Source organism: Burkholderia lata (assembly GCF_902499025.1).
Taxonomy (GTDB): domain Bacteria; phylum Pseudomonadota; class Gammaproteobacteria; order Burkholderiales; family Burkholderiaceae; genus Burkholderia; species Burkholderia lata_C.
Genome location: NZ_CABVPW010000019.1, coordinates 57,672 through 112,181, shown reverse-complemented (window position 1 = coordinate 112,181; position 54,510 = coordinate 57,672). Strand labels below are relative to the sequence as shown.

Sequence of the window (54,510 nt, the reverse complement as noted above, 5' to 3'; positions counted from 1 at the left end):
CGCGGCGCGGCTCGGCGACGGTCGGCAACCTGTGGGTCGACCTCACGCGTGCGACGCTCTACGTCCTGTTGCCGCTGTCCGCCGTGTTCACGATCGCATTCATGGCGCAGGGCGTCATCCAGAATTTCACCGCGTACCGCGACGTGGACACGGTGCAGGCCGTGACGTGGCAGCAGCCGACGCTGGACGCGCAGGGCCAGCCGGTGCACGACGCCGCCGGCAACGTCGTGCAGCAATCGATGCGCTCGCAACGACAGCACCTGCCGCTGGGCCCCGTCGCGTCGCAGGAATCGATCAAGCTGCTGAGCGGCGACGGCGGCGGCTTCTTCAACGCGAATTCCGCGCATCCGTACGAAAACCCCACGCCGTTGACCAATTTCCTGCAGATGATCGCGATCCTGCTGATACCGGCCGCGCTTTGCTACACGTTCGGTGTCGCCGTCGGCGACCGGCGGCAGGGATGGGCGCTGCTGGCCGCGATGTTCGTCGCCGCGGCCATGGTCACGATTCATGCGGAGCAGCAGGGCTTCGGGCCGCTCGCCGCACCGCATGACGGGGCCGCGCCCCTGTCGATCGAGCGCGGCGGCAACCTGGAAGGCAAGGAGACGCGGTTCGGCGTCGTGTCGTCGGCGCTCTATGCGACCGTGTCGACGAGCAGCGGCGACGGCGCGGTCGACGCGATGCACGATTCGTTCACGCCGGTGGGCGGTCTCGTGCTGATGGCATTGATGCAGACGGGCGAAGTCGTGTTCGGCGGGCCCGGCTCCGGCCTCTTCAGCATGATCGTCGTCGCGATCCTGGCGGTTTTCATCTCCGGGCTGATGATCGGCCGCGCACCGGAATATCTTGGCAAGAAGATCGATGCATACGAGATGAAGATGGTGGCCGTCGCGATTCTCGCGACGCCGCTGCTGGTGCTGGTCGGCACCGCGATTTCCGTCGTCACGCCGGCCGGGATCGCCGGGATCGGCAACCCGGGCCCGCATGGGCTCAGCGAAATCCTGTATGCGTTTTCTTCGGCCGCCAACAACAACGGCAGCGCGTTCGCGGGCCTGTCGGCCAATACGCCGTACTACAACGGGATGCTGGCGATCGCGATGTGGTTCGGCCGCTTCGCCGTGATCGTGCCGGTGCTCGCGATCGCGGGGTCGCTCGCGGGCAAGCGGCGGCGCGCGGCGGGTGCCGGGACGCTGCCGACGCACGGCGCGCTCTTTGTCGCGTTGCTGATCGGGACGGTGATCATGATCGCGTCGCTCACGTACTTGCCGGCGCTTGCGCTCGGGCCGATCGTCGAGCAACTGAGCGCGGCGACCGGCCGTTAGCCGGCGCCTGTGCACGGCGGATTGCGAGTCCTTCGTCAGCGCGGCGTCCCGCGCGTCGATGATGCGCCGCCCAGGCGATGCATCACGGCGAACCTACTGGCCGTGCAGCAAGGCCGACAGACAGTATTTTCCGTAGACGAGGCAATGCACCGGTTGCGCATCCGGTGTCCGGGGCGTGCCTTCGGACGTGGCGGGCGGGGCGGCGGAAGGTGAGCGGCAAACGCTGCCCAGGATCATCAGTGCCGACACGAGCGCCACCATGCCGCCCAGGATCGGTGCGACGCTTGCCTTGTGAATCGGGTGTGCGTGATTCATATCGAGGACTCCCATTCGCACAGGTAACGCAGTCTCGCGATGTCCGGGGGCGCCGTCGTCAAACCACGCCATGCGGACGTGACTTGACGCGTATCGCCCCTCGGCCGGCCAGGTGCCCGGGGTTACTGGCTGGCGCCGGACGCCGGTGACGCCGAAGCGGCGTCCTCCGACGCCGCCGGGTCGTCTGCCGCGGCCGACGTGCCCGGCGCCGCGGTACCGCTATCCGCTGCCGCAGCCGGCGCCGACGCGGATGATGCGTTGGCGGGGGTGCTGGGTACGTCATCGTCGTCGGCATGACTGCATGCCGTGAGTGCGACGGCGGCGGCCAGTGTTGCCACGTAAAGGTATTGCTTCATGCGTTGATCCTGTTGTTGAAGTGTGAACTGCGGTTGAATACTCATGGCCTGCAGGCATCCTGACGATCTCGTTCGCCGCGCTCACGGCGCGATGCGCATGGTGCGAACGAGTCCGACCAGCAACGACACCCAGACCAGCGACGTCAGCATGCAGGCCCACAGGATGAGCAGGACGCGCTCGGTCAGGCTGAGCGGCGCGTGACGCAACGTCCGGCGTACGCGCGACAGGCGCACGCGGGCCTGTCGTCCTGCCAATCGCATGGAACGTGCTGAAACGAAACGAATCCGGCTCACGATGTCGGTCCCCTGTTGACCCTGGACGTCCGTCTGCCGCACACACGGCGGACGGCGCGCGTGTGGACGAGGCCTGCGGCACGCATGCCGACGCATGCATGCCGCGGTGCGACGCTTACTTGATGAACGTCATTTGCACGACCTTGACGACGACGAGCGCCACGGCGACCAACAGATAGCCGCGCAACACGCCCATCCACACACGCTTGGCCAGGGTCAGGTTGGGCGGCGGCAGCTCGTCGAGCGGCGGCATCCGCCACGTGTCTCGCGCGCCTTCCGGCCACGCCTGCACCGTCCCGGCGCCGTCCGCCGGATCACGTCGCAGCTTGCGGACGGCGACCGTCGCCGCATAACCGACGATGGCCAGCAGCGTGCCGCCGGCCAGCATGTCGAGGATCGTTTGTCCGCTCATGTCCGGGTACATCACCGAGGCCGTCAGGATGATGGACAGCATCACGAGCACCCAGATCACCGCACCCGTGAACACATTGAGCTTCTTCGAATTGACCCACGGGCCCAGCACGGCCTTGTCGTTGCAGAGCAGCAGCAGGAATACCGTCGCGCTCGGGAGCAGCACGCCGGCGAGCGTTTGCACGGCTTCCGTCAGCAGGCCGAGCGGGCTGCCGGGAATCAGTACGATCGCGGCGGCGGCGGCGACGATGCCGAAGTAGACGAGATAGAAGCCCTTCGCATCCGTCACGCTGCGATGCAGTGAATGGCGGATCTTGAACACGTCGCCGATCGCGTAGGCGGTCGATAGCGACACGGCTGCCGCGCCGATGATCGCGGCGTCGAACAGCGCAACGGCGAACAGCACGGCCGACGTGTGGCCCGCGTATTTGTCGAGCCCGTTGATGATGCCGCCCGCATCGGTGAAGTTGCCGAATTCGGGCTTGCCCGCGTAGAGCTGCGCACAGAACGCGATCATCGCCACGGCACCGACCAGCACGAAGCCGATGCCGATCCAGAGATCCGCTTTCTCGTACTTCATGAAGCGCGGCGTGATGCGTTTGTCGACCACGTAGCTCTGCTGGAAAAAGAGCTGCCATGGCGCCACCGTCGTGCCGACGATGCCGATCACGAGCAGCATCACGTCGGAGAGCTTCGAATGCGCGGGCCAGTTCGGAATGAAGAAGTCGCGCGCCATCTGGCTGACCGGCGGGTGGATCGAGACCAGCACCGGCACCAGCAGCAGGCTCAGGAGGCACAAGAACACGGCGAAGCGTTCGAATCGCCTGAAATTGCCGGTGCTGACGGCCGCCATCGTGAGCGCGGCGGCGATGCACACGCCCGCGATCTTGGACACGCCGAAGAAGTCGAGCACGAACGTGATGCCGATGAACTCGGTCACGATCGTCAGCGCGTTCAGGAGAAACAGGTCGATGACGCTGAACGCCCCCCAGAACTTGCCGAAGCGCTCGAATATGAGCCGCGCGTGCCCGACCCCCGTGACCGCACCGAGCCGCAGCACCATTTCCTGGTTGACGAACAGGACCGGTACCAGGAGCAGCATGGTCCACAGCAACGTCGTGCCGTAGTTTTGCCCGGCCTGCGTATAGGTACCGAATGCGCCGGCGTCGTTGTCGCCGACCATCACGATGAGGCCAGGGCCGAGAATGGCAAGTAGCGTCCGGAAGCGCGCCCACCAGCTGGTGCGTGGCGCGACGTCGTGGTGCGCGATGGTGCCGAGCGCGCCCTTGATGTCGCCGAGGTGCGCTTCGTCGAGAACGGCACTGCGTTCGCGCGCAGTGTCGCGAGGTGAGATGTTGGCGGGTACCGACATTTTGTTTTCCTCCCTGATGATCGATGAGCGAAACGGGTATGCGCCGTCGGCATGCGCAAGGACGTGAATCGTCGAACGATCGTGTCGCTTGCGGATGCGGGGAGCGGGGCGTGAACGGTTACGAAACGAGGGCTTTGAGGCCGAGCCAGAAAGCGGCGAACCGGTGCGATTCGCGGGGTTTGAGCGACAGCATCGCGTCGTAGCAGACGCGCGATTCGTCGATGTGCGGCAGATTCGACAGGAGAAGGCCGAAGTTCATGATCGTGCTCCGTGCGCCTGGCTTGACGCGTGATTGCGAAAAGCCGGCAGACACGGAAATCGCGCGCATCATGGGCGCGGCGACTGGGGCCTACTCGCTTTCCTCAGTGAATGACAACACTGGCGATGAATGACATAAGGGATAACTGTCGGTGCCGGGCATTTCGGTTCCTTGTGAACGATAGGTACGCGCGATTGCTGCGTACGTGTTTATCCACGCGCCTGCGAATCGATGATCGCGGCGCGAACGCATGCGGCCGCGAGTCGATGCTCGCGACGCGGTGCCGTTTGGCGCGCACGCGAATGCGCGCGCCAGATGGCGCTAATCGACAAGGTGCACGGAAGGTGTTGCCGGGGCGCGCACCGCCTGCCTGATGGCAAGACGGCGGCTGGGAAAAGGAGCGCGGACGTCCTGCCGATCAGGCAGCGAAACTGTTCGAAGATCGACTACTGCAACTGTCCAAGGTATCAGCCCCTTTTGTGAAGACCTTTAAATTTTAGGTGGCGCGAGATTGTGAAGTCAATACGCTTCGATAAGCATAACCAATATATTTTTCGTGTACGCGATCGCTGAAAATTACTACCCCCATCCAGCGGGACTTTTTCTTTCAAATTGGAATGATCTGATTATTTTCCTGAAAGAAATGTTCGATGGGAATGCAAAGCGGAATCATGACGAAGTGCTTTCTCGCGACCGTCGGCGTGAATCGTTGCGTGGCGGTCAGCGACAAGTCGCGCGAGTTCGTTTATGGTGCGAGGGAACGCAGCGTCGTCTCCTTCCTTCCGTCGAGAATCCGCGATGAAATGCCTGTCACGCGCCGTCTTCGCCGCCCTCGCTTTCACCGTCGCGCAAGCCGCGCTCGCCCAGGTGCCGGGAACGGTGCAGCTCGAAGACATGACCTGGACCGAGCTGCGCGACAGCATCCGGGCCGGCAAGACCACACTCCTGATTCCGATCGGCGGAACCGAGCAAAGCGGGCCGTACGTCGCGCTCGGCAAGCACAACGCGCGGGTCAGGGTACTGTCCGAACGGATCGCGGAAGGCCTCGGCAACGCGATCGTCGCCCCCGTCATCGCCTATGTGCCCGAGGGCGGCTATGCGCCGCCGACGTCGCACATGCGCTTTCCGGGCACGATCACCGTGCCCGACGACGTCTTCGAAAAGACCCTCGAATCCGCAGCCAACAGCTTCCGGGTCCACGGCTTCACGAACATCGTGTTTCTCGGCGACCACGGTGGCTACCAGAACGACATCAAACAATCGGTAGCCCGGCTCAACAAGTCGTGGGCCGGCACCGGTGCACGCGCGTTCGTGCCGGCCGCGTACTACGGCACCAGCTCCGACGGTTATGACCAGATCCTGCGCGAACACGGCGTGCCGGCCACGGATATCGGCACGCATGCGGGGCTGGCCGACACGTCGCTGCTGCTGGCGGTCGAGCCGCGCATGGTCAGGGTCGACAAGCTGCGTAACGCCGCGAAGCCCGGCGCCGTCGATGGCGTCTATGGCGGCGATCCGCGTCATGCGAGTGCCGAACTCGGCCGGCTGGGCACCGACGCCATCGTGTCGCGCACCGTCGATGCGATCAGAAAGGAAATCGCCGGCCGCTGATGCAGCCCCGCCATCGCGCCGCTTTTGTCGTCGTTCCATTCAATCGAACAGGGACACCGTCATGCCACCGCGTTTTCGCCGTCACATCCGCTTCCCCCGTCCCGCGATCGTCATCGCGGCGGCGCTTGCCGGCTTCGGCGCCCACGGGGCGATCGCGGCGTCCGCCGTCGCGGCCGTCCCCGGCATGCCGCCCGTCATCCACCCCGACAACCTGTACAGCGAGGCGCAGGCCGGCCGCATGAGCGTGGCGGTAGCGGGCGCATTGTCGCGGATCTATGTGCCGAACCTGAGATCGAACGACGTTTACGTGATCGACCCGGCCACGTACAAGGTCGTCGACCGGTTCGCCGTCGGCCGCAGTCCGCAGCACGTCGTGCCGGCATGGGATCTGCAGACGCTGTGGGTCGCGAACAATGCGGAAGGGCGGACCGACGGCAGCCTGACGCCGATCGATCCGAAGACGGGCAAGCCCGGCCAGGACGTGAGCGTCGACGATCCGTACAACATGTATTTCACGCCCGACGGCAAGGACGCGATCGTGGTGGCGGAGGCGCATGCGCGGCTCGACTTCCGCGACCCGAAGACGATGGCGCTGAAGTCGAGCCTCGATGTGCCGCAATGCAAGGGCATCAACCATGCCGACTTTTCGATCGACGGCCGCTATGCGCTGTTCACGTGCGAGTTCGGCGGCAAGCTGGCGAAGATCGACATGGTGAACCGCAAGGTGATCGGCTACCTCGAACTCGACCGGAAAGGGATGCCGCAGGACATCCGCGTATCGCCCGACGGCAAGCTGTTCTATGTCGCCGACATGATGGCGGACGGCGTATACGTCATCGATGGCGACCGTTTCGCGAAGATGGGTTTCATCCCGACCGGCGTCGGGACGCACGGACTGTACCCGAGCCGCGACGGCACGAAGCTCTATATCGCGAATCGTGGCTCCAATCTCGTCCACGGGCCGCGCCACGGCAAGGGCAGCGTATCGGTGCTCGATTTCGCGACGCGCAAGGTGGTCGCGACCTGGCCGATCCCTGGCGGCGGCAGCCCGGACATGGGCAACGTCAGCGCGGACGGCAAGACGCTGTGGCTGTCCGGCCGCTTCGACGACGTCGTCTATGCGATCGACACCACGAGCGGCGCGGTCCGGTCGATTCCCGTCGGCATGGAGCCGCACGGCCTGACGGTGTGGCCGCAGCCGGGGCGCTATTCGCTGGGCCATACCGGAAACATGCGGTAGGGCGGTGGCCGGTCGGCGCGTACCGGCACGGGCGTTCGACAGGCGGGCCGCATGGCTCGCCGAGGAAACCCGCGCACGCGTCAGCCGCGGCGCCAACGGCGCGCGGTGAGCGCACTTGCCCGGCCTGCTGCCGGGCAGACGGTGCCAGACGAACGAGACGCAACCGACGCGCGTGGCAGCCGTCGTGGCGGCCACGTGGCGTTCCAACCGGAGAAAGCCGATGACCGAACGTCAATCCCCCGACACGACGCCTCCGCACGCGGAGCCCAGCGCACACGATGCGCTCGAGCATCTGCTCGGTAGCCTGCACCGGCATGGATTCCTGCATCTGGCGACCGAGGTCGTCAGCGCGAACGCGCGGCTGGCCGACACGTTCGTCGATGCGCTCGACAAGCCGGGCATGCAGAGCGGCATGCAGAATCTCGCGGTGCTCTTGATGGCGCTGTCGCGGATTCCACCGGAGCAGTTCGGCAAGGCCGTGTTCGCGGCCGCCGACGCGCTGCATCACGTCGGCGCGTGGCAGCCGGAGCAACACGAGCATGTCGCACCCGGCGTGCGCGGCGCCTACCGGCTGCTGCACGACGAAGCGCTGTGGGATGCGTTGACGCCGTTGCTCGAAGGATTGAAGGTGTTCGCGCAAGGGCTCGCGCGCAATCCGGAGACGCCTGTCGCCGCGCTCGGCGACAAGACGACGGGCACGTGACTGCCGCGTGTCATTCCCACGCGTGCTTGCTGAATTGATAGCCCTTGCAGCGGATCGTCTTGATTCGCTTCGGCTCAGTCAGGTCATCGCGCAGCTTGCGGCGCAGCTTCGAGATGCGCCCGTCGATCGAACGGTCGAAGCCGTCGAACTCGATGCCGCGTAGCAGCAGCGTCAGGTCTTCCCGGCTGACCACTTCGCCGGCACGGCAGACGAGCGCCCACAGCAGGTCGAATTCGGTCGAAGTCAGGCGGGGCGCGCTGCCGTCGGGAAGGCGAACCTTGCGATCCGCCCGGTCGATCGAGAACTTGCCGAACTCGAATCGATGAGGCGATGCCGGCTCGACCTCGTCCGGGCGCATGCGTATCCGTCGGAGGTGGGCCTTGATCCGCGCGAGCAGGATGCGCGGCTCGATCGGTTTGTGGAGGAAGTCGTCCGCGCCGAATTCCAGGCCGAGCAACTCGTCGAACTGTTCGTCGCGGGCCGTCATCATGATGACGATGCCGTCGTACTGCATGCGTGCCTCGCGGCAAATCTCGAAGCCGTCCTTGCCCGGCAGTTTGATGTCGAGCAGCACCAGGTCGGGGCGACGCGCAACGATCGTGGACACGGCGTCGGTGCCTTCGATCAACGTGTCCACCTCGTATTGATGCATGCGCAGATAGTCCGCGATCAGCGCGGACAAATGGACGTCGTCTTCGACGAGCAGGATTCGGATGGGCATCGCTAAACGAGGGGGCGAAACGGGAAAGTGGCGAGCACTCAGGCCCAGTCCGAACATGAGGAAGCCGAAAAGACGCGCATGATACTGCGAAACATTCTGGTGGAATGTGGCGAAATCTGTATCGTTCGGCGCCCCCGTTCGTGCGCCGGTCACGACCGCCGTGCAACGACGCGAATGGGCGAAGGTGTGGAATCGAGTGGTCGCGGAACGGGGCGATGTGCAGGCGAGAGGGTTCGGCGTGATGTTCGGTGCATGGCCGGCAGGGACGCCGGATACGGTGCCGTTCGCGCGAAAACGTTTGCGGAAAAATTGCCTGTGCAAAATGCGCGCGCCCGGGCCGCCCGCCGGTAAAGATTGCTCGACATATCATTACAAAATATTACGAAGCGGGTGGTGGACGGGTCCTTACAATCGTGGCAATTCGGTGGCGAGCATGACGCCCGCCGGCTTCCGGCGGGTCGCCAACGCGCATGCCAATGCGAAGGCGGTGACCGATCGCGTGCAATGGCTCGCCCGGTTGCGTCCGTTCGGCGAGCCACTGCCGGTGCTCGACGCATGTGGCCGATGTCGACGTCACCCTGGCTTTCCAGGGGCAAACGTGCGGCCGGTACGATATTTTGATAGGAATGCGAAATGACGCCGCTTCAAATCATCCGGAGTCTCGATTCACTCACGAACGCGATCGAAGTCGCGGTCGCCCGCGCCGACTGGAGCGAGGCGGTCCGGGCCGCAGAAACGCGTTCAGCGTTCTTGATGACGCTGGTGCCCGAGCAACCCGACGAGGTTCACGCGGCGATCGGGAGAATGCGGGAGATCGATATCCGCATCTCCACCACCGCACGGGAATCGCTGGAGGCGCTCGTCACCGAGGGGTGGACTGCGTTGCACGACACCCGGCTGGCGGTGCAGCCGAAGGCGCACGGGGCGGATGCGATGGCTTCCCGCCCCCCTTCGTGGCTCTCGTGAGTTTCACGGTGTTTCGCGACGCACATGCTCGATACACGGACAGGTCTTTGAACGTGCCTGTCAGACCTCGGCATTGCGGTGCCGGCATGCGAATTCGATAACGCATCAGTCATGTCGATGCAACACGGTGGTTCGCCGATGGCGACCATGATCGGGTACAGACCCGTGAAGGCGGACGGGCGGTCGCCACACCGGAAGGCTGGCGTTCGGTGACGCCGGGTGACGGGATCTTGCTTGATGATTTCGGCAACTGCTGGCCGATGGACAACGAGCTCTTTACCCGTTTCTACGAACAGGCTGTCGAGTGAGCAGGGAAGGCGCGCCGGCACCGCAAGTCGTTGCGGCAAGCCGGCGATAACCTGTGCGTCAACCGCCTACCGGCTCGCGCGCGAGAACAGCAATGAATCGGTGTCGTTGAACCGGATCTGCACCGGCTCCCCATAACCCGCCTTTTCCGCCACGCGGATCGACGCGACGTTGGTCGGCGCGATCACGCACACGCTGCGCTCGAACCGCTGCTGCCCGTCGAGCCATGCAAGCGCGGCCGCGAGCGCCTCGGTCGCGTAACCCTTGCCGTGCGCCCACGTCGCAAGTGCCCAGCCGGCTTCCGGCACGCCGCGAATCGACGGCTCGATGAGCCGGTGGAAATCGGCGAAGCCGAGATCGCCGACATAGCGACCCGTTGCCTTCTCGCGAATCGCCCAGTAGCCATAGCCGAGCAGCGGCCACAGTCCGCGATACGCGAGCATGCGCATCCACGAGTCGCGCGGCGCGGACGGCTCGCCGTTGAAGATATGCTCGACGACCTTGGGTTCGGCCCACATCGTTGCGAGCGCATCGAAGTCGCCGAGCGGATGGCCTTCGAGGATGAGGCGCGGCGTGTCGAGGACGGGCGGGGAGGAGACAGGCGGCATCTGCGTTTCCGGAGAGGAGGAGCATGGGACGGTCAGGCCGTCAGCATGTCGATGCCGCGCTGGTTGGGTCCCGTTCACGCACCGGCTGGCAGATCGGGCGGCGATGTTCCCCGGCGAGCGACGACGTGCGATTGACGGCAGGCGACGGCGGCACGCGGCGAGCGGGTATGTCCATTTCGGCAAGACAGGGAGCCGGAATGATAGCAAAACCCTTGCACGGGCGGGCTGCGAGTCGGACGGCCGGACGTGATGCCGTCGCATCGACGACGTCGAACGGGAAGTGGGCGCGATTCCATCGGCTTCCCGCGCGATAATCGGACTTTCATGCGGTGCGCGCCGCAGTTCCGATGTGCCTCCATTACTCGACATGACGCTCGAATCCGACTGGCTGAGCCGCTTCATGGCGCTCGTCACGGTCACCGGGAAGCTCGAAATCCGCTGCGCGTTCGGCGCGCCGTGGGCGGTCACGTATGAGCGATCGCCTGCGTGCGAGATCCCGTATCACGTCGTGCTGCGCGGCCGCGCGATCCTCGAGAATCCCGACGACGGCAGGGTGCGCGAACTCGGCGGCGGCGATCTCGTGCTGTTGCCGCACGGTTCCCCGCACGTGCTGCACGACGGCAGCGGGTTGCCGCCGGTGCCGGCGGTCAAGCGGCCCGGCGGTCACGTCTTGGTCGGCGAGAACGCGGGCACCGGCGAGCGGCTGGACATGCTGTGCGGGCGCTTCGTGGTCGCGCCGCCGCACGACCGGCTGATCAGGCGCCACTTGCCGCCCGATCTCGTCGTGCACGCGACGACGGACAGCCGTGCGCCGAACGCACTGGCCGCCATCGCGCGGCTGACCGCCCTCGTGGAACTGATGCGCGCCGAATCGCTCGAGCAGCAGCTTGGCGGCCTCGCGATCCTGAACGCGCTGTCCGCAGCGCTGTTCGCGCTGGCGCTGCGCGCGGTCAGCGAATCGGGGCAGGCGCCGACCGGCCTGCTGGCACTGGCCGGCCAGCCGCGCCTCGCGCCTGCGATCGTCGCGATGCTCGACGATCCGGCGAAGCCGTGGACGTTGCCCGAACTGGCGGCGCTGTGCAGCATGTCGCGCGCGACCTTCATGCGTCATTTCCAGTCGACACTCGGGCACTCGGCCGCTGATCTGCTGACGGACATCCGGATGAGCCTCGCCGCCAATGCGCTGCGTCAGCCGTCGGCCAGCGCGGAGGCCGTGTCGGCCGACGTCGGTTATCAGTCGGTGGCCGCGTTCCGCCGCGTGTTCACGCGCTGGGCGGGCATGACGCCCGGAGACTGGCGGCGCCAGTCGCTCGGCGGCACGCGCGACGCGGCGGCATCGGACGACGGTGTAGCCGGCGACGCGGAGTAGGTGCGCGGGCGGTGGCGCCCGCGCCGGTTCCATGCATCACGATCCGATCAGCTCGCTGTCGGCGCACGGTTCGATGCCGGCTCTATCGCGACGGTTGTCCAGCGCGATGACAAGCACGGCAGCCGCCAGTCCGTTGGGCCACCCGATTCCCCGAGCGGTGCCGCGGACGTCACGCACGCGGAACGCCCGTCGCGGCAACGGGGCCGGCGACGGGCGCGCTCGAAAGGGGCGGGGGCCGGCAGCGGGATCGCATGCCATCCCGAATGCCGGCACTGCCGCGGCGCTTACTTCACGGGCGGGAAGTCGACGACCGTGTCGTTGATGCGGTTGAACGTGTTGGTGAAAATCGTCAGCGCAATCGCGAGCGAGATTTCCGCGAGTTGCGTGTCCGTGTAGCCGGCTTCGCGGATCGCAGCGAATTCGTCGTCGGTAATCGTGCCGCTCGTCCGTTGCAGGTTCCGCACGAAACGGATCAACGCGTCGCGCTTCGTGTCGCCGGTGTTCGGTTCGCTGGAGCGGATCGCACGCAGTGCGTCGGCCGACAGGCCGGTCATCTTGCCGAGCAGGGTGTGTGCGGCGACGCAGTAGTCACACCCGGTGTCAGCGCTGACGAGCAGCTTGATCGTTTCGAGATCCTGCTTGCTCAGCGTGCCGCCGGCAAGCACGCCCTCGGCGTTGAGCACGGCCGCGAGCGCGTTCGGCGCGAGATGGCCGACGGCGGCGAACAGGTTGGGGACGGTGCCGCCGGCGACCTTGCGGACTTGTGCGTACACGTCGGCGGTTGCGCCGGTGGCGGTTTCGATGGCGGGGATGGCGATGCGGCTCATGACTGGCTCCTTGATCGGAAAGTTGAGGCCCGTTCGTTCGGGGTGACTCCACTTTAGAAGCACAGGACGATCCTCATAAGACGCAAAATCGCCATTGTGATGCTCAAAAGGATCAAGCTGATTCGCCGCCGCTGGCGATCTACTTCCGGTTCTTCAGGAAGGTCCGCCCTTCGGCCGTGATCGACGCGCCCGAGCGGCCGTGTGCGGAATGGCTGACGAAGCCCGCGCTGACGAGCTCGCTCGCGATCGACCAGCCGAGCGCCGGCGCATCGCGCCCGTAGCGGACGTCGGCGAGGCGTTCGAGCGCCCAGATGGCGGAGGCCGACAGGTTCGGGGTGTTGGACGTGAAGTTGTCGCTCATCGCTTCCTCGTGAAAAGGGGATTCGGGGTGGGCGGGATGCCGTGACATCGGGTGGCGCGCGGGTCAGCGCGCCTGCAGCACGGGCAGCAGCGCCTGCAGCGCCGCCTCCTCGTCGGGGCCGGTGGCCAGCACCTGCGCGGACGTGCCGCCGTGCACCTGCAGCGCCGCGACGGCGGCGCTGTCTTTCGCATCGCTGCTGATCCCGTTCGCGATCAGCAGGATGTCGCTATCGAAGCCGCGCGCCGCATCGACGGCTGCTTCTCGTGCGGCGCCGCCGCGGTTGCGGTTCCAGGCGGGGCCGATTTCAACGTACACAACGATTGCCACGATGTCGGAAAGCCTCTGGACGGGAACGTCGGAATCGGTTTGCGGCACCGGGCCGGCGGTGTGCCGAGCACGCGCGAAACGCGCTTTCCCGCACGACTCAGGGAAGCCGGCGCGCGGCCGGGGTAAATCATCCTGCTTGGATGTGCCGGCATTCTCGGTGAAACAGGCCGCAAGTCCGGCGAACGGCGCGAAAACGCTGATTATAATACAGCGGTCAAGATATGTGTATTGCATTATAATGTCGTGTGCGCCGACGGCGGCCCGCCGATCCGTCGGCGGGTGCCGCCAGGCCGGCCGGGCGACGCTGCCAGCTCGCCCGGCATTTTTATCGACGACCCAACTCCCCCTGAATGGAAGCTGCAATGAACGCCGCCCCCGCCTGCCCGCAATGCGCGATGGAAAACACTTACCCGGACGGCACGCTGACCGTATGCGCGGACTGCGGCCATGAATGGTCGGCAGGCGCCGGCGCCGAATCGGGCGACGAACCGGCGGGCGACGTCGTCAAGGACGCGAACGGCAACGTGCTGTCGGATGGCGATTCGGTCGTGCTGATCAAGGATTTGCGCGTGAAGGGCTCGTCGATCACGCTTAAGATGGGCACCAAGGTCAAGAGCATCCGGCTCGTCGGCGGCGATCACGAGGTCGATTGCAAGACCGACATGGGCGGCTTCATGCTGAAGGCCTGCTACCTGAAGAAAGTCTGAGCACGCCCGCCCCGATCTACTGGTTGCAATCGACGCCCCGCTCATGGCCGAGGAACGCATTTCCTACGACGCGTTCGTCAGATTTCTGGCGACACCGCTGAACGACGGCCGGCCTTTCGTGCTGGAGACGCAGCACGCGCTTTCGCTGCACTTCGACCATTTCGGCACGCAGAGCTTCATGTCGCTCCGGGATCCGGGCCGGCTCGAGCTCGGCTATACGCGCGTGATGATGGGCTTTCTGCTGCTGCAGCCCGAACCCGCGCACATCTGCATGCTCGGGCTCGGCGGCGGCTCGCTGGCGAAGTACTGTTACCGGCACCTGCCCGGCGTGGCGATCGATGCGGTCGAAATCAACCCGGACGTGATCGCGCTGCGAGACGTATTCAAGATTCCCGCCGATGACGGCCGGTTCGCGGTGGTTTGCGCCGACGGCGCGGATCATCTGGCGCGGGCGGATGTCAGCACGGACGTGATCCTGCACGATGCGTTCGTTGCCGACGGCATGCGGGGCCGGTGTACGGGCGCCGCATTTCTCGCTGCATGTCACGCGCGCCTGAGCGAAACCGGCGTGCTGGCAATCAACTTCATGGACGACGATCCGGCGTTGCCGCAGCATCTCGAGCAACTGCGCGCGATATTTGGTACGTCGTACACGCTGGTGCCGTGCGGCGACGACAACAACTTCATCGCATTCGCATGGAAGGGCGGCAACCGGCTGCCGTCGCTGCGCATCCTGCTCGAACGCGCACTCGCGTGCGCGCGGGCCGGCGAGCTCAAGCTGGCGGCCACGGCGAGACGCATGAAAGCCGGGGAGCGTGTCGACCCGCAGCGGCTGGTGCTGTGCGCGCAGCCGCACGGGCGATGGGAAATCGGCGCGTAGCCGCCGCGTAAGCGGCGCCGCGGGCGCGGCTTGTGCGGCCGCGCTTACTTCACGCGCTTGCCGAGTGCGCTCTTGGTCTTGTACGTCACGCCGTGGCGGTCGAGATACTCGCGGATCAGTTGCCGCACGACTTGCGAAGGCGTCAGATCCTGCTCCGCGCAGAGCATCTCGAAGGCTTCCTTCTTCGCGGGGTCGATCAGGACGGTCAGGCGGGCGGTTTTCGTTTCCATTGCGGGACGTGGGTGGTCGGTATGTTAATCAAATTATAATCGATCCGCCTTCGGCGCCATCGCCGGAAATGATGCTCGGGTGCGCGATCAGCGCCTGCTGCGGAGCAACGCGAGCAGGTCGTCGATCACCGGGACGATCGCGAGCGTGACGAGCACCGCGGCGAGCGGCACGGTCGACACGTAGCCGACATGCTTGAAGCCGATCGCGCCGGCCAGGCCCCCGATGAAGAACGACGCGAGCATCGTCGCGTGAATCCGCAGTTTCGAGCGGTTGGCGACGACCGCATGCGCGTCGACGTCCACCGCCGACCGGTTCCAGTAGAACAGCTTCCCGAGCTCGATGCCGAGGTCGGTCACGATGCCGGTCATGTGCGTCGTGCGGATCTCCGCGCCCGACAGCTTCGTGATCGTCGCGTTCTGCAGCCCCATGATGAAGCACAGCAGCGTCACGGTCACCGGCACGAAGAAGGTTTCCCACAGCGCGAGGTGGCTGCCGAGCAGCCCGAACAGGAGCAGCAACGCCGCTTCGACCAGCAGCGGCAGCATGAACTGGCTGTGCAGGCCGCGGCGGCGGCCCCAGTTGACGAGGATCGCCGAGCAGCTGGCGCCGATCAGGAACGACCCCAGCGAGCTGATGCCGGCCAGCGCGAGCCGCACGTCGCCGAGCGCCGTCTGGTCGGCGATCGCCGACACGATGCCGCTCATGTGCGACGTGTATTGCTTGACCGCGAGGAAGCCACCGGCATTGGCCGCGCCTGCGACGAACGCCAGCGAAAACCCGAGCTGACGGTTCGCGGTCGCGCTGCGGTGTTTTCCCGTCAGGTTTCGAAAGTACTGCGCTGGCATAGGGGCTAGGGCTTCGCTCAATCGCCGCGAATCGCGGGCACGGACGTGAAGACCGGCGCCGCACGGCAGGGCTGGCATGCCGCCTGCCCAATGGCACCGGGTCTCTCGAATCATGTGACGAACATGATAATGCCATTATCATACTCTGTTAGCCGGATAGGGCTTTCAGTACAATGTCGTGCGGTGCGGCCTGACTGCGGTTTCGCTGCTGCATGGCCGCGCCGTCAGCCTTCGCGATCACTTCTGCCCACCGTTTCATGACCCCGATCAAGTTCATTCTTCGCTACACGGCGATCCCGTTCACGGCCATCGTGGCCGTGGTGATCTGGACTGTCATACCATCGTCGAAAGAGATCGATGCGAGACAATATGCGGCGCTGTCGCGCGCGTACGCGAGTTTCCCGCTGCCGTTCCGGCGCGAGATCTCGGAAACGATGGACCACGGCCGGATCAACGACCGGCGCTACCAGGCGCTCGTGCGCGATTCGTTGGGCAATGGCGTCGCGCTGGACTGGCCGGCGTCGGGCGTCGGCGAGCTCGCCGACGAGCGGCAAAAACTGGCCGAACTGATTCAGGCCGATTCCGATCTTCAAGGGCATCACCAATGAAAACTCTGCTGGTTTCCGTGGCATTCGCGATGATCATTGCGAGCCTGATCTTCGCGCTGTATTTCATGAATCACGACCGCGGCAAGTCCAAGCGGATGGCCTGGTCGCTCGCGGCACGCGTCGGGCTGTCGGTCACGCTGTTCCTGTCGCTGCTGATCGCTTACAAGCTGGGCTGGATCGAGCCGACGGGGCTGCCGATCGGGCGCTGATCGACGGACGCCCCGTTGCATGCGGGGCGTTCGCTCAAATGCGAGTTTTGGTTTCTGATCGAGCTATTGTGATAAGAAAACTTATCGTTATGGCATGAGCTGCGTGATCGAAACCGGGTTCCGCACCACGCGTGACAGAGGCTGGCAACGCTGCAACGGCACCGCACGGGGTTGGCACGGGCCTTCGCAAGACCGCGGGCAGTGACAACGTGAATTCCCGACGTGCAACCTCATGAATTCGCGAGGATTTCGCACCTTCCGGCCAACTTGGGCCGGCGAAGTGACAACCTTGCTTCGCAAACGGCGACACGTTTGTTTGGGTCTACGCTACCCAGCACCCGCGCGATCAACAATCGTGATGCGCGGAGGCCCCGTGGACAAACCCGCCGCGCTCGCTCGCCTGCCGCGGCGTGCTACTCTCGCAAATGGCACCGGCCAGGACAGTTCAGTGGTGCGCGACCAGTGAACATTGTGGATTCACGCATATGTACTCGATCTTGCCTGCGTTTGTCTCTGCGCTGTTTCTCGGGTTCGGCCTCTACGTGCTGGCCACCAAGGGTTTCACGCGGGTATCCGTCCCGTTCGCGTTGATGTGCGCGACGACCTTCGTCTGGCAGGGAACGTGGGCCTTCCTGTTCCAGACGACCGACGCGGACGTTGCCAACTTGCTGGTCAAGGCAGGCTATCTGTTCATCCTTTTCCTGCCGACGACCTTCTATCATTTCGTGACGGAGATCGTGTCGCGTCGGGACGAGCGGCCGATCATCTTCGCGTCCTACGGACTCTGCGTCCTGCTGGCCGTGTTGCTGGTCACGAGCAATGCGGTCGTCGATGGATTCCGCCTGCATTTCTTTGGCCCGTATCCCAATGCAGGCCCGCTGCATCCGTTGCACGTCGTGCAGACGGTACTCCTGGTCGGCCGCAGCGGTTGGCTCCTGATCGAGGCAAGACGACAGGGGAGAGCGCGAGACGTCCGGAAGTTGCTCACTCAATGTCTCGTCAGCCTGGGCCTCTACTCGCTCGCGGCGACCGACTATGCGGTGAACTACGGCGTCGAGTTCTATCCGGTGGGGGTGCTGTTCATCGCGATCAGTCTCGGGATTCTCGCGACGTCGATCGTCCGCTATGGCCTGATGGGCCCCTATCTCCTGGCCGCGACGGTCGCGCACGAAGTGGCCACGCCGCTGGCGGCGATCGGCCTGCACGCGGACGAGCTGCGCAACGTCCTGCCGGTGCTGCTGCGCGGGTATCGGCTCGCGGTCGAGCACCGGTTGTGCGCCGACGATTTGTATCCCGGTCAGCTGGAGCGGCTATCGACGCTCGCGTCGTCGATCCGGCGCCAGGTCGACACCACGAGTACGGTGGTCGAGATGTCCCTGGCGTCCTTTACGCTGGACCGACTCGATCGCCATAGCTTCGCGGCCTATCCGATACGGGCCTGTGTCGACGCCGCGGTGGATCGCTTTCCCTTCCGTCCCGGTGAGCGAGACCGCGTGTCGGTCGACGCGATCGATACGGACATCCAGTTTTTCGGATCCGACTCGCTCGTGATCTTCGTCATCTTCAATCTGCTGAAAAACGCCCTGTACGCGATCCACGCAAGCGGCCGTGGGCAGATCGAGATCGACGCTCATCGCAGCGACGGTTACTGCGTGGTGCATTTCAGCGATACGGGCCCGGGCATCGCCCCCGACGTGCTCCCGCAAATCTTCGACGCCTTCTTCTCGACCAAGTCGCACGGTCGCGGCGCCGGCATGGGCTTGAGTTTTTGTCGCCGCGCATGTGAAGCGCTCGGTGGCACCATCACGTGTGAATCCGTCCCCGGCGTCCGGACCACGTTCACGATTCGGCTGCCGGAACCCGGTTCGCCGGCGGACCAGACATTGAACGATCCGCCGGCGCTTCCCCGGCGCTATCGCATCGGGTAAAGCGGTCTCACATTCAGTTCGCGGTGGACGGCAGGATCAGTTCATACGCCTTGACCCGCTCGATGATGCCCGGCGGAAACCGGCGGATCCGCTTGTCGGAACCGGCAAACACGATCTGCTGATACCCCAGCGACACCTGTCGCCCGTCAACGTAGAAGCGAAACAGCAGATAGGCTGAACATTGCCGAACCTCGAACGTATTGAGATAGCAATCGACACGTTGGAACGGAAACGTCTCCTGGACGTATTCCTGATGCGCGCGCTTCGTCACGAACGCCCCGCCGGCCGCCAGCAGGTTGTTGTGGATGCATTCGTGAAACCAGCGTTCACGGCACACGCCCTGCCATTCGAAGTAACGTGCGAAATAGGTATTCATAAAGGCATTGGAATCCTTGAGGTAAATGTCGACCACGTGGTGGAAGGTTTTTTCGGACAGATGTGCCGTTTCGTTGGAAAGGACGTTAAGAATCGCGTCTCGCGTCAACATGGAAAACTCCTTGAGTCGCTACTGGCGGTAGCTGCGCATTCCTTCAACGAGAAGGAATGGCCCGATTCTCCCTGTGCAATTCCGATGAGCGGTGCGGTTGAGACATGCCGAATTCGAAAATGACGAGCAGTTGATGTGCGTCCCACTTTCGCTGGATAATTGTCGCGATCGTTATTCGCGGTAAAGCGTCTCCGGTACCGCATCTTCTTTTGCTGATTTATCGAGACTCGTATGCAACCCTTTGTTAGGCAGCCGGTGCTCTATCCGGTGTCCGTGGTGTTTGTCGACGACAATCCGGATTTCCTGCACGCGCTGCGGGGCGCATTTCCGGACGAACGCCTGAACCGTTTTTTTACGCACCCCCAGGCGGCGCTCGACTTCGTGTCGTCGCGTGACGTGGAGATGCCGCCAGCGGCTGCGGACTATTTCGGTGCGGACAAAACAGGCGGGAATGCGATCGGCGAGGATGCGCTTGCCGATCCCGCCCGATTCGAGGCGGTGGGTGCGGTGGTCGTAGACTATTCGATGCCAGAGGTCGACGGCATCCAGTTTCTGACCTCCATCCGCAACGCGAACTGCACGAAAATCCTGCTCACCGGCGTGGCCGACGAGCGCGAGGCGGTGGCCGCGTTCAACGCGGGACTGATCGATTGCTATCTGAAGAAGACCGACGTCGAGATGGCGCGCAAGCTGGCAACCGCGCTGGACCACGCGAAACGCAAGTGCTGCGCGGCCCGCGGGCACATCAGCCTGCATGAAGCGGGGGCGACCTACCGGGATCCACGGATCGTCAAACTGATCGATGAGGTGGCCGCGCGGGAAGGCATCGTCGAATACTACTGGCGCCCCAATCAGGACGTGGTGCTGATGTTCGATGCCGTCGGCGCCCCAAGCGTATTTCTCGCCTGGAGCGAAGAGGACTGGTCGTTCCACTGCGATATCGTGTCCGATGCGGACGGACCGGCCGAATTGCGCCAAGGCATGGAAGCGCGCCGCATCATGCCGCTATTCTGGCCATCTCTGGCCTATCGGCCGGGCCTCGCGGACATTCGCTGCGCGGCTCCGCTACCCGTTCCGGGATGGCACGGCACGTCTTATAGCTGGATCCGTCTGGACGATCCGGCCACCGAGCGCGAACTGCCCACATTGGCAAAATGGCGTCACGCGTAAGCGATCATCCACCCATCTCCAAACGGAAAGGATCGGCGATGGCGGTGCTGTCGTCGACTCGGTAGCAACTCGAATGGGAGTAATCCCTGTCAATGTTGCCAGTTATCAACGGCGCGGACTTTTGTTCCAATAGCACGATATTCCGAGGGCCGCCCCTTTTTCCATTAGACGGCACATCCAATCAGTGCAGACCGTTGACCAACGGTCTGCACGCGCTCCCAATATCGATCGATTCTCGATCTGATGTTGTCATCACGCTTTACGAAAACTGCAGCGACTCGCGATCCGTCATTTTCCGACTGGCGCGTTGAAGCTCGTTTTCACGGCCCGTCAACGCCGATGTCATGTTGCGGGCTCCGCCGAGATAATTTCCTTTCGGGCGCGTCATGCATTGAAATGGACGCCCTCAGACGCCCAACGCCATTGATACGAACCGGAATGCGGCAATCGAACTGAAATCGAGCGCCTCGCGGCGATCGTCGCGAAACGCGGGATCGGACATGCATCCGACCGAGACGTATTTCAACGGCCAGCTAACCGCCCGACTCGCTCGCGGTGTCATGGCGATACGCGCGGGGAGAGCAACCTACGATGCGCTTGAATGCGTGTCCGAACGCGCTATCCGAGTCGTAGCCCAACATCTGCGCGATCGCCGATATCGATGCGTTCGAGTGGCGCAGTTCCCGCATCGCGAGCTGCACGCGCCAGCGCAGGACGTATTCGAGCGGTCCGAATCCCAGCCGCCGCTTGAAATGCAGCGCGAACGTCGAGCGCGATACGTGGCAGCAGGCCGCGAGTTCGTCGACCGTCCAGCGACGCGCGGGCTCCGCGTGAATGGCGACGAGTGCCGTGCTTACCCGTGAATCGGCGAACCCGGCCAGCCATCCGACATCGCTGTTCGCGCCGTCGCCCACGTAGCGCCGCAGGATCTCGACCAGCATCATGTGACCGAGATGCCGAACCATCAACGATGCCCCCGGCGATGGCTTGCCGAATTCATGCGCGAGCCGCTGCAGCGCCCAGCGCAACACCGCCGCCTGCTCGGAGTCGCCGTTTACGACCACCACGGGCGGCAGGCTGCCCAGCAGCAGCGGCATGCCCTCCTCGTACGAGAAGCGGCCACCGATCAGGAAGCAGTTCACCGGTTCGCCATGGTGCGCGATACCGTGCTCAACGTTTTGGTAGACGTCGGCGGCAGGTACCGGTGCGACCGACGGATCGCTCGCCAGCCAGAATGCCCGCGGCGATGCGAGCAGGAAGCAGTCTCCCGTGCGCAGCCGGATCGGCGCTCCGGCGCCGTCGACGGTCAGCCAGCAACTTCCTTCGACAACCGCGTTGAACTTGATGCCCTCGGGCGGTGGAATGGCAACCGCCCACTCGCCGCCGGCCCTCAGGCCGGTGAAATACGAGTCGCGCGTTTCCAGCAGCGACAGCACTTCCGAAAGGGGATCCACGCGCAAGCTCCGGATGATCTCGACGAAAAACCGGATTCTATTGCATTCACAGTCCGGAGGCGTCGCCGGAGAATGCCTTCGTGCAGTGACGCGGCCGATCGGCGGGCGCGTGCTTCACGCATCGTTCCAGGAGCCTTCGATGACGAGCAGGCAACACCCCCTTCATTCCGGATTCGGCGCCGCATCGACGGCACACGACGTACTGGTCGATCTCGACCTGCACGGCAAGACCGCCATCGTCACGGGCGGCCATTCGGGTCTTGGCCTGGAAACGACGCGCGCGCTGGCGCAGGCCAGTGCGACTGTCGTCGTCGGCGCACGGCGCGCCGATGCCGCGCGCGAAGCAACGCGCGGCATCGCCGGTGTGGAGATTGCGGCGCTCGACCTCGCCGATCTCGCGAGCGTGGCCGCATTCGCGGCGCGGTTCGTCGACGCGCGCCGCAACGTGGATATCGTCATCGACAGCGCGGGCATCATGGCGTGTCCGGAGACGCGCGTCGGAGACGGCCGCGAAGCGCAGATGGCCGTCAACCATCTCGGCCATTACGCGCTCGTCAACGGGCTGTGGCCCGTGCTCGCGAATGGCGACGGCGCCCGCGTGGTCTCGGTGTCGTCGCTCGGGCACCGGCTGTCGCCGATTCGCTGGGATGACGTCCAGTTCGTCCATGGCTATGACAAATGGCTGGCGTACGGACAGTCGAAGACCGCCAACGCACTGTTCGCGTTGCAACTCGACGCGCTCGGCGCCCCGTTCGGCGTGCGTGCCTTTTCATTGCATCCGGGCAAGATCGCGACGCCGCTGCAGCGCCATCTGACACGCGAAGAGATGATGGCGCAGGGCTGGGTGGACGAGCACGGCGTGCCGATCGATCCGACGTTCAAGACGCCTGCCCAGGGCGCGGCAACCCAGGTATGGGCGGCAACGTCGCCGCGCCTCGCCGCGATCGGCGGTGTCTATTGCGAGGATTGCGACGTCGCGGTTGTCACGCAGGGAAACGAGGAGTCGGGCGTGCGGCCGCATGCGATCGATCCGGATGAGGCGGCGCGTCTGTGGGCGTGGTCCGCGGCGCTGACCGGAATCGATGCCTTTGCGGCGCGCCGTTGACGCCTGCGCGTGCATGGCGGAATGCATGGACACGGGCGCAGGCGGCGTCATGCAGCCGGCGCGAGGCCGCTTGTTCGCGGGCGGGCGGAGCGCGCGGCTCATCTCCGCGATCAATCCCGATGCATGCATAACGTAAGCTGAAATCGGCTTTTCACGCGAGCCGGTCGCATCCCTATACTTTGCGATGCTGCGCATAGGGCGGTTCGCGAATCCCGCGATCGCGTGACGCAGCGCCCGATTTTCCCGAACAAGGACCTGCCGAATGACTGCCCGTGATGCCGTCGATCCGCGTGACGCGTTGCGCGACGCGCTTGCCGCGCTACCCGATCGCGCGAACGCGATCGGGCAGGATGCCGCGCAACGCGAGGCGCGTCGCGAACTGCCGTTCGAGGGTTTCGCGATCTTCCGTCGCTCGTCGCTCGGCGTGCTGCGGATTCCGATCGAGCGCGGCGGCCTCGGCGGCACGCTGGTCGATCTGTTCGACACGATCGCGGCGCTGGCCGCCGCCGATTCGAATCTCGCGCATGCGCTGCGGATCCACTACGACCAGATCGAGACGCTGAGGCTGTCGCCGCGCACGCCGTTCAACGACGTGCAGCTCGAGCGGGCGCTGGCCGGTGCGATCTTCGGCGGCGCGTCGACCGAACGCGGCACGTCGCGGCCCGGCGAGAACACCACCGTGCTGCGTCGGGACGGCGATCACTACCGCGTGACGGGCCGCAAATATTATTCGACCGGCACCGCGTTTGCCGATTTTGCGCGCATCAACGTGGAGAACGAGCAGGGCGATGCGGTCGCCGTGATCATTCCCGTTGCGCGGGACGGCGTGCAGGTGCTCGACGACTGGGACGGCATGGGCCAGCGCATGACCGCGAGCGGCAGCCTGCTGCTCGACGACGTACAGGTGTTCGCGGACGAAGTGGCCGCGCGCGACGGCTCGACGCTCGTCGGCCGCCATTGCGGCGCGCTGCGGCAGCTGCATCTCGTCGCGACGGGGGCGGGCATCGTGCGCAACGTGGTTGCCGATGCACGCCGCTACGTGCTCGCGCACGGCCGCCCGGTGCTGCACAGCCCGGCACCGACCGCGCGCGACGACCATTTCATCCAGCAGGTTGTCGGCGAGCTGTCCGCGCACAGTCACGCGATCGACGGGCTCGTCCGCGAAAACGCGCGAGCGCTCGACCGTTCCGCCGACGCGATCGAGGCCGGCGACGCCGATGCGCATGCGCTTGTGCTCGACAGCGCGCTCGCGACGGCACGCACGCAGCTCATCGTCAGCAAGCTTGCGCTGCATGCGGCGGAGCGGCTGTTCGAAGTCGGCGGCGCGTCGGCGACGGCACGCGAGCAGAACCTCGACCGGCACTGGCGCAACCTGCGCACGATCTTCAGCCACAACCCGCTGCTGCACAAGGCACGCGTGATCGGCGACTACGAGCTGAACGGCGTGACGACGCACCTCACTGAAGGCCGTGTGTTCTGACGCGGTTGCGCTGTTCCGGCGGGCACGCGCGACGTGCCCGCTAGCTGACGTCAGCGCCGCAGGCCGGCGTTGCGCAGCAGCGGCAACACGCGCTCGCCGAAGAAGTCGAGGTCAGGCTTGAAGTCGTAGAAGCTCAGCTGAATGCCGTCGATGCCCGCGCGATGCAGTCGCACGATGGTATCTGCGACTTCTTCCGGCGAGCCCGTGATCGAAATATTGCCGCCGATCGCGCGCGCGGCGGCCTGCGCGCGCTGTTCGAAGCCGCCTCGCCACGCATGCGCGTCGCTGTCGAAGCGGTGGAAGCTGCCTTCGTCCGCATGCGCGACGATCGCATCACGGTACGTACGCGCTTCGGCCGCTGTCTCGCGGCAGATCACGAGCGGGTTGAGCAGCGTGCGGATCGTCCGGCCGCGCGCAGCGGCAGCCGCCTTCACGCGTGCGGTATGCGCGGGCAGCGCATCGAGCGCGCGTTCGGCGTCGGGGCCGGCCGGGCTCGTGACGAACACGATGTCCGAGTAGCGTGCCGCGAAATCGATGCCCGCATCGGAGCCGGTCGCGTTGATCAGCAGCGGGCGGCCGTAGCGAGGCTTCGGCGTTACGAATGCACCGCCCAGCCGCCAGCTCGACAGCGCGGGCGTGTAGCTGAAATTGTCCGGTTGCGCCCACAACTGCTGGACCGCATCGAGGAACTCGGCGGCCATGTCGTAGCGTCGATCGTGTTCGATCCGGTTCCAGCCGAACATCTCGTGCTCGATCGCACGGTGGCCCGTCACGACGTTGATGCCCCAGCGCCCGCGCGAGATGTGATCGAGCGTCGCGGTGAACTTCGCGAAATGCAGCGGATGCCATGGCCCGTAGAGCACGTGGCTCGTCGCGACGAGGATGATCCGTTCGGTGCGCGCGGTCAGCGCGGCCAGCGTCATGAACGAGTCGAGCGCGTGGCCGTCGAACACGCCGCCGTAGCCGCCTTTCGGCAGCCACTGCGACAGCGCGAACACGAGATCGAAGCCGAATGCCTCCGCGCGCGCGACCAGATCGGCGTTGTAGTCGAATGTCCAGTCGGTCGTGCGCGGCAGCGTCGACGCGCTCCAGCCGCCCGCCTGGATCGGCAGGAACAGCCCGAGCATCAGCGGCTGCGCGAGGACGCGCGACACCGGGCTGTCGGGGAAATCCGCCGGCGAGCGAACGGCGACGAACGGCGACGGAGCGATTGGGATGGCGAGGGAAGGGGCGCTCATGATGGCTTCCTTGCGGGTTGGGCACGCACCGCACGGCAACGGCGGGCGCTGCGACGGATCGCGTCGCGTTCGTGCGGCCCCGGTACGCCGTCGGGTGACGACGGCAGCGGCGCACCCGGCGCGCACGTCCACGGCGGCACGTCGAGTAGATAGAGCAGGGCGAGCGGGTGGCTCGCGAGCGCGCCGCCGGCTGGCAGCATCGCGGCCACCCGTTCGCTGCCGCGCCGGCGCAGAGCCACGCGCCGGCTGCTACGCGGCGCGCAGGGACGGAAACAGGAGTCGGCCATGGTCGAGCGCGTATCGCCCGCGGGGAAACGCTCATTCTCTGCAACCGGGCCCGGCGCGGCAAACAACGATTCCCGCATTGCTTATCGCACCACGCTGCGCTGTGCCGCGCCCGATGCGCGTGCCGTCAGAACTTCACGCGCAGTCCGCTGACGAGCGCGACCTGGCGGTTCGTCGACGACGCGCTGCCGATGTTCGAGATCGCCGCGATCGTGCGATAGCCGCCCGCCGTTGCCGTGCTCGGATCGCCGGCCGCGAGCTGGTAGATGCCGGACAGGTAGAGATCGGTGCGTTTCGACAACGCATAGTCGAAACCGAGCGTGAACTGGTGCCAGCGCGGCTTCAGCGTCTGGCCGCCGGTGCCCGGCAGGCCGCTCGCGCGCCCGTCGGTAAACGTATAGACACCGATCAGCGTGGCCGCCGGCGTGATCTGGTAGCGCGCGTTCACGTCGTAGTTGTTGAACTTGCGCGACGAGCCGTCGAGATAGTCGAGCTGCGTGTGGCTCCACGCGAAGCCGAGCGTCGCACGGCCGAGCGCGTAGTTCGCGCCCACCACGCCGATCTGCTGCTTGAGCACGCCGCCGTTCAGCCCGTAGAAGAACGCGCCGCTGTAGTCGTTGCCGGTGGTGGAGGTCGCGCCTCCCACCGCGCCGCTCGTATTCGACGTCGCATTCGGATGATTGAAGCGCACATAGCCGGCGCCCACCGACAACGGGCCGTTCACGTAGTTCGCCGACGCGCCCCATGCGTTGTTGTTCGAGAACCCGGTGCCCGCGCCGCCGTTGGCCTGGTTGCTGAACGCATAGAGCAGGTCGGCCGTGAAGCCGGCGATCGTGTCGCTGCGGAACTTCACCGCGTTGTTCAGCCGGAAGCTCTGGTTCATGTTGTCGTTGTCGCCCACGTGCGTGGCCGGCGACCAGAAGCCGGAGCCCGAGTATTGCGCGACGAGATCGGTGATCGGCTCGTACTGGCGGCCGAAGGTCAGCGTGCCGATGCCCGACTTGGCGAGGCCCACGTACGCGGAGCGGCCGAACAGGCGGCCGCCCTGGCCGAGCCCGCCGTCGCTCGGCCGGAACCCGCTTTCGAGCGTGAAGACCGCCTGCAGGCCGCCACCGAGATCTTCGACGCCTTTCAGGCCCCAGCGGCTGCCGCTCAGCTTGCCGCTCGTCTGCTGGATGTTGCTCGCGCCACCCTGGTTGTTCGTATAAGCGAAACCGGCATCGACGACGCCGTACAACGTGACCGAACTCTGCGCGTGCGCACTGACCGAACCGATCGAAACCAAACCCAGGACTACCGTTTTTTTGATCATGACCATCCTCTTTTTTATGGCTACCTCTGTGAGGATCACGATGCTATTGACGACGGTCGTGCCGACGAACGGTTGATCCGTGGTTTGTAAATCGCCGCGCGGCCGATTTGCAATGTGTGTTGTCGCAAGCCCGGCGTGTGCGCCGCGATCGCGTCCGGTATCCACGCTGCGGCGAACACGTCGAGCGAATGACGAACGTCGAGTGCCGGAAACGCGCGGGTGCCGTCATATCGATCGACGAAATCATTCGATATGCGTAATAAAGGCGGCCCGGCCCGCGATGTTTTTACGCAACGCCAGCTGTGCGGCGGGCGGCCGATGCGCTACGTGCGCCCGCATATCGATTCCGCAAAACGTTGGTAGGGCCGTGCGACGGGTGACGGTAGAGTCGGGCATCCGGCCTCGGGCCGGCATGCTCCGGGAACAGAACGACGCGCAAGCGCGCGTTCGTCCCGGCTGAACAACGAACACGGGAGCCGTTCGACATGAGTCGCGATGTGCTGTTTCTGCTGGAACCTGGCTTTGCCGATCCGAAGCATCCGGGCCGGCGTTTTGTCTGTCCGCACGGCCTGTCGATCGAGGGGCTGCTGGCGAGCGCGCCCGATCGCGCCGGCCGCATCGACGTGAAACGCATCGGCTTCGAGCGGCCGCGGCACGCGGTGATCGACGCGCTCGACGATGCGCACCAGGGGCTGCCGGTCCTCGTGCTCGGCCGTGACCAGCCGGCGCCGGATGACGCACAGACGCTCGGCGACGTGCGCTTCGTCACCGACGCGCGCCGCATCCTCGAGCTGCTGGCCGAACGCCACGGATTTCCGGTGCTGCATTGACGCGGCGCTTTTCACTTTCCTGCTGATCGACCGACAGGAGCATCCGATGTCGTCCATTTCGGCGGCGCGCCGCCGTTTGCTGCTTGCCGGCGCCACGGTCGTGGCAGCGCCATGGGCCGCGAAGGCCGCGTTTGGCGCGCCGGCCGTCAACGCCGATCTCGCCGGCACCACGCTGCGCGTCGCAACTTACAAGGGCGGCTGGCGCGCACTGCTGCAGGCGGCCGGGCTTGCCGACACGCCATACCGAATCGACTGGCGCGAGCTGAACAACGGCGTGCTGCACATCGAGGCGCTCAATGCGGATGCGCTCGACGTCGGTTCGGGCAGCGAGATTCCGGCCGTGTTCGCCGCGCGCCAGAAGGCCAACGTGCGGCTCATCACCCGAGTGCGCGAAGACCTGAACAACCAGGTCACGCTCGCGCGAAAGGACACGTCGATCCGCAGCATCGCGGACCTGAAAGGCAAGCGCGTCGGGTACGTGCGTGCGACGACGTCACACTACTTCCTGTATCGCCAGCTCACGGAGGCGGGCCTGAGCTTCGACGACATCCAGCCGATCAACCTGTCGCCGACCGATGGCCTGTCCGCATACGACCGCGGTGACATCGACGCGTGGGCGATCTACGGCTACAACGGCCAGCTCGCGCGCAATCGCTACGGTGCGCGCGTGCTGAAGACGGGGAAGGGCTATCTGTCGGGCAACTTTCCGGTCTATGCGAACCCGCGCACGCTCGACGATGCGCGTCGTCGTGCGGCGACGGGCGATCTGCTGCTGCGGTTTCGACGCGCGTATGCGTGGGCGAACGCGCATTTCCGCGACTATGCGCTCGTGCAGAACCGCGAGACGCGCGTGCCGGTTGCCGATCTCGTCGCGATGTTCGACCAGCGCAGCGAAGACTACGCGCTGCTGCCGGTGACACCCGACGTGGTGGCGCAGCATCAGCAGGTCGCGGATGTGTTCGCGCGGATCGGTGTGCTGGATGGGCCGGCCAATGTCGCGCCGCTCTGGGATACGTCGTTCAACGCGCTGGTCACGGCGACGTGACCGGGGGCAATGCGACGACGCCCGCATGAGTGGGGGGATTCAGGGCTCACGCGCTTTTTGAAAGGGCTGCGTTCCCTGCGTGAGCGAGGCTTCACGCCCGGCGTGGGCCTCGTCGGGGGATTCTTCTCGACCGGGTCAGGCGAACGTCGTCGCGACCATGATGCCGAACACGACGCCGATCGCGATCCCGCAGAGCCGGCCGTAAATCGATGCGCGCACATTGTCGTCGAGCACGAACGGCGAGCGTTTGTGCTTCCATACCGTGCTGAATGCCACCGGGCGGGTCAGCAGGGTGATGCACGCGATCAGCACCGGCGTGGCGATGAGCATCGCGATGCGCGGCCCGTTCCAGTCGACGCCGTGCATCGCCAGCGAAACGATCGCGGCAAGCGGAACCTCGACGCACAGGCCCAGCAACGAACCGTTGACGAAGGAATCTCCGGGGGACTGGAACATGATCGGTCCTGGCGTTCGGATGAAATCGGCGCCCGGCTCGAGCTCCCGAAGATAAAAAACCATGGCCGTTGCCCAAGGTCGGTCGACCGCGTTCGACATTAGCCAGGATGACGGGCGGATAGTACGGCAAATCATTGGCCCGATGGCGGTCATTCAAGCTATTTAACAAATGTCCCGGGTATCAGCGCATTTTTATGCTGCAACGAGATATCGTGCCGTGATAAAAATCGGGCAGCTTGTCGTTGTCGACGTGCGTCGAGGCTGCGCGTCCGACATCGCAGCATGCCTTGCCGTTCCGGCACGAAATATGACCCTCATCGGTTTCCGGATCGACCGGGTTTGTTCCGGAGCGGGGCACCGGGCGAATTGAACCGATGGCAATGGCGAAGCGTCACCCATCCAGTCGAACATGAGCGAACACAACGTGACGGGCAGTGACGCACAACGCGTCGGTGCGGCAAACGCGGAATTTTCGGCAGGCGTCGCCGCGCATCACGCCGGGCAGGCGGCGGATGCCGCGCGGCACTACCGGGCGGTGCTTGTGCTTTACCCCGAGCACACCGAGGCGCTGAACAATCTCGGCATTCTGCTCGAAGCGGAAGGGAATGCAGGCGAGGCGGAACATTGTTACCGACGGGCCCTCGAGATTCGCGCCGATAACGTGGACGCCTGTTTCAATCTCGGCCTGCTGCTCCACGACGGACAACGCCTCGATGAAGCGGAGGCCTGCTACCGCCGCGTGTTGGCATCCAATCCCGGCCATGGTCCGGTGCTGCGCAGGCTCGGCCTGCTCCTGCAGTTCACGGGCCGTCACGCCGAAGCCGAACGCGCTTTGCGCGACGCCGTTATCGCCCGCCCCGGCGACGCCGTGGTTCATGCCGATCTGGCAATGCTGCTTCAAGCGCTCGGGCGATCCGACGAAGCGGAACGGCATTTTCGGGAATCGCTTGCGCACGGACCGAACGACGCAGCGACGCTCAACAATTTCGGTACGTTGCTCAACACGCTCGGACGGTTGCCGGAGGCCGAGACGTGTTTCAGGCGTGCGGTTTCGCTGCAACCCGACGCTCGCGAAGCGCGAGGCAATCTCGGCAACGTGCTGTTCGCGCAGCAGCGATACGGTGAAGCCGAAGCGTGTTACCGGGAATTGCTCGCATACGATCCGTCGTTCGCCGAGGTGTGGAACAACCTGGGCCGTCTGCTGCATGAGGTCGGCAGACTGGATGAGGCCGCCGCCGCTTTGAGACACGCGCTGACGCTCGATCACGACCGCGCGCCGACCACGTTCAACCTGAGCCTGGTGTTGCTGGCGATGGGGCAGTACGAAGAAGGATGGCGCCACTACGAAGCGCGCTTCCAGCCTTCCTCGCACTGGGGCGACGCTTCGTCGTATCGCGTGCGGGCAAGCTTGCCGGCGCCGCTCTGGCAGGGCGAACCGCTCGACGGAAAATCGCTGGTCGTCTGGCCCGAGCAGGGGCTCGGCGATGTCGTGCAGTTCGCGCGCTATCTGCCGCTGCTCAAGCAGCGCGGATTGTCGACGCTGACGGTGGTGTGTCCGGCCGCAGTGACGAACCTGATTGCAACGGTCGATGGCGTGGATCGCTGTGTCGGGCTTGACGAGGCGGCGGCGCTTCCGGCGCACGACTACGCCATCCCGATCATGAGTCTTCCGCTGCGCTGCGGCACGACGCTCGGCACGATACCCGCGACCCTGCCTTATCTGCATGTGCCGGCACCGCTCGTCGAGCGCTGGCGGAGCAGCGTGCCCGCAGCCGGCCTGAAGGTCGGGTTGGTCTGGGCCGGCGATCCGCGCCCCGACCAGGCGCAGGCACACGCGACGGACCGCCGCCGCTCGCTTCCGGCAAACGCGTATCTGCCGCTGCTGCAGATTCCGGGCGTGAGTTTCGTGAGCCTGCAGAAGGGCGAAACGACCCGCCGGCAGATCGACACGATTCCGTCGTCGCTTCGTCCTGCCGATCCGATGGCGCACGTGCGCGACTTCGCGGACACGGCGGCGATCATCGCCCATCTGGATCTCGTGATTACCGTCGATACGTCGGTTGCGCATGTGGCGGGCGCATTGGGCAAGCCGGTCTGGATCCTGTCGCGTTTTGACGGCTGCTGGCGCTGGCTGGCGGATCGGGACGATTCGCCGTGGTATCCACGGGCGCGGCTGTTCCGTCAATCGGAGCCGGGGCAGTGGAGCGATGTCGTCGCGCGTGTTGCGGGTGCCCTCGAACAGCTTCGTGGCGAACGGGAGGGCGCGATGGATATCGGGGAAAAAAATCTGCGCGGATAATGCGCAACAAAGATGATGGACAGATCGATGCTGTCTCATTGCATAACGTGCTATCGGGGAAAGGGATGTCGTTTGATGAGGACTTCAATGGTGTCGCGGCACAGGTGCGCGATGCGGAGGCTTCCGGACAGTTCGATCGGGCGGCCGATCTTTTCCGGATCCTGTTTGAAAAGTATCCTCGTAGCGACATCGTTCTAAGACCCTATCTGGACGCATTATTGCGTCAGGGTCAAACAGGCAAGGCACTCGAGGCTTGCGATCGCGCGATCGCCGCGACACCCGAGTCGACCGTTCCGTGGCGCGAAAGGGCGCTCATCTGCTTCAATCACCTGAACGATCGGGCCGCCGCAATCGCCAGTTTGAAAGAGGGCGTGGCGGCATTTCCTGCGAATGCCGAATTGCATCTGATGCTTGCCGATGCGAGTTTCCAGATGCTCGACTTTGATACGTCACGGCGGCATGGCCTGAAGGCAGCCGAATTCGGCGATCTGACCATCGCGTTGCGGGCACGTCATCGATTCCTCGAGGATCATGAAGGTGCCGTGCACATCGCGCGCGCGATCCTGGAAAGGTACCCGACGGAGATCGGCGCGCTGGTGCAGGGCGGTATCTCGCTCTATTTGTTGGGTCGCTTTGAAGAAAGCATGGGCTATCTGTACCGGGCCGCTGAACACGATCCCTATCGAAGCGAAGTCATTTTTCCGCTGGCGAATCTGCTCTTGCTGCTGGGTGACACGAAGGCCGGCTGGCGTCGATATGAAATGCTTGCGGATCTTGCGTCGCTCGGCAACGGCCCCAGTGTACTGACCACCTATCACGACCGCCTGTGGCGCGGACAGCCTCTTGAAGGCAAGCGCATTCTGGTGATCAGCCATCTCGGCCTTGGCGATTGCCTGATGTACGCCCGTTACGCCCGAGACCTGAAGGCGGCGGGCGCCCATGTCACGCTCTGCGTCAAACCGGAGTTGATGCAGCTTCTGCGCGAGCTCGACGGTGTCGACGCGTTGTTGAGCGCCTGGCCTGTCGAGGAATGGGGCACCTACGATTACTGGATCTTCGAAAACTTGCTGCCCGCGAGACTGGGGGCGAGCGACGGGGTGGTCCCCACCTACCGGGACGGCTATATCAAGCTGAAAGACCCGGATGCAGCCAAGGCACTGGCCGACCGCCATCGCACTTCCGATCGTCTGCGAATCGGCTTGTGCTGGGACACGTCGCCCAATTATTTTGCGGGGCGCTCTCGCAGCCTTGTTCCTGAAGATCTTCAGCCGTTGGCCGAGATTGGAGACGTCGATTGGTTCGTGCTCCAGAAACATCCGCTTGAGCCGGACTTCGCGGCGCGTAGCGGACTATCGATCCTGAATCGATCCGATGAATGGAACGATCTTTACGATACGGCTGTATTTGCGGCGTCGCTGGATCTGACCATCTCGATCTGCTCGGCCCCGGTGCATCTGGCCGGCTCGCTCGGCCTGCCCGCGTGGGTCATGCTCGGTGCGCCGGAGTGGCGGTGGGGCGCGCAAGGCGACACGGGGCCCTGGTATCCGCATATCCGCGTCTTTCGTCAGACGACGCCCGGTAACTGGCTTAGCGTCACCGAAGCCGTGCGCGACGCGCTGGAATCGGAGCGCGGGGCCTTGCGCCGCGTGGCGTGACGGGCAATCGATCGTCGTCGAAGCGGAGCATCAACGCGTGCCCGGCACGACGAGCATCGCTTTGACGCGTGGTGTGCCGTGTGCCTCGCATCTGGGTGGACCCGGTATCGGCTACCCTCCCGAGTCCTTGCCGGACAATGCATCCGCCATCTCCGATATCGGTCTGCTCCAGTCGCCCAATGTGGGTTGCCGATACAAATGCATGGACCGGTACCACGGCGTATCGCGATGGCTGTTGGACCAGCGCTCGTCGCACGCGGCCGACAGCAACACCCACACGGGCCGCCCGAGTGCGCCAGCGAGGTGGGCCGGCCCCGTATCCACGGTAATCAACAGATCCAGCGCATCGAGGATGACCGCCGTATCGCCGAGATCGCTCAACTCGTCGCCAATGACGCCAATGCCGTGTTGATCCAGCAGTGCATGCTCTGCGTCCGTGATCTGGCCGAACTGCAGCGCATGAAAACGACTCGCCGGCGCATCGAACAACGGCGCTAGCTGCTCCAGTGCGATCGATCGATACGGTTCGTGACGCACCGACGTACCGCTGCGCCAAATCAAGCCGATCTCGCGCACACCATCGCGTCGATTATTGAAAATATCGGCAACGCGTGGCGTCATTGCTCGTCCTGCCGGCGCCTGCACGTATGCATTCGCCCAGTTTGGAAAGTAGGGCGTCGTTTGATACCGGACAAACAGATCGAAGGTGCAGAGGATGCAATCACTTTGGTCGATTGCATCGCCGGCGTTCTCGACCAGCGTGATCCAGTCATAGGAGGCGAATATCGGTGCCAAGATGCCTGGCGCCTGCAATACGATAGCCGACGCGCCTTCGTCCCGTAGCAAGTGCAAATAGCGGGAAAACATGATCACGTCGCCAAGGCCACCTTCCTGGAGGATGAGTACACGTCGCCCGGCGACTGATTCATCGAAGCGAAGCAGCTTGTTGATAATCCGCCCGTACTCGCTCGTGTGAGACGGATAGATATTTGAAACGACACCGGCTCGCCCCCATGCATCACGCGATCTCCGATTCAGCGCATGGGCTTCACGAAAACGACCTTGCGCGTATTGTGCGATCACGAGTTCGGCTTGCAGAACCCGGAGGTCGGGTTCGTGATGAAGCTCCGCGAGTGATTGCATCAACAGCGGTTCGGCCCGTGCAAAAAGGCCGAGATAATTCATGTCGATGCCGACCTGCGCGCGAAGAAACGGGTCTTTGACCTGATCGGCGATTTCCTTCGCGACTCGTATGGCTTCTTCCGCGTGACCTGAGAGCCGGAGCGCGCGACTCAGCGCAAGTCCGGTGCTCACGGATTTGTCCCGCAGGTAGGCGTTGTAGGCGCGGTCGAGCTCGGATTGATCGCTTGTCAATGTGTCCCCTGTGATTCTTTGGTGTGGATGAATGCGGCATGACCGGCTTCGAAATCGCAAGCATCCGGAATCAATCCATTTCAAGTCGTTCTATTTCAATCTATCGGGAAGCAATCCGGGCGATGAACGGTGAACGTCAGGCAGTGTAGCAAACCGGTTGAGTGCTCAAGCGGGGTTTGGGCGGCGGGAAAGGTCTCGAGGGGAAGCGTGGTTTCTGGTGGCGCTGGCGGCCTCATGTCTAGTATTTGACATAATGCTGATGATCACATTTTTGCTTGCGGTAGCTAAGTTCAAATGTCGTGTTCTGGCTATTTACAGATGTCGTGTTTTTGACTGCTGGCATGCTGGGCGGCTCGTTGAGCAAGCACGGCGCCGACCATGCAGCCAACTGGAAAATGTGCAAGGTAACGTGTCCGGCGCCGCGGCGGCGGTCCGCCTCACATGGCCGATTTCCGATGAATCTTCGCGCGGCGTTAGAATATCGCCCCTTCTCATGGGAGACGAAAATGTCCTGGTTCGTTTACGAAGTACCCGAATACCACGAAGACGCTGCACGCATCGAGCCCTTCAGCGACCTGCGTAGCCGCGTGCTGACAGTCAGTGGCCCGGCCATGGCCGAAGAGCTGGAAAGCGTTCGCGAGAACGCCGCGGCGACGGCGGACAACCCCGAGCGCCCCCTGCGTACGCCGGAAAATCCGCATGTCTTTCCGATTCCATACGCCGATTCCATGATCCTCGTCGGGTTCATCTTCGATCTGAAACGCGAATTCCGGCAACTGGTCGTGTCACCCGTGGAAATGCCCTGGCTGAAAGACGCGTAAAAGGTGGTCGGAATCGAAGCCGACTGAGAACTGCTCCTGTGCTGGAGCCGGGTCCGAACATTCAGCGCACGCTTTCGAATACACACGCCTCGAGTTGGAGCCACACGTCGCTGTGTTTCAACTAAAGTCGTGCCGGCCGAGCGCCGCTCGATTGCGCCCTGCTTCGCCGGCATGCCGCCAGAAGCCACATTCGCGTCTCATCACACCGGCAGGTGGCAAAAAGGCGGGCCGGTGGCCCGCTTTCCGTCACGTTTGACGCGGCGACGTCACCAGGGGAGCGGACCATCCGCGTTCGAGAAGGTGCCGGTCGGACCGTCAGCGCCGAGCAAGGCCAGGCGGACCGGCTCGCGTGCCGCATCCTCGACGGTCCCCGCGCCTTGGGCATGGTTGCTCAAATCGGTCGCCGTGAAACCCGGGCATGCGGCGTTGACCTTGATGTCGGTGCCCTCGAGTTCAATGGCGAACGCTTGCGTGACCGCGTTGAGCGCGGTTTTCGACGCCTGGTAGACGCCGACATACCCGCGCGAGTAGTCGGCCGGATCGTCCTTCAGCGCGAGGGAGCCGCCCGCGCTCGAGATATTGACGATGCGCCCGGCCGGCGCTTTCAGCAGAAGCGGCAGCATCGCCTGCGTCACGGCGACCACCCCGAACACGTTGGTCTCGAACACCACGCGCAAATCGTCCACGGTGGCGCGGCTCACCTTGTCGCCTTCCCGCATCGCTTCAATGGACGTGCCGGGTTTGATGGGCCGCGATATCCCCGCATTATTGACCAGGACGTCGAGGCGCCCGAGCGTCGACTCGATTTGTGCGGCTGCTGCGGCGATCGAAGCGCGATCGGTGACATCGAGCTGGATGGCCTGCGCCCCCGATCCGATGCTTTGCGCCGCCGCCAGACCGAGGTCCAGCTTGCGCGCTCCGACGATGACCGTGAAGCCTTTCGAGGTCAGTTCCTTGGCAATCTGAAGGCCAATGCCTTTGTTTGCACCAGTGACGAGTGCAACGGGTGTGCTGTGCATGTCCGCTCCGTTCAAAATGTTGGGCTGGAGCAGTTTGCGTTCGCTAGAATCACAAGCGGAACGCCGCTCCGGTTACGGATTATGCGGAACATTGTTCCGTTTATCAAGGGGAAGTGAATTGAGCAGCAAGACGGGCACGATCGTGGAGGAAAGCGCACCGCGCGCCGTGCGGGCGGATGCGCAACGAAATATCGACACCCTCCTTCGCACTGCAATGGAGGTGTTCGAGACATCCGGCGTGGACGCGCCGGTACGCGAAATCGCACAAAAGGCCGGGGTCGGCATCGGCACGATTTATCGGCACTTTCCGAAGCGTTCCGATCTTGTCGTCGCAGCGTTGTGCAGTGAAGTCGATATGTGTGCGGACGCTGGCGTTGAGCTCGCCGGGACGCTTGATGCCGGCAAGGCGCTCACGGAATGGATTGATCACTACGTCGAGTTCGTGACGAAGAGACGCGGTCTCGCGGCTGTTCTGAATTCGGGCGACCCCGCTTTCAAGGCCGTGCCGCTGTATTTCCTGCAGCGTCTTCGCCCCGTTGTCCAGGATCTCCTCGACGCGGCGATCGCCTCGGGGGAAATTCGCGCGGGCATCCAGCCGGACGAACTCTTGTGCGCGGTGGGCGCCCTCTGCGGTCCGCTCGAATGTCCCGAACCACCGGACGCAAGGCGGTTGGTGGCGCTGTTTATCGATGGATTGCGCTATGGCGCAGGCGCCGGCCCCTTGAAATGACGCTCAAGTGAATCCACGCGAGGCGTCGGATTCTTGAGCCCACGCGTCGTGTTGCGCATGCAGATCTGCCGGTTTGACATTGCGCGCGGACGGCCGCATGGCGCGAGCCGTAACGGCGTCGGGTGCGGTCGTTGCACGTACCGCGAAATTCCAATCCGGCATCTGCGTGGTCCAGTTCGAACATCACGCCAACCTCGTCGGCGTCGCGGCGAATGAAGGGGAAATATCATAATATGATATATAAGGATGGCTGAATGAATACCCCGGGTGCCGAGGGAATCATCCGCAGCTCGCACTTGCCGGAACCTGTCGCGGGGCGTATGGTTTATTTCTCTATCGCCCTTTTTCCGGGAGATATCAAAATGGCTGCCATGCAATCCGCGGCCACGCCCCTCTCCGACGAGGAAGCCCGGCGCCAGCTACACCGCGCCGTCATCGCCAGCACGATTGGCACCACGATCGAATGGTATGACTTCTTCCTCTACAGCACGGTCACCGGCCTGGTCTTCGCAAAGCTGTATTTCCCGCAATCCCACCCGCTCGTCGGCACGCTGCAGGCGTTCCTGATCTATGCCGTCGGTTTTGTCGCCCGACCGGTCGGCGCGGCGATCTTCGGCCACTACGGCGACCGCATCGGACGCAAGGCCACGCTGATCGTGACCCTGTTGCTGATGGGGCTCGCCACGTTCGCCGTGGCCTTCGTTCCGACCTACGCCGCGATCGGCATCTGGGGCGCCGTGATCCTCACGGTCCTGCGCTTCATCCAGGGCGTCGGCGTGGGTGGCGAATGGGGCGGCTCGGTCCTGATGTCGATGGAATGGGCGCGCACCAATTCGCATCGCGGTTTCGTCGCGTCGTGGCCGCAGTTCGGCGTGCCGGCGGGATTGTTCCTCGCCAACCTTGCCGTGCTGGCCATGAGCTGGTTTTCCGGCAGCGCTTTCCTCGCGTGGGGCTGGCGCGTGCCGTTTTTCCTCAGCATCGTGCTGGTTGCGATCGGGCTCTATATCCGCCTGAATATTCTCGAAACACCGATCTTCGCGAAGCTGCTGGCCGAGCGCCGGATCGAGAAGACGCCGATGCTCGAAGTGCTGCGCAAGCAGCCGAGGGATATCGTGCTGTCGGCGTTTGCGCGGATGGCCGAACAGGCGCCGTTCTATATCTATACGGCGTTCGTGTTCACCTACGGGATCACCGCGCTGGGCGCCACGCGCGAACTGCTGCTGTCGGCGGTGCTGGTCGCATCCGTGGTCGAGTTCTTCACCATTCCGCTGTTCGGGCACGTGTCGGATCTGATCGGGCGGCGAAAGATGTACATGATCGGTGCGGCTGCCGTCGGCGTGTTCGGGTTCGTCTACTTCGCGATGGTCGATAGCCGGAATCCGGTATGGATCTTCGCGGCCATCGTGTTGTCGCTGATCCCGCATTCCATGATGTATGGACCGCAGGCGGCATTGATTGCCGAGTCGTTCACGGGGCGCTTGCGGTATAGCGGCGCGTCGATGGGTTATCAGCTCGCTTCGGTCATTGCCGGTGGCCCGGCACCGCTGATCGCGACGGCCCTGTTTGCCTACTACCACTCGGGGTATGCGATCGCGGTGTACGTGCTGGTGTGTGCGGTGCTGAGCGTGGTCGCCGCATCGAAGCTCGGGGACTATACGAACAAGGATATTTCGCGGGAATACGACGACGCTCGCGGGTTGGGGGACCATGGGCACGCGCCGCCGGTGACTTGACGAATTGGCCAGCCCAGGCAGGCGATGGCGACCGAGGCCGCCATCCCGTTGCGTCCCGGGCGCGAGACGGCGCCGGGCAACGCAGAACACCGAGCCGTCCAGTCCGGCACACATCCGACGACGAGGCACGATACGCATGCCGCGACGTTCGTGATCCGGCGCTCGCCGTCCGGCGGGCGCGCTTCACCTGGTTCGAAATCGGGAGGGCCGCCGGACGGCGAGATCGCCGCTGCCGCGCAGCGGCTCGTCCGGCGTAACCGGGTTATCGCTCGCTGACCTTCACGCGCGGCTGCCATTCAGCCTCGGCGCCCTGCGTGCCTTTCAGATGAGCAGGCGTCGCGTCCTGCGTGTGCGCGTCGAAGCGGCGTGCCGCCTCGGTGTCGAGATGCCGGCCATCGAACGTCGACTGGCGACGGGTAATCATGTTGATGCGAAGGCGTTTTGCCGCCATGGTCGGTATTCCTTGAGAAAACGGTACCCCGCCGACTGGCGAAGTGACATAGATTTACGCGAGAAACATGTCGCTGCGATGACGCGGTGCGCGACGCGAAGCCCCTGCCCTCAATGCGCCCGCAGGCTGCAACAAGGTCCTCACGCTGCCTCGCGAGCATGCGTGATCGACACGGGCACGCTCCAAGGTTGCGCGTCCGTGCACGCTCGTCAAGGCCCCGCTCCTTTGCCATCCGCTTGCCGCCCGACACGGGATCGGACAGAATCTTCGTGCCGGATGCCAAACCTCAAAAGGGCCGGCGCGCAGAACCCGGCGAGATTGATATCGGCCGGGTTCGCGAAGCACTCCGCCAACGGCTCCCGAGTGGCACACGCATCGACGTCAAGCCGGGATATCGCCGCGGCATGGCCTACGTGACCATCGTCACCGCGGATCCTGGGTACGCTTTCACTCAACTCGACGAGCTTGTAGCGTTGTTGGGTGCCACGCTTTCCGTTGGCGTTCACGAGGTCGATCCGCTGGCGTTTGCGGTTCGACGCGTGATCGCGGACGTACGGTCCTGATCTGCCGCGCGATCCGTCGAACCCACGCCATCGTCATCCCCGAATTCGCGTACTTCGGCGTCAGTCGATGCGAATCCGTTGACTCAGGTGCGAACCTGCACGCCATCTTCGTCGAACACGGTGATCGCACCGGTATCCGCATGCGTCACTTCATAGCGATACGCCTTGCTGCCCTCCCCCTGCTCGACCTCATATGCCCGGATCTGCTCGTCGGGCATTGTTCCGAGCCACGCGAAGCGGCAGGTAAAGATGTCGGGCGTGTCATGGCCGGGACGAGTCGCAACGATCCTGCCGATCGAGTCCTCGATCGATGCGTATTCGTCCGGCAGGCGCCATTGCCCTGACGCATCGATCACCCCCCATCGCTCGTGTTCGCGGGCGGCCCAGCACGTGGCGCCCGAATGCTGCAACACGGTCAGTTCCGCGTATCGACACGGGACGGGCTGCCCGCCATTACGATCCACCACCCCGTACTTGCCGTTCCGCAACACGCGCGCATATTCGCCGCGCCAGAACGCCCATACGCGCTCGTACTGGAGCGGCGTAATCTCCTGCCCCTGGCCGTCGATATGCCCATACCGGTCGCCTTGCCGGACGACCGCGGCGTCCATCCATACGTCGAAGCCGACCTCGTCATAGTGCGGCGGCGCCAGCACCTCGCCCGTGACGGCCATCACGCCCAGCTTCCCGTCTTGCTCGAACACTTCGACCTGCTCGTAGTAAATCGACGTCAACGGTTCCCACCCGTAGTCGTAGTGGTCCTGGTTGATGAGTTCGCGAAAGCTGGTGACATCTTCTTCCGCCAGGCCCTCGCACTGGTCGAGTACCGCGGGATCGTCGGCCTCGATCGCGTGCTCGATCCGCGCGCTGTCGCGCTCGATGCGGGCCAGTAGCATCCGGGCCTGATCGACGTGCGGGTCCACCGACAGATTGAACACATCCCATCCGTTCAGGTGAAAGTAGCGATGCACCGCCCGATTCTCGAGGAATGCGAACATCCGTCGCTTTGCGTCCCGGAATGCGTCGAGATCGTCGATCAGGTGGTCGGCATGGCGTTCCAGGAACGCGTACAGCCTGGCCATCCGTGCCTTGCCGCCTTCCGCTTCGGCATAAATCCCGTCGTCGTCGCCGGTATCGTTGCAACGATTGCGTGCAAGAAATGGCGCCGACGCGAGCAGCGGACTCAACACCGTCGGGAAGTCGTAGTTCCACTCGACCATGTTCAGGCATGGCGTGTCGGCCGGGCCGACGTCTTGCAGATTGAACATGTACATGCGATGCGCCATCGGAGTTCCTTGTTATTGATGAGTGAAGCGTTGGCATTCGGCATCCCGGGTGCCTATGATAGCGGCTTGCCGGCCCACCGATCGAACCGGCCGGTCGGTTCTGGAAAACCTGCACGCCGTCCCTTTCGCGATGTCATTCAATGAAAACCGAACACATACTTGTTTTGGATATCGACGGCACGCTGACGGATTCGGTCGCCATGCATCAGTCTGCGTTCCTGGCGGCGCTGCTGGCGTTGAACCTGCCTGCCCTCGACACTGACTGGGGGCGCTATCCGCATCACACCGACACGGGCATCCTCGCGCACGCACTGTCGTCCAATGGCTGGAGCCCGATGAACGCATCGGCTGTCGCTGCTTTCGAGCAGGACATCGACCGTCATTTCGTGGATGCGCTTTCCCGTCAGGCACTTCAGGAAATCCCCGGTGCCGGCAGGTTCGTGCGGGAGGCGAGGGCTGCGGGCTGGGGAATCGTCTTTGCGACGGGCGGCGTACGGCGCGTCAGCGAACGGAAACTGCAGGCCGTGGGGATTCCGTTCGACGCCCCCCTGCTGGTGACGGCGTCGGAGTACCCGTCACGGACGGATCTTGTCGCCGCGGCCGTCGAGCGTGCCCGGCAATACCATGGCGTCGAATCTGCTTGCCGGATTGTTTCCGTCGGAGACGGGCTTTGGGATCTCGAAGTCGCCGATCATCTGGGCCTCGAATTCATCGGTATCGGTACAGCGCCGAAGGCGAACGTTTTGACCACGCGCGGAGCGGTTGTCGTTCGGGATTTCGACGATGACCGGCTTGCCGAACGGCTTGGGCTTGAAACGGCCGGCTGAGCAACATGACGGTCACGCGGGGCGCCCTGGTGCGCTCCGACTGCGTGCCGGATGACTCCGGCACCGCAGTTGCGATTGACCGGATCAAACCGCCAGGCACAGGTATTTGATGACGACGTAGTCGTCGATACCGTAGTGCGAACCTTCCCGCCCCATGCCGGACTGCTTCACGCCGCCGAACGGTGCGACTTCGTTCGAGATCAGGCCCGTGTTCACGCCGACCATCCCGTATTCGAGCGCTTCCGCCACCTTCCATACGCGGCCGATGTCGCGGCTGTAGAAGTACGCGGCCAGGCCGAACTCGGTGTCGTTCGCGAGACGGATCACTTCGTCGTCGCTGCCGAACTTGAACAGCGGCGCGAGCGGCCCGAACGTCTCTTCCTTCGCGACCTTCATCGCCGGCGTGACGCCCGTCAGCACGGTCGGCTCGAAGAAGCCGTGGCCGAGCGCGTGGCGCTTGCCGCCCGTCACGACGGTCGCACCCTTCGCGAGCGCGTCCTCGATGTGCGCCTCGACCTTCAGCACCGCCGCTTCGTTGATCAGCGGGCCTTGCGTGACGCCCGGCTCCGTGCCGCGGCCGACCTTCAACTGGCCAACGGCTGCCGCGAGCTTTTGCGCGAACGAGTCGTACACGGCTTCATGCACGTAGAAGCGGTTCGTGCATACGCAGGTCTGGCCGCTGTTGCGGTACTTCGACGCGATCGCGCCCTGCACGGCCGCGTCGAGATCGGCGTCGTCGAACACGATGAACGGTGCGTTGCCGCCGAGCTCCAGCGACACTTTCTTGACCGTCGCCGCGCACTGCGACATCAGCAGGCGGCCGACCGGCGTCGAGCCGGTGAACGACAGCTTGCGCACGATCGGGTTCGACGTCAGCTCGCCGCCGATCGCCTTCGGGTCGCCCGTGACGACGCTGAACACGCCGGCCGGCACGCCCGCGCGTTCGGCCAGCACGGCCATCGCGAGTGCGGAGAACGGCGTCGCCTCGGCCGGCTTCACGACGATCGGGCAGCCGGCGGCGAGTGCCGGGCCGACCTTGCGCGTGATCATCGCCGCCGGGAAGTTCCACGGCGTGATCGCCGCACATACGCCGATCGCTTCCTTCGTCACGACGATGCGCTTGTCGCTCGCCGGTGTCGGGATCGTGTCGCCGTACACGCGCTTGCCTTCTTCCGCGAACCATTCGAGGAACGACGCGGCATAGCCGATCTCGCCCTTCGCCTCGGCCAGCGACTTGCCCTGCTCGGTCGTCAGGATCAACGCGAGGTCGTCGGCGTTTTCCATCATCAGGTCGTGCCACTTGCGCAGGACGACCGCACGTTCCTTCGCGGTCTTCTTGCGCCAGGCCGGCCAGGCGGCGTTCGCGGCTTCGATCGCGTGACGCGTCTCGGCCGTGCCCATCAACGGCACCGTGCCGACAAGGTCTCCGGTTGACGGGTCCCGGACTTCGAAGGTTTCGCCGCTTGCTGCGGCCTGCCATTCGCCGTTCACGTAGGCCTGTTGCCGAAACAGCGCCGGATCCTTCAACGCGCTTCCAAATTCCATCATCGTTCCTCGACTCGCAGAGAAATGTATTGGGTGACCCAATATGAAATCCGGCGTCGGAGCGGCATGTCGACTGCCATGACGCTCCGACGCCGGGTCAAGCATTGCAACCCGTTCAGAACGGACTTGAGCCTGAAAAAGCGCTTCCGCGTCAACCCGTCCGATCGACGCGCCGGCGCGATCATTCGTCGTGCTTCCCGCCGGCGCTCCCGTGCCCTTCCGCCAACAGCGTCCGGGCAATTTCGGCGACCCGGCTGACGTGCGCGATCGCCGCCTCGCTCGCCGCCGCGGCGTTTCCGGCCCGTATCGCCGCCGCGATCAGGCGCATCTCCTGGACCGCCTGGTGCCCGCGATCGTCCGACGAAATCGTCATCGCTCGCAGGCGGTTGATCCGCGCCATCAGGGACTGCACGATTTCCCACGCCACCTGCTTTTTCCCCGCGAGAAACATGCGCTCGTAAAAGGACGTCGTGAGCATCCGGACGCTGCGGTAATCCCGGCTTTCGAATGCATCCCGGATGCGATCGATCAGCGCTTCCAGTTCCGCAATCGTGCGTTCGTCCGCCAGCCGCGCACATGCCGAAGCGGCCTCGCCCTCCAGCAAGCTCCGAATCTCGTAGATCTCGGCTGCCCGGTCGAGATCGAGCACGGCGACGATCGGGCCCTGGTTGGGCACCGTATCGACCAGCCCTTCCGCTTCCAGATGGCGCAACACCTCGCGGACGACGGTACGACTCACGCCCAGTTCTTCGCACAACGTCCGCTCGACGAGCCGGTCGCCCGGCAGGAAGCGCGCGTCGAGAATGGCCGTGCGCATTTTCTCGAGGACGAGTTCCCGCAGCGTGGTCGTACGGCGCTCGACCTTCAGGGATGGAAACGATTCGTGCATCGCCGGCTACCGGTTCATGCCTGCGCAAACAGGCGCACGTCGCGTGCGTCCCAGTCCACCAGCGCGTGGGTGCCGACGACGATGCCGCTGTCCCGGTGATCGCCCGCCGGCATCCGGACGGAGATCTCCTGCTCCCACGGCGTCGTGACCGAATAGTGCATCGCGTCGCCGAGATACGTGATGTCGCGCACGGTCACCGGCAAGCCGGCCGTGCCGCGCGCCGCATCGACCGGATCGACCGTATTGGCCGCGCGGATGCGTATCTGCTCGGGACGCACCATCAGCGTGCCGTCCCCGCCGACGGCGACGGACGCATTACCCGCGGTCGCCACCGCGTGGCCGCTCGGGAACACCGCGCTCGATTGTGCGGCGCCGCCCGACGTGACGCGCACCGGAAGAAAATTGGAGTTGCCGATGAAGTTCGCGACAAAGCGCGAAGCCGGGTTCGCATAGAGTTCCTCGCCCGTCCCGCATTGCTCGATGCAGCCCTTGTTGAACACGGCAATTCGATCCGACAGTCGCAGCGCCTCCTCCTGGTCGTGCGTCACGTAGAGAATGGTGACGCCGGTTTCCTGGTGAATGCGGCGCAGTTCGAGCTGGATTTCTTCGCGCAGCTTCTTGTCGAGCGCGGAGAGCGGCTCGTCCATCAGCAGCACCGGCGGATCGTAGGCAAGCGCGCGCGCAATCGCCACGCGTTGCTGCTGCCCGCCGGACAACTGGGCCGGCATGCGGTCACGGAATTCCGACAGATGGACGAGCTCCAGCATCTTGTCGACTTTCTTCCGGATTTCCGATTCCGGCTGGCGGCGCACCCGTAACGGAAAGGCGACGTTCTGGCCGACGGTCAGATGCGGAAACAGCGTATAGCGCTGGAACACCATGCCGATATTGCGCTTGTTCGGCGCAACGGCGAGCAGCGGTTTGCCGTCGAGCAGCACCCGGCCCTCGGTCGGCTCCTGAAAGCCGGCGACGATATAAAGCGTGGTGCTCTTGCCGGAGCCCGACGGCCCCAGGAACGTCATGAATTCGCCCTTTCGGACGTCGAGCGACACCTGGTCGATCGCGACGACATCGTCGTAGGTCTTGCGCAGGCGCTGGATTTGCAGGAATGCGGAAGTCATGGCTCGGTCACCTCACTTATCGAGCGCGGCGGCGCAGCATCGCGCCCACCAACATCAGAACGGTCGTCAAGCCGACCAGCAACGACGACGCTGCCGCGACGACAGGCGTCAGGTCCTGGCGCAGCGTCGCCCAGATACGGACGGGCAGCGTCTGCAAGGTCGGGCTCGACATGAAGATCGACACCACCACTTCGTCCCACGACGCGAGGAACGAGAAGATCGCGGCCGCGAACAAACCCAGCCGGATCGCCGGTATCGTGACGCGCAGCTTGACTTCGAGCGGCGACGCGCCGCAGATCAGCGCGGCATCCTCGAGTGCGGTGTCGAAGCTCGCGAGCGAGTTGCTGATCGAAATGATCGAGAACGGCAACGCGATGATCAGGTGGCCGATCACGAAGCCCGTCATCGTGCCGTCCAGGCCGACGCGCAGGACGAACGCATAGAGCGCCACGGCCAGCACGACCACCGGCAGCACCATCGGCGTGAGGAAGAACGCCTGCACGGCGGCGCGGCCGCGGAACTTGCCGCGCACCAGCGCCAGCGATGCGAGAAAGCCGATCAGTACCGACAGCACGGTCACGATGACGGCGAGCTTGGCACTCGTCATCAGCGAATCGAGCCAGCCCGCGTCGGTGAACAACTGGCGGTACCAGTCCAGCGTCCAGCCCGGCGGCGGGAAGATCAGCCACTGCGAATCGCCGAACGACAGCGCGACGATGAACAGGATCGGGAGCAGAAGAAACAGGGCGACCGCGCCGCCGACCGACAGCAACAGCCAGCGCACTGCACCCAGACGGTCGAAATCGAGCAACATGTCAGCGACCTCCCATACCGGTGCGCGCAGCGCCCGTGAAGCGCAGCTGAAGCGCATAGAGCGAAAGCGTCACCGCGAGCAGCACCAGTGCCGCGGCGCCGGCGAGCCCCCAGTTCAGCAACTGTTGGACGAGCTGCGCGATCAGTTCGGCCAGCATCATGTATTGCGCGCCGCCCAGCAGCGCCGGTGTCACGAAATAGCCGAGCGCCATCACGAACACCATCAACGCGCCCGACGCAATGCCGGGCATCGCGAGCGGAACGAGGATGCGCCAGAACGCCTGCCAGCGGCTCGCGCCGCAGACTGCGGCGGCGCGCAGCGTGGACGGGTCGATGCTGCGCAGCGTCGCGTGCAGCGGCATCACGAGGAACGGCAGCATGATGTAGGTCATGCCGATCGTCACGCCGACCAGGTTGTTCACCAGCGCCAGCGGCTCGCTGACGATGCCGAGCGCCATCAGCACCCGGTTGATCGGCCCGGTCGCCTGCAGCAGGACCATCCACGCAAACGTCCGCGCCAGCAGGTTGGTCCACATCGACAGCAGCAGGATCGAGAACAGCACCGAACTCAGCTTCTTCGGCGCGATGGCGAGCAGCCACGCGGTCGGAAAGCCGATCGCGACGGTCACCACCGTCACGACGGTCGCAACCAGGAACGTGTTCCCGAACACGCGCAGGTACGTGGTCGAACCGAGCAACTGCACGTAGTTCTGCAAGCCGGGCGCCGGCTCGAGCACGCTGCGCAACAGCAGCGACAGCACCGGCAGCAGGAAGAAAATCGCGAGCAGCAACATCGCCGGGATCAGCAAGCGGATGTTGCGCCAGTCGGGCCGCCGGCGCGCGGCCTTCGCCGGCGGATGAGCGACGGTACTCAGAACATTGGGCATGGTGTCTCCTGCATCTCTCCTGTTTCAGTCATGCACCGCCAGCATCGCGGCCGGGTCGGGGCATGCCTGCGTCAATCGCGTTGACGTCGGGTCGTGCTACTTCGATTGCCACGCATACCAGCGCTTCGCAATCGCATCGCGATGGTCGGCCCAGTACTTCATGTCCAGGTTGATCTGCGAGTCCTTGTACTGATCCGGCAATGTCTTCGCTACCGCGGCGGGCATCATCGCCGCCGACTTCACGTTGATCGGTGCGTAACCCGTATCCGCCGCGAACTTCGCCTGCGCCTGGGCGCTGGTGGCCGCCGCCAGGAACTTCATCGCTTCGGCCTTGTGCTTCGCGCCCTTCGGAATCACGAGCATGTCGGCGGCCGTCAGGTTCTGGTTCCATGAAATACCGACCGGCACGCCGGTCTGTGCAAGGGCATGCAGGCGCCCGTTCCAGAACATGCCCATCGGCGCCTCGCCCGATGCGAGCAGCTGTTGCGACTGCGCGCCGCCGCTCCACCACACGATGTTGCTCTTGATCGTGTCGAGTTTCTTGAAGGCCCGATCGAGGTCGAGCGGATAGAGCTTGTTCGCCGGCACGCCGTCGGCCAGCAGTGCGATTTCGAGCACGCCGGGCGCGGACCACTTGTAGAGCGTCCGCTTGCCAGGAAATTTCTTCGTATCGAACAGGTCGGCCCACGACTGCGGTTGCGCGCCCTTGAAGCTCGACTTGTTGAAGCCCAGCACGAACGAGTAGTAGAAGCTCCCCACCGCGTGGGTCGTCGAGAAGCGCGGGTCGAGCTCGTCCTTCTTCACCACCGAGTAATCGATCGGCTCGACGAGGCCGGCCTGCGCGGCCGCGTACGCGAAGTCGCCCTCCACGTCCACCACGTCCCAGTTCACGTTGCCGCTGTCGACCATCGCCTTGAGCTTGCCGTAGTCGGTCGGCCCGTCCATCAGCACGCTGATGCCGCTCGCCTGCGTGAACGGCTGCGCCCAATCCTTCTGCTGCGACGATTGCGTCGTGCCGCCCCAGCTCGTGAACACGATCGGCTCCGCGGCCAGTGCCGGCGCCGCGGCCAGCGTCGCCGCGCATAGCATGGCCATCGGGGCGAAACGTGAAAGGCTTCTGCTGCTCATGGTCTCTCTCCAGGGGGAAACGGTTGCGCATCGCGACCACCGGGGCGGCAGCCATCCGAACACGCGTATTCGGGCCGGCGACGCAGATCGCGCCGGCTTCATGATCTTGTTTTGCATCGCTTCGCCGCGATGGCGCCGGTGCAGGCTGCGCATCGGCTTTCGGGTTCAGGCAGGTGTCCTCAATGTGCAAGCGCGAGGGTCTGCACCGTGCCTGCTTCCGCATCGCCGACATAGATGCCGTACGCGTCCTGCCTGCGTTCCCGCACATAGCGTTCGAGCATCGAGCGCACGGCGGCGTCGGTGATGTCGTGCCACGGAATCTGCCAGAGCGGGACGATGCGGATGCTGTCGTCGAACCACGGGGAACCGGTGTGAATCACGCGGCCGCGGTAATAGACGTGTACGCCCGGCTGCCGCTCGTCGCTCGCCTCGAACACCGCGAACAGGAAGTCGAGATGCGCGTTGAGCCCGAGCTTCGCGAGCACGCCGCGCAGGCTCGCCGGGTCGCTGGCCGGTTCGAGCTTGATGCCGGCCGGCAACCGCAGACCTTGCGCGGTGTCGACGAGCACGAGCCCGTCGCGATGTTCCAGGATCGCGCCCACGTGGGCGCGCGCGCCGAGCGCACGACGCAATCCCGGCGTGTCGAATGCGTGTTCCGCGATTTGTCCGGTCATCGACTCAGCCATGGCGTTCTCCCGTGATCGCTGCGTTACCTGATGAGATTATGGTATGCCATCTTATGGCCCACAACAATGTGCACAGTATTATGGAATACCATGAGTCGAATCAGCAGATAAAACAGCGGACAAAACAAAAGGCCGCCGGCTTGGTGTGCCGGCGGCCTTTCGTGTCGAACCGCGCGGGTCGAATTCCGCGCGCAGGATTCCGTCAGTTGTCGGTGACGGCCTCGTTCTGCTGCGCGAGCGCCGCCAAAGCCAGCTCGGATACCCGTTTGATGTGCGCGGCCGATGCCGCCGACGCCGCGTCGCCGTCGCGCCGCTCGATCGCGTCGAGCAGGCGATTCATTTCGGCGTTCGAGTCGCCGCCGCGCCCCGGCATCGCGATGGTCAGCGCGCGCAACCGGTTGATGCGCGCGTTGAGCGTCTTGACGACCGTCAGCGACACCTGCTTCCCGGCCGCTTCGAACAGCGTTTCGTAGAAGCGTTCGGTGTACTCGAGCACGCGCGGCAACTCGCGCTTCTCGAACGCATCTTCGATCACCGCGCGGACCTCGCGCAGTTGCCGCACGACGTCGGGCGTCGCGCCCTCGGCACAGGCGCGCGCGGCATTGGCTTCGAGCAGGCCGCGCAACTCGTAGATTTCGCCCACTTGCGCGGGATCGAGCCGCGCGACGACCGGCCCTTGCCGCGACACGGTTTCGACCAGCCCTTCGGTCTCCAGATGGCGCAGCACCTCGCGCACCACCGTGCGGCTCACGCCGAGTTCGTCGCACAGCGTGCGCTCGACGAGCCGCGCGCCCGGCCGGAAATAGCCCTGCACGATCGCCCCGCGCAGTTTGTCGAGCGTCAGTTCACGCAGGGTCTTGGCATTGCGGTCGATCTTGAGGTCTTGCATGGGCGGCACTCGGGAAACAGGTAGGTGGCCTGCGGCCGGCCAGGAGCCGGGCGCAGGCATGGAATGCCATATTATGACCTAACTGTCAGCGGGCTTTCCATCCCGCGCGGCCTCGGCCCTTGGCCCTCCACCCGCCATCAGCGCGCGGATCAGCCTTCCAGTCCTTCGACGATCGCGATCTGCGCTCGGCAATGCCCGTCCCGCTTCGATTTCGCCGCCTGGTATTCGGGCGAGTGATAGCACGCGAGCGCCGTTTTCATGTCGTCGAAGCGGATCACCACGTGGCGCTCGAACGACTCCCCCTCCAGCACCTGCGACGCGCCGCCGCGTGCGAGAAAAACGGCACCGAACTTCCTGAACGCCTGCGGCGCGATATCCGTGTAGTCCTTGTATTTCGCGGGATCCAGCACCGTCACGTGAGCAATCCAGTACGCAGTCATTTTCCACCTCCATTTTCGAGAAATTTCCGGACGAGGGTTAACACTCATGGCATGCCGTAACATGGTATACCACAATGAATTCCACAATCAACGCACGAAAGGAAGGTGCCATGAGCCTGATTCGGAAATCCGTCCTCCATGTCGAAACCCTATACGTCGATGGCGACAAGGTCGCGGCGAAGCCGCTGAAGATGATCGGGGCGGTCGCCGTGATCAAGAACCCGTGGGCGGGCCGCGGATATGTCGAGGACCTGTCGCCGGAGATTCGCGCAATTGCGCCGCAACTCAGCGAACACCTGACCAAACTGATTCTCGACGAAGCCGGTTCGGGCGACGCCGTCGAAGCGTTCGGCAAGAGTGCGATCGTCGGCCTCGACGGTGAGATCGAGCACGCGTCCGCGCTGATCCACACGCTGCATTTCGGCAACACCTATCGCACGGCCGTCGGCGCGAAGTCGTACCTCGCGTTCAACAACACGCGCGGCCCGGCCAATGCGCCGCTGCTGATCCCGATGATGGACAAGAACGACGAAGGCCGCCGTTCCCACTACCTGACGCTCCAGTTCTCGATTCCGGACGCACCGGCCGCCGACGAACTGGTCATCGCCATCGGCGCCGCCACCGACGGCCGTCCGCATCACCGCATCGGCGACCGCTACAAAGATCTCGCAGAGCTCGGAAATGACGTCAAGAACCCTGCCGCTGTCAAATAATCGCGTCGCCCACTATCTCGACCAGGGGGCCGGCGAGCCGCTGGTCCTGATTCACGGCGTGGGCATGCAGGCGAACGCGTGGTATCCGCAGATCGCCGACCTGTCGCGCGAATTCCGCGTGATCTCGGTCGACATGCCGGGCCACGGCACGAGCGATGCACTCGACGCCGACGCCGACCTGCAGCAGTTCGTGCAGTGGGCGATCGAGTTCATCGAAGCGCTTCACGCCGGCCCCGTGAACCTGGCCGGCCACTCGATGGGTTCGCTGATTGCCGCCGGTGTGGCCGTCACGCGCCCCGATCTGGTCAAGCGGGTGGCCGTGCTGAACGGTGTCTACCGCCGCACCGAGCAGGCACGCGAAGCCGTGCTGCAACGCGCCGCGGAACTGCGTTCGGGAACCATCGACGTGGCAACGCCGCTGCGCCGCTGGTTCAACGCCGACGAAGCGCAGCAAGCCGCTGCGCAGAAGGTGGAATCCTGGCTGCAGTCCGTCGACCTGGCGGGCTACGCCACCGCGTACACGGCGTTCGCGAAGGGCGACGAAGTGTATGCGGACGGCTGGCACCGGATTGCCTGCCCTGCTCTCGTGCTCACCGGGTCGGACGACCCGAATTCGACGCCGGAGATGGCCAGGCAGATGGCGCAGGCCGCACACGACGGGAAGGCCGTCGTGATCGAGAACGAGCGCCACATGGTGAACCTGACCGCGCCCGAGGAAGTCAATCGCGCCCTGCGTGCCTGGTTGCAGACCGAGCCACAGGCGGAAACCCTGAAATCGGAAGTGTGACATGAGCCAAGCAACCAGCCAGGAAGCCCCGACGATCAATACGCGGGAGCTGCGCGACGCGTTCGGCGCGTTCATGACGGGCGTGACGATCGTCACCACCGCGCGCGACGATGACCAGCCGCTCGGCTTCACCGCGAATTCGTTCTCGTCCGTGTCGTTGGACCCCGCGCTGCTGCTCGTGAGCATCGCGAAGACGTCGAGCAATTACCAGACGTTTTCCACCACGGGCCACTTCGCGATCAACATTCTCGCGGAGGGACAAAAGGACCTGTCCAACACGTTTGCCCGACCCAGCGAAGATCGCTTCGCGCAGGTCGACTGGCAACTGAGCGCCCATCGCAATCCGCTTATCGCCGACGTCAGCGCATGGTTCGACTGCACGACGCACGCGGTGATCGATGCGGGCGATCACGCGCTGCTGGTCGGCAAGGTCGAGGCGTTCCATTCCGCCGGCTTCGCGGGCCTCGGCTACTACCGCGGCGGTTATTTCACGCCGGCGAAGGTGTCGGCCGAAGTCATCGCCGGGCCGAAGGTGATCGTCAGCGCGATCATCACGCGCGACGACAAGGTGCTCATGGTGAAGACGGCCGACGGCAAGTGGGCGCTGCCCACGAAGGAGATCGGCAACGAAGGCGCCGACAAGGCGCTCGCCGAACTCTTCCGGCGCTACCAGCCGGACGCATCGGCAAGCTTCATCTATTCGGTCTACAACAATACCGAGACGCACTACCAGTACATCTCGTTCCTCTGCAGCGCACCGGACGAAGCGGCGGTCGCCGGCGAATTCGTGAGCCTCGACGACATCGAGACCGACGCGTTCCAGGACAGCGCCCTCGCGAGCATGCTCGAACGCTATCGCAGGGAAAGCCAGTTGAAGAGCTACGGCCTCTACTTCGGCGACCACAGCACCGGCACCGTCCGCCCGCTTCTTTCCTGAAAGGTCACATCATGCGTTTTTCGCTTTTCGTTCACATGGAGCGCGTCTCCGACCAGACCAGCCAAAAGCAGCTGTACGACGAAATGGTCGAGCTGTGCCAGATCGCCGATCGTGGCGGCATGCACGCGGTCTGGACCGGCGAGCACCACGGCATGGACTTCACGATCGCGCCGAACCCGTTCATCAACCTCGCCGATCTCGCGAACAAGACGAAGCGCGTGCGGCTCGGCACGGGCACGGTCGTCGCGCCGTTCTGGCACCCGATCAAGCTCGCCGGCGAAGCCGCGATGACCGACATCATCTCGGGCGGCCGCCTGGAACTCGGGATCGCGCGCGGCGCATACTCGTTCGAATACGAGCGCCTGATGCCGGGGCTCGATGCATGGGGCGCCGGGCAGCGCATGCGCGAACTCATTCCGGCGGTGAAGAAGCTGTGGGAAGGCGATTACGCGCACGACGGCGAGTTCTGGCAGTTCCCGGCGACGACGTCGTCGCCGCTGCCGCTGCAGCAACCGCATCCGCCGATCTGGGTGGCCGCGCGCGATCCGAACAGCCACGAGTTCGCGGTGGCGAACGGCTGCAACGTGCAGGTCACGCCGCTGCACTTCGGCGACGAGGAAGTCGAGAAGCTGGTCGGCCACTTCAACGCCGCGTGCGCGAAATTCAGCGACATGCCGCGCCCGAAGATCATGCTGCTGCGTCACACCTACGTGGCGAGCAGCGAGGACGACGCACAGGTGGCCGCCGACGAAGTCAACGTGTTCTACAACTACTTCGGCGCATGGTTCAAGAACGAGCGTCCGATCAGCCGCGGGATGATCAAGCCGCTCAGCAACGAGGAAATCGCCGCGCACCCGTTCTATACGCCGGAAGCGATGCGCAAGAACAACGTGATCGGCACGCCCGCGGAAGTCATCGCGCGCCTGAAGGCGTACGAAGCGCTCGGCTTCGACGAGTACTCGTTCTGGATCGACACCGGCATGAGCTTCGAGCGCAAGAAGGCTTCGCTCGAGCGGATGATCCACGACGTGATGCCTGCGTTCCAATAAGGTCCCGATGCCATGAATGTGCATTTTCAGCTGTATATCGACGGCCGGTTCGAGCCCGGCGCCGCGACGTTCGGCAGCGTGAATCCCGCGACCGGCGCGGTGTGGGCACAGATGCCGGAAGCGCGCACCGACGAAGTCAACCGCGCGGTCGCGGCGGCCGGCCGCGCATTGACCGATCCGCAATGGGCCGGACTGTCCGCGTCGGCGCGCGGCAAGCTGCTGCACAAGCT

General features: G+C 64.6%; 58 protein-coding genes and 1 pseudogene (2 of these 59 running past the window's edge). 28 read left to right on the top strand and 31 right to left on the bottom strand.

All coding sequences use genetic code 11. The features are described from left to right. Positions 1 to 1,322: the 3' portion of a potassium-transporting ATPase subunit KdpA gene (gene kdpA / locus BDI24065_RS20400; RefSeq protein ID WP_175032785.1), read on the top strand. 478 nt of this gene lie to the left of the window's left edge; 1,322 of the gene's 1,800 nt are visible here — the last part of the coding sequence; its start codon lies beyond the left edge, outside the window; its stop codon occupies positions 1,320 to 1,322. Positions 1,323 to 1,415: 93 nt separating this feature from the next. On the opposite strand, the gene BDI24065_RS20395 is transcribed toward kdpA, so the two are convergent. The 5 genes from BDI24065_RS20395 to BDI24065_RS20375 form a co-directional block, all read right to left on the bottom strand. Continuing rightward, positions 1,416 to 1,637 (bottom strand): hypothetical protein, encoded by a 222-nt coding sequence (locus BDI24065_RS20395; RefSeq protein WP_175032784.1) that lies wholly within the window; start codon positions 1,635 to 1,637, stop codon positions 1,416 to 1,418. 122 nt (positions 1,638 to 1,759) lie between these two features. Continuing rightward, positions 1,760 to 2,038 carry a hypothetical protein gene (locus BDI24065_RS20390; RefSeq protein WP_175032783.1) on the bottom strand — a complete coding sequence of 93 codons (279 nt, stop codon included), beginning with the start codon at positions 2,036 to 2,038 and terminating at the stop codon, positions 1,760 to 1,762. 36 nt (positions 2,039 to 2,074) lie between these two features. Then, positions 2,075 to 2,287, bottom strand: a complete 213-nt coding sequence (locus BDI24065_RS20385; protein WP_175032782.1) for a hypothetical protein — start codon at positions 2,285 to 2,287, stop codon at positions 2,075 to 2,077. A gap of 115 nt (positions 2,288 to 2,402) precedes the next feature. Beyond that, positions 2,403 to 4,070 (bottom strand): NRAMP family divalent metal transporter, encoded by a 1,668-nt coding sequence (locus BDI24065_RS20380; protein ID WP_175032781.1) that lies wholly within the window; start codon positions 4,068 to 4,070, stop codon positions 2,403 to 2,405. Between the two features lie 118 nt (positions 4,071 to 4,188). After that, the gene (locus BDI24065_RS20375; RefSeq protein WP_175013247.1) at positions 4,189 to 4,329 is read right to left on the bottom strand and encodes a hypothetical protein; all 141 of its coding nucleotides are present in this window, start codon (positions 4,327 to 4,329) and stop codon (positions 4,189 to 4,191) included. Positions 4,330 to 5,127: 798 nt separating this feature from the next. Here BDI24065_RS20375 and BDI24065_RS20370 point away from each other — a divergent pair. From BDI24065_RS20370 to BDI24065_RS20360, 3 genes are all read left to right on the top strand, one after another. Then, complete coding sequence (locus BDI24065_RS20370; RefSeq protein WP_175032780.1) at positions 5,128 to 5,940, top strand: creatininase family protein; 813 nt, start codon at positions 5,128 to 5,130, stop codon at positions 5,938 to 5,940. 61 nt (positions 5,941 to 6,001) lie between these two features. After that, positions 6,002 to 7,180, top strand: coding sequence for a YncE family protein (locus BDI24065_RS20365; RefSeq protein ID WP_175032779.1), 1,179 nt, complete (start codon positions 6,002 to 6,004; stop codon positions 7,178 to 7,180). Positions 7,181 to 7,400: 220 nt separating this feature from the next. Beyond that, a complete protein-coding gene (locus tag BDI24065_RS20360) occupies positions 7,401 to 7,883 on the top strand; it encodes a DUF1641 domain-containing protein (protein WP_175032778.1) in 483 nt (160 codons plus the stop codon). A 10-nt stretch (positions 7,884 to 7,893) separates the two neighbouring features. On the opposite strand, the gene BDI24065_RS20355 is transcribed toward BDI24065_RS20360, so the two are convergent. Beyond that, positions 7,894 to 8,604 carry a response regulator gene (locus BDI24065_RS20355; protein WP_175032831.1) on the bottom strand — a complete coding sequence of 237 codons (711 nt, stop codon included), beginning with the start codon at positions 8,602 to 8,604 and terminating at the stop codon, positions 7,894 to 7,896. 633 nt (positions 8,605 to 9,237) lie between these two features. Here BDI24065_RS20355 and BDI24065_RS20350 point away from each other — a divergent pair. Further along, positions 9,238 to 9,570 carry a hypothetical protein gene (locus BDI24065_RS20350; RefSeq protein WP_175032777.1) on the top strand — a complete coding sequence of 111 codons (333 nt, stop codon included), beginning with the start codon at positions 9,238 to 9,240 and terminating at the stop codon, positions 9,568 to 9,570. A gap of 374 nt (positions 9,571 to 9,944) precedes the next feature. On the opposite strand, the gene BDI24065_RS20345 is transcribed toward BDI24065_RS20350, so the two are convergent. Continuing rightward, positions 9,945 to 10,484 carry a GNAT family N-acetyltransferase gene (locus tag BDI24065_RS20345; protein WP_175032776.1) on the bottom strand — a complete coding sequence of 180 codons (540 nt, stop codon included), beginning with the start codon at positions 10,482 to 10,484 and terminating at the stop codon, positions 9,945 to 9,947. 367 nt (positions 10,485 to 10,851) lie between these two features. Between BDI24065_RS20345 and BDI24065_RS20340 the strand changes: the two genes are divergently transcribed. Beyond that, positions 10,852 to 11,853, top strand: coding sequence for an AraC family transcriptional regulator (locus tag BDI24065_RS20340; protein WP_175032775.1), 1,002 nt, complete (start codon positions 10,852 to 10,854; stop codon positions 11,851 to 11,853). 284 nt (positions 11,854 to 12,137) lie between these two features. On the opposite strand, the gene BDI24065_RS20335 is transcribed toward BDI24065_RS20340, so the two are convergent. The 3 genes from BDI24065_RS20335 to BDI24065_RS41070 form a co-directional block, all read right to left on the bottom strand. Beyond that, positions 12,138 to 12,680 (bottom strand): carboxymuconolactone decarboxylase family protein, encoded by a 543-nt coding sequence (locus BDI24065_RS20335; protein WP_175032774.1) that lies wholly within the window; start codon positions 12,678 to 12,680, stop codon positions 12,138 to 12,140. 139 nt (positions 12,681 to 12,819) lie between these two features. After that, a complete protein-coding gene (locus BDI24065_RS20330) occupies positions 12,820 to 13,041 on the bottom strand; it encodes a hypothetical protein (RefSeq protein WP_046546827.1) in 222 nt (73 codons plus the stop codon). A gap of 63 nt (positions 13,042 to 13,104) precedes the next feature. Then, the gene (locus BDI24065_RS41070) at positions 13,105 to 13,602 is read right to left on the bottom strand and encodes an HPr family phosphocarrier protein (protein WP_254609809.1); all 498 of its coding nucleotides are present in this window, start codon (positions 13,600 to 13,602) and stop codon (positions 13,105 to 13,107) included. Between the two features lie 128 nt (positions 13,603 to 13,730). Between BDI24065_RS41070 and BDI24065_RS20320 the strand changes: the two genes are divergently transcribed. Both BDI24065_RS20320 and BDI24065_RS20315 read left to right on the top strand, forming a co-directional pair. Continuing rightward, on the top strand, positions 13,731 to 14,075 hold the full coding sequence (locus tag BDI24065_RS20320) for a zinc ribbon domain-containing protein YjdM (protein ID WP_175013240.1): 345 nt from the start codon (positions 13,731 to 13,733) through the stop codon (positions 14,073 to 14,075). Between the two features lie 43 nt (positions 14,076 to 14,118). Then, positions 14,119 to 14,955, top strand: coding sequence for a spermidine synthase (locus BDI24065_RS20315; protein ID WP_175032773.1), 837 nt, complete (start codon positions 14,119 to 14,121; stop codon positions 14,953 to 14,955). A gap of 44 nt (positions 14,956 to 14,999) precedes the next feature. On the opposite strand, the gene BDI24065_RS20310 is transcribed toward BDI24065_RS20315, so the two are convergent. Further along, a complete protein-coding gene (locus tag BDI24065_RS20310) occupies positions 15,000 to 15,185 on the bottom strand; it encodes a ribbon-helix-helix protein, CopG family (RefSeq protein WP_021158209.1) in 186 nt (61 codons plus the stop codon). Between the two features lie 87 nt (positions 15,186 to 15,272). After that, positions 15,273 to 16,031: a YoaK family protein gene (locus tag BDI24065_RS20305; protein ID WP_089476103.1), complete on the bottom strand. Its 759-nt coding sequence runs from the start codon at positions 16,029 to 16,031 to the stop codon at positions 15,273 to 15,275. 257 nt (positions 16,032 to 16,288) lie between these two features. On the opposite strand from BDI24065_RS20305, the gene BDI24065_RS20300 reads away from it, so the two are divergent. The 3 genes from BDI24065_RS20300 to BDI24065_RS20290 all read left to right on the top strand — a co-directional run bounded on the left by BDI24065_RS20300 (position 16,289) and on the right by BDI24065_RS20290 (position 18,776). Beyond that, positions 16,289 to 16,639, top strand: a complete 351-nt coding sequence (locus BDI24065_RS20300; RefSeq protein ID WP_041492597.1) for a hypothetical protein — start codon at positions 16,289 to 16,291, stop codon at positions 16,637 to 16,639. Beyond that, a complete protein-coding gene (locus BDI24065_RS20295) occupies positions 16,636 to 16,848 on the top strand; it encodes a twin transmembrane helix small protein (RefSeq protein WP_006489184.1) in 213 nt (70 codons plus the stop codon). The genes BDI24065_RS20300 and BDI24065_RS20295 overlap by 4 nt, the downstream gene beginning before the upstream one ends. A gap of 485 nt (positions 16,849 to 17,333) precedes the next feature. Next, on the top strand, positions 17,334 to 18,776 hold the full coding sequence (locus BDI24065_RS20290) for a sensor histidine kinase (protein WP_175032772.1): 1,443 nt from the start codon (positions 17,334 to 17,336) through the stop codon (positions 18,774 to 18,776). Between the two features lie 13 nt (positions 18,777 to 18,789). On the opposite strand, the gene BDI24065_RS20285 is transcribed toward BDI24065_RS20290, so the two are convergent. Beyond that, complete coding sequence (locus BDI24065_RS20285; protein WP_175032771.1) at positions 18,790 to 19,263, bottom strand: acyl-CoA thioesterase; 474 nt, start codon at positions 19,261 to 19,263, stop codon at positions 18,790 to 18,792. A gap of 231 nt (positions 19,264 to 19,494) precedes the next feature. Here BDI24065_RS20285 and BDI24065_RS20280 point away from each other — a divergent pair, with 231 nt between their 5' ends. Next, the gene (locus BDI24065_RS20280; RefSeq protein WP_175032770.1) at positions 19,495 to 20,433 is read left to right on the top strand and encodes a response regulator; all 939 of its coding nucleotides are present in this window, start codon (positions 19,495 to 19,497) and stop codon (positions 20,431 to 20,433) included. Between the two features lie 533 nt (positions 20,434 to 20,966). Here BDI24065_RS20280 and BDI24065_RS20275 read toward each other — a convergent pair. Continuing rightward, positions 20,967 to 21,887 carry an AraC family transcriptional regulator gene (locus BDI24065_RS20275; protein ID WP_175032769.1) on the bottom strand — a complete coding sequence of 307 codons (921 nt, stop codon included), beginning with the start codon at positions 21,885 to 21,887 and terminating at the stop codon, positions 20,967 to 20,969. 139 nt (positions 21,888 to 22,026) lie between these two features. Between BDI24065_RS20275 and BDI24065_RS20270 the strand changes: the two genes are divergently transcribed. Continuing rightward, positions 22,027 to 22,992 (top strand): SDR family NAD(P)-dependent oxidoreductase, encoded by a 966-nt coding sequence (locus BDI24065_RS20270; protein WP_175032768.1) that lies wholly within the window; start codon positions 22,027 to 22,029, stop codon positions 22,990 to 22,992. A 262-nt stretch (positions 22,993 to 23,254) separates the two neighbouring features. Then, complete coding sequence (locus BDI24065_RS20265; protein ID WP_175032767.1) at positions 23,255 to 24,472, top strand: acyl-CoA dehydrogenase family protein; 1,218 nt, start codon at positions 23,255 to 23,257, stop codon at positions 24,470 to 24,472. Positions 24,473 to 24,522: 50 nt separating this feature from the next. Here the strand turns inward: BDI24065_RS20265 and BDI24065_RS20260 are convergent, their stop codons facing one another. The 3 genes from BDI24065_RS20260 to BDI24065_RS20250 form a co-directional block, all read right to left on the bottom strand. Beyond that, a complete protein-coding gene (locus BDI24065_RS20260) occupies positions 24,523 to 25,710 on the bottom strand; it encodes an LLM class flavin-dependent oxidoreductase (protein ID WP_175032766.1) in 1,188 nt (395 codons plus the stop codon). Beyond that, complete coding sequence (locus BDI24065_RS20255) at positions 25,707 to 25,949, bottom strand: hypothetical protein (RefSeq protein ID WP_254609808.1); 243 nt, start codon at positions 25,947 to 25,949, stop codon at positions 25,707 to 25,709. Before BDI24065_RS20255 ends, BDI24065_RS20260 begins: the two co-directional genes overlap by 4 nt. A gap of 173 nt (positions 25,950 to 26,122) precedes the next feature. Beyond that, positions 26,123 to 27,307, bottom strand: coding sequence for a porin (locus BDI24065_RS20250; protein ID WP_175032765.1), 1,185 nt, complete (start codon positions 27,305 to 27,307; stop codon positions 26,123 to 26,125). A gap of 485 nt (positions 27,308 to 27,792) precedes the next feature. Between BDI24065_RS20250 and BDI24065_RS20245 the strand changes: the two genes are divergently transcribed. Then, positions 27,793 to 28,137, top strand: a complete 345-nt coding sequence (locus BDI24065_RS20245) for a DUF3088 domain-containing protein (RefSeq protein ID WP_111021445.1) — start codon at positions 27,793 to 27,795, stop codon at positions 28,135 to 28,137. Between the two features lie 46 nt (positions 28,138 to 28,183). Beyond that, the gene (locus BDI24065_RS20240; protein ID WP_175032764.1) at positions 28,184 to 29,182 is read left to right on the top strand and encodes an ABC transporter substrate-binding protein; all 999 of its coding nucleotides are present in this window, start codon (positions 28,184 to 28,186) and stop codon (positions 29,180 to 29,182) included. Between the two features lie 135 nt (positions 29,183 to 29,317). Here BDI24065_RS20240 and BDI24065_RS20235 read toward each other — a convergent pair whose 3' ends face one another. Further along, entirely contained in the window at positions 29,318 to 29,737 is a 420-nt protein-coding gene (locus tag BDI24065_RS20235; RefSeq protein WP_226273861.1) for a hypothetical protein, read from the bottom strand. Between the two features lie 310 nt (positions 29,738 to 30,047). Here BDI24065_RS20235 and BDI24065_RS20230 point away from each other — a divergent pair, with 310 nt between their 5' ends. After that, positions 30,048 to 31,937, top strand: coding sequence for a tetratricopeptide repeat protein (locus BDI24065_RS20230; protein WP_175032763.1), 1,890 nt, complete (start codon positions 30,048 to 30,050; stop codon positions 31,935 to 31,937). Beyond that, the gene (locus tag BDI24065_RS20225) at positions 31,937 to 33,592 is read left to right on the top strand and encodes a tetratricopeptide repeat protein (protein WP_175032762.1); all 1,656 of its coding nucleotides are present in this window, start codon (positions 31,937 to 31,939) and stop codon (positions 33,590 to 33,592) included. Before BDI24065_RS20230 ends, BDI24065_RS20225 begins: the two co-directional genes overlap by 1 nt. A 111-nt stretch (positions 33,593 to 33,703) precedes the next feature. Here the strand turns inward: BDI24065_RS20225 and BDI24065_RS20220 are convergent, their stop codons facing one another. Further along, positions 33,704 to 34,966, bottom strand: coding sequence for a glycosyltransferase family 9 protein (locus BDI24065_RS20220; RefSeq protein ID WP_175032761.1), 1,263 nt, complete (start codon positions 34,964 to 34,966; stop codon positions 33,704 to 33,706). Between the two features lie 506 nt (positions 34,967 to 35,472). On the opposite strand from BDI24065_RS20220, the gene BDI24065_RS20215 reads away from it, so the two are divergent. After that, positions 35,473 to 35,787, top strand: coding sequence for a helicase (locus BDI24065_RS20215; RefSeq protein ID WP_175032760.1), 315 nt, complete (start codon positions 35,473 to 35,475; stop codon positions 35,785 to 35,787). A 266-nt stretch (positions 35,788 to 36,053) separates the two neighbouring features. Here BDI24065_RS20215 and BDI24065_RS20210 read toward each other — a convergent pair whose 3' ends face one another. After that, a complete protein-coding gene (locus tag BDI24065_RS20210) occupies positions 36,054 to 36,806 on the bottom strand; it encodes an SDR family NAD(P)-dependent oxidoreductase (RefSeq protein WP_175032759.1) in 753 nt (250 codons plus the stop codon). Positions 36,807 to 36,924: 118 nt separating this feature from the next. Here BDI24065_RS20210 and BDI24065_RS20205 point away from each other — a divergent pair, with 118 nt between their 5' ends. Both BDI24065_RS20205 and BDI24065_RS20200 read left to right on the top strand, forming a co-directional pair. Continuing rightward, complete coding sequence (locus tag BDI24065_RS20205) at positions 36,925 to 37,536, top strand: TetR/AcrR family transcriptional regulator (protein WP_175032758.1); 612 nt, start codon at positions 36,925 to 36,927, stop codon at positions 37,534 to 37,536. 362 nt (positions 37,537 to 37,898) lie between these two features. Next, the gene (locus tag BDI24065_RS20200) at positions 37,899 to 39,269 is read left to right on the top strand and encodes an MFS transporter (RefSeq protein ID WP_175032829.1); all 1,371 of its coding nucleotides are present in this window, start codon (positions 37,899 to 37,901) and stop codon (positions 39,267 to 39,269) included. Between the two features lie 262 nt (positions 39,270 to 39,531). Here the strand turns inward: BDI24065_RS20200 and BDI24065_RS20195 are convergent, their stop codons facing one another. Beyond that, positions 39,532 to 39,720, bottom strand: a complete 189-nt coding sequence (locus BDI24065_RS20195; protein WP_175013193.1) for a hypothetical protein — start codon at positions 39,718 to 39,720, stop codon at positions 39,532 to 39,534. Between the two features lie 269 nt (positions 39,721 to 39,989). Here BDI24065_RS20195 and BDI24065_RS20190 point away from each other — a divergent pair, with 269 nt between their 5' ends. Continuing rightward, positions 39,990 to 40,283, top strand: coding sequence for a hypothetical protein (locus tag BDI24065_RS20190; RefSeq protein WP_175032757.1), 294 nt, complete (start codon positions 39,990 to 39,992; stop codon positions 40,281 to 40,283). An 83-nt stretch (positions 40,284 to 40,366) separates the two neighbouring features. Here the strand turns inward: BDI24065_RS20190 and BDI24065_RS20185 are convergent, their stop codons facing one another. Further along, positions 40,367 to 41,557 carry a WG repeat-containing protein gene (locus tag BDI24065_RS20185; protein WP_175032756.1) on the bottom strand — a complete coding sequence of 397 codons (1,191 nt, stop codon included), beginning with the start codon at positions 41,555 to 41,557 and terminating at the stop codon, positions 40,367 to 40,369. A 152-nt stretch (positions 41,558 to 41,709) separates the two neighbouring features. Between BDI24065_RS20185 and BDI24065_RS20180 the strand changes: the two genes are divergently transcribed. Continuing rightward, positions 41,710 to 42,396, top strand: a complete 687-nt coding sequence (locus BDI24065_RS20180) for an HAD family hydrolase (RefSeq protein WP_175032755.1) — start codon at positions 41,710 to 41,712, stop codon at positions 42,394 to 42,396. Positions 42,397 to 42,480: 84 nt separating this feature from the next. On the opposite strand, the gene BDI24065_RS20175 is transcribed toward BDI24065_RS20180, so the two are convergent. The 9 genes and pseudogenes from BDI24065_RS20175 to BDI24065_RS20135 form a co-directional block, all read right to left on the bottom strand. Next, the gene (locus BDI24065_RS20175; protein ID WP_175032754.1) at positions 42,481 to 43,944 is read right to left on the bottom strand and encodes an NAD-dependent succinate-semialdehyde dehydrogenase; all 1,464 of its coding nucleotides are present in this window, start codon (positions 43,942 to 43,944) and stop codon (positions 42,481 to 42,483) included. Positions 43,945 to 44,122: 178 nt separating this feature from the next. Continuing rightward, the gene (locus tag BDI24065_RS20170; RefSeq protein ID WP_175032753.1) at positions 44,123 to 44,830 is read right to left on the bottom strand and encodes a GntR family transcriptional regulator; all 708 of its coding nucleotides are present in this window, start codon (positions 44,828 to 44,830) and stop codon (positions 44,123 to 44,125) included. Positions 44,831 to 44,844: 14 nt separating this feature from the next. Further along, on the bottom strand, positions 44,845 to 45,951 hold the full coding sequence (locus tag BDI24065_RS20165; protein ID WP_175032752.1) for an ABC transporter ATP-binding protein: 1,107 nt from the start codon (positions 45,949 to 45,951) through the stop codon (positions 44,845 to 44,847). Between the two features lie 16 nt (positions 45,952 to 45,967). After that, positions 45,968 to 46,765: an ABC transporter permease gene (locus BDI24065_RS20160; protein WP_175032751.1), complete on the bottom strand. Its 798-nt coding sequence runs from the start codon at positions 46,763 to 46,765 to the stop codon at positions 45,968 to 45,970. A 1-nt stretch (position 46,766) separates the two neighbouring features. Continuing rightward, positions 46,767 to 47,651, bottom strand: a complete 885-nt coding sequence (locus tag BDI24065_RS20155) for an ABC transporter permease (protein WP_175032750.1) — start codon at positions 47,649 to 47,651, stop codon at positions 46,767 to 46,769. 96 nt (positions 47,652 to 47,747) lie between these two features. Further along, positions 47,748 to 48,779, bottom strand: a complete 1,032-nt coding sequence (locus BDI24065_RS20150; protein ID WP_175032749.1) for an ABC transporter substrate-binding protein — start codon at positions 48,777 to 48,779, stop codon at positions 47,748 to 47,750. A gap of 179 nt (positions 48,780 to 48,958) precedes the next feature. Then, positions 48,959 to 49,390, bottom strand: a pseudogene (locus BDI24065_RS20145) (flavin reductase); the annotation flags it as partial. 277 nt (positions 49,391 to 49,667) lie between these two features. Then, positions 49,668 to 50,354 carry a GntR family transcriptional regulator gene (locus BDI24065_RS20140; protein WP_175032748.1) on the bottom strand — a complete coding sequence of 229 codons (687 nt, stop codon included), beginning with the start codon at positions 50,352 to 50,354 and terminating at the stop codon, positions 49,668 to 49,670. 149 nt (positions 50,355 to 50,503) lie between these two features. After that, positions 50,504 to 50,794 carry a DUF1330 domain-containing protein gene (locus BDI24065_RS20135; RefSeq protein ID WP_175032747.1) on the bottom strand — a complete coding sequence of 97 codons (291 nt, stop codon included), beginning with the start codon at positions 50,792 to 50,794 and terminating at the stop codon, positions 50,504 to 50,506. Between the two features lie 110 nt (positions 50,795 to 50,904). On the opposite strand from BDI24065_RS20135, the gene BDI24065_RS20130 reads away from it, so the two are divergent. The 5 genes in view from BDI24065_RS20130 to BDI24065_RS20110 are tightly spaced (at most 12 nt apart) and all read left to right on the top strand, a layout consistent with a single transcriptional unit that may run on beyond the window. Then, positions 50,905 to 51,507 (top strand): amino acid synthesis family protein, encoded by a 603-nt coding sequence (locus BDI24065_RS20130; RefSeq protein WP_175032746.1) that lies wholly within the window; start codon positions 50,905 to 50,907, stop codon positions 51,505 to 51,507. Beyond that, positions 51,476 to 52,294 carry an alpha/beta fold hydrolase gene (locus BDI24065_RS20125; protein ID WP_175032745.1) on the top strand — a complete coding sequence of 273 codons (819 nt, stop codon included), beginning with the start codon at positions 51,476 to 51,478 and terminating at the stop codon, positions 52,292 to 52,294. Before BDI24065_RS20130 ends, BDI24065_RS20125 begins: the two co-directional genes overlap by 32 nt. Position 52,295: 1 nt before the next feature. Further along, positions 52,296 to 53,231: a flavin reductase gene (locus BDI24065_RS20120; RefSeq protein WP_175032744.1), complete on the top strand. Its 936-nt coding sequence runs from the start codon at positions 52,296 to 52,298 to the stop codon at positions 53,229 to 53,231. A gap of 11 nt (positions 53,232 to 53,242) precedes the next feature. Beyond that, on the top strand, positions 53,243 to 54,280 hold the full coding sequence (locus BDI24065_RS20115) for an LLM class flavin-dependent oxidoreductase (protein ID WP_175032743.1): 1,038 nt from the start codon (positions 53,243 to 53,245) through the stop codon (positions 54,278 to 54,280). A gap of 12 nt (positions 54,281 to 54,292) precedes the next feature. After that, positions 54,293 to 54,510, top strand: the start of a protein-coding gene (locus tag BDI24065_RS20110; protein ID WP_175032742.1) for an aldehyde dehydrogenase. It continues 1,252 nt past the right edge of the window; only the first 218 of its 1,470 coding nucleotides appear in the window; it begins with the start codon at positions 54,293 to 54,295; the stop codon falls past the right edge of the window.

What these genes read in the sequence shown, in the direction of transcription:
- BDI24065_RS20395 (WP_175032784.1), bottom strand. Translation starts at nt 1,637, where the DNA reads ATGAATCACGCACACCCGATTCACAAGGCAAGCGTCGCACCGATCCTG.
- BDI24065_RS20390 (WP_175032783.1), bottom strand. Translation starts at nt 2,038, where the DNA reads ATGAGTATTCAACCGCAGTTCACACTTCAACAACAGGATCAACGCATG.
- BDI24065_RS20380 (WP_175032781.1), bottom strand. Translation starts at nt 4,070, where the DNA reads ATGTCGGTACCCGCCAACATCTCACCTCGCGACACTGCGCGCGAACGC.
- BDI24065_RS20375 (WP_175013247.1), bottom strand. Translation starts at nt 4,329, where the DNA reads ATGAACTTCGGCCTTCTCCTGTCGAATCTGCCGCACATCGACGAATCG.
- BDI24065_RS20370 (WP_175032780.1), top strand. Translation starts at nt 5,128, where the DNA reads ATGAAATGCCTGTCACGCGCCGTCTTCGCCGCCCTCGCTTTCACCGTC.
- BDI24065_RS20365 (WP_175032779.1), top strand. Translation starts at nt 6,002, where the DNA reads ATGCCACCGCGTTTTCGCCGTCACATCCGCTTCCCCCGTCCCGCGATC.
- BDI24065_RS20360 (WP_175032778.1), top strand. Translation starts at nt 7,401, where the DNA reads ATGACCGAACGTCAATCCCCCGACACGACGCCTCCGCACGCGGAGCCC.
- BDI24065_RS20355 (WP_175032831.1), bottom strand. Translation starts at nt 8,604, where the DNA reads ATGCCCATCCGAATCCTGCTCGTCGAAGACGACGTCCATTTGTCCGCG.
- BDI24065_RS20350 (WP_175032777.1), top strand. Translation starts at nt 9,238, where the DNA reads ATGACGCCGCTTCAAATCATCCGGAGTCTCGATTCACTCACGAACGCG.
- BDI24065_RS20345 (WP_175032776.1), bottom strand. Translation starts at nt 10,484, where the DNA reads ATGCCGCCTGTCTCCTCCCCGCCCGTCCTCGACACGCCGCGCCTCATC.
- BDI24065_RS20340 (WP_175032775.1), top strand. Translation starts at nt 10,852, where the DNA reads ATGACGCTCGAATCCGACTGGCTGAGCCGCTTCATGGCGCTCGTCACG.
- BDI24065_RS20335 (WP_175032774.1), bottom strand. Translation starts at nt 12,680, where the DNA reads ATGAGCCGCATCGCCATCCCCGCCATCGAAACCGCCACCGGCGCAACC.
- BDI24065_RS20330 (WP_046546827.1), bottom strand. Translation starts at nt 13,041, where the DNA reads ATGAGCGACAACTTCACGTCCAACACCCCGAACCTGTCGGCCTCCGCC.
- BDI24065_RS41070 (WP_254609809.1), bottom strand. Translation starts at nt 13,602, where the DNA reads ATGCAATACACATATCTTGACCGCTGTATTATAATCAGCGTTTTCGCG.
- BDI24065_RS20320 (WP_175013240.1), top strand. Translation starts at nt 13,731, where the DNA reads ATGAACGCCGCCCCCGCCTGCCCGCAATGCGCGATGGAAAACACTTAC.
- BDI24065_RS20315 (WP_175032773.1), top strand. Translation starts at nt 14,119, where the DNA reads ATGGCCGAGGAACGCATTTCCTACGACGCGTTCGTCAGATTTCTGGCG.
- BDI24065_RS20310 (WP_021158209.1), bottom strand. Translation starts at nt 15,185, where the DNA reads ATGGAAACGAAAACCGCCCGCCTGACCGTCCTGATCGACCCCGCGAAG.
- BDI24065_RS20305 (WP_089476103.1), bottom strand. Translation starts at nt 16,031, where the DNA reads ATGCCAGCGCAGTACTTTCGAAACCTGACGGGAAAACACCGCAGCGCG.
- BDI24065_RS20300 (WP_041492597.1), top strand. Translation starts at nt 16,289, where the DNA reads ATGACCCCGATCAAGTTCATTCTTCGCTACACGGCGATCCCGTTCACG.
- BDI24065_RS20295 (WP_006489184.1), top strand. Translation starts at nt 16,636, where the DNA reads ATGAAAACTCTGCTGGTTTCCGTGGCATTCGCGATGATCATTGCGAGC.
- BDI24065_RS20290 (WP_175032772.1), top strand. Translation starts at nt 17,334, where the DNA reads ATGTACTCGATCTTGCCTGCGTTTGTCTCTGCGCTGTTTCTCGGGTTC.
- BDI24065_RS20285 (WP_175032771.1), bottom strand. Translation starts at nt 19,263, where the DNA reads ATGTTGACGCGAGACGCGATTCTTAACGTCCTTTCCAACGAAACGGCA.
- BDI24065_RS20280 (WP_175032770.1), top strand. Translation starts at nt 19,495, where the DNA reads ATGCAACCCTTTGTTAGGCAGCCGGTGCTCTATCCGGTGTCCGTGGTG.
- BDI24065_RS20270 (WP_175032768.1), top strand. Translation starts at nt 22,027, where the DNA reads ATGACGAGCAGGCAACACCCCCTTCATTCCGGATTCGGCGCCGCATCG.
- BDI24065_RS20265 (WP_175032767.1), top strand. Translation starts at nt 23,255, where the DNA reads ATGACTGCCCGTGATGCCGTCGATCCGCGTGACGCGTTGCGCGACGCG.
- BDI24065_RS20260 (WP_175032766.1), bottom strand. Translation starts at nt 25,710, where the DNA reads ATGAGCGCCCCTTCCCTCGCCATCCCAATCGCTCCGTCGCCGTTCGTC.
- BDI24065_RS20250 (WP_175032765.1), bottom strand. Translation starts at nt 27,307, where the DNA reads ATGATCAAAAAAACGGTAGTCCTGGGTTTGGTTTCGATCGGTTCGGTC.
- BDI24065_RS20245 (WP_111021445.1), top strand. Translation starts at nt 27,793, where the DNA reads ATGAGTCGCGATGTGCTGTTTCTGCTGGAACCTGGCTTTGCCGATCCG.
- BDI24065_RS20240 (WP_175032764.1), top strand. Translation starts at nt 28,184, where the DNA reads ATGTCGTCCATTTCGGCGGCGCGCCGCCGTTTGCTGCTTGCCGGCGCC.
- BDI24065_RS20235 (WP_226273861.1), bottom strand. Translation starts at nt 29,737, where the DNA reads ATGTCGAACGCGGTCGACCGACCTTGGGCAACGGCCATGGTTTTTTAT.
- BDI24065_RS20230 (WP_175032763.1), top strand. Translation starts at nt 30,048, where the DNA reads ATGAGCGAACACAACGTGACGGGCAGTGACGCACAACGCGTCGGTGCG.
- BDI24065_RS20225 (WP_175032762.1), top strand. Translation starts at nt 31,937, where the DNA reads ATGCGCAACAAAGATGATGGACAGATCGATGCTGTCTCATTGCATAAC.
- BDI24065_RS20215 (WP_175032760.1), top strand. Translation starts at nt 35,473, where the DNA reads ATGTCCTGGTTCGTTTACGAAGTACCCGAATACCACGAAGACGCTGCA.
- BDI24065_RS20210 (WP_175032759.1), bottom strand. Translation starts at nt 36,806, where the DNA reads ATGCACAGCACACCCGTTGCACTCGTCACTGGTGCAAACAAAGGCATT.
- BDI24065_RS20200 (WP_175032829.1), top strand. Translation starts at nt 37,899, where the DNA reads ATGGCTGCCATGCAATCCGCGGCCACGCCCCTCTCCGACGAGGAAGCC.
- BDI24065_RS20195 (WP_175013193.1), bottom strand. Translation starts at nt 39,720, where the DNA reads ATGGCGGCAAAACGCCTTCGCATCAACATGATTACCCGTCGCCAGTCG.
- BDI24065_RS20185 (WP_175032756.1), bottom strand. Translation starts at nt 41,557, where the DNA reads ATGTACATGTTCAATCTGCAAGACGTCGGCCCGGCCGACACGCCATGC.
- BDI24065_RS20180 (WP_175032755.1), top strand. Translation starts at nt 41,710, where the DNA reads ATGAAAACCGAACACATACTTGTTTTGGATATCGACGGCACGCTGACG.
- BDI24065_RS20175 (WP_175032754.1), bottom strand. Translation starts at nt 43,944, where the DNA reads ATGATGGAATTTGGAAGCGCGTTGAAGGATCCGGCGCTGTTTCGGCAA.
- BDI24065_RS20170 (WP_175032753.1), bottom strand. Translation starts at nt 44,830, where the DNA reads ATGCACGAATCGTTTCCATCCCTGAAGGTCGAGCGCCGTACGACCACG.
- BDI24065_RS20165 (WP_175032752.1), bottom strand. Translation starts at nt 45,951, where the DNA reads ATGACTTCCGCATTCCTGCAAATCCAGCGCCTGCGCAAGACCTACGAC.
- BDI24065_RS20160 (WP_175032751.1), bottom strand. Translation starts at nt 46,765, where the DNA reads ATGTTGCTCGATTTCGACCGTCTGGGTGCAGTGCGCTGGCTGTTGCTG.
- BDI24065_RS20155 (WP_175032750.1), bottom strand. Translation starts at nt 47,651, where the DNA reads ATGCCCAATGTTCTGAGTACCGTCGCTCATCCGCCGGCGAAGGCCGCG.
- BDI24065_RS20150 (WP_175032749.1), bottom strand. Translation starts at nt 48,779, where the DNA reads ATGAGCAGCAGAAGCCTTTCACGTTTCGCCCCGATGGCCATGCTATGC.
- BDI24065_RS20140 (WP_175032748.1), bottom strand. Translation starts at nt 50,354, where the DNA reads ATGCAAGACCTCAAGATCGACCGCAATGCCAAGACCCTGCGTGAACTG.
- BDI24065_RS20135 (WP_175032747.1), bottom strand. Translation starts at nt 50,794, where the DNA reads ATGACTGCGTACTGGATTGCTCACGTGACGGTGCTGGATCCCGCGAAA.
- BDI24065_RS20130 (WP_175032746.1), top strand. Translation starts at nt 50,905, where the DNA reads ATGAGCCTGATTCGGAAATCCGTCCTCCATGTCGAAACCCTATACGTC.
- BDI24065_RS20125 (WP_175032745.1), top strand. Translation starts at nt 51,476, where the DNA reads ATGACGTCAAGAACCCTGCCGCTGTCAAATAATCGCGTCGCCCACTAT.
- BDI24065_RS20120 (WP_175032744.1), top strand. Translation starts at nt 52,296, where the DNA reads ATGAGCCAAGCAACCAGCCAGGAAGCCCCGACGATCAATACGCGGGAG.
- BDI24065_RS20115 (WP_175032743.1), top strand. Translation starts at nt 53,243, where the DNA reads ATGCGTTTTTCGCTTTTCGTTCACATGGAGCGCGTCTCCGACCAGACC.